General features: G+C 65.1%; 50 protein-coding genes (2 of these 50 cut by a window edge). 24 read left to right on the forward strand and 26 right to left on the reverse strand.

Annotation, left to right across the window (positions count from 1 at the left end; translation table 11 throughout):
• On the forward strand, window positions 1-933 hold the 3' portion of the coding sequence (gene groL / locus IPK65_02555; protein MBK8162056.1) for a chaperonin GroEL. The gene continues 699 nt to the left of window position 1, outside the view; the window shows 933 of its 1632 coding nt (coding positions 700-1632); the start codon falls outside the window, past its left edge; its stop codon occupies window positions 931-933.
• A gap of 84 nt (window positions 934-1017) precedes the next feature.
• On the opposite strand, the gene IPK65_02560 is transcribed toward groL, so the two are convergent.
• Window positions 1018-2166: a PilT/PilU family type 4a pilus ATPase gene (locus tag IPK65_02560; GenBank protein MBK8162057.1), complete on the reverse strand. Its 1149-nt coding sequence runs from the start codon at window positions 2164-2166 to the stop codon at window positions 1018-1020.
• A 157-nt stretch (window positions 2167-2323) separates the two neighbouring features.
• On the opposite strand from IPK65_02560, the gene glnE reads away from it, so the two are divergent.
• The 3 genes from glnE to IPK65_02575 all read left to right on the forward strand — a co-directional run bounded on the left by glnE (window position 2324) and on the right by IPK65_02575 (window position 6512).
• The gene (gene glnE / locus IPK65_02565) at window positions 2324-5260 is read left to right on the forward strand and encodes a bifunctional [glutamate--ammonia ligase]-adenylyl-L-tyrosine phosphorylase/[glutamate--ammonia-ligase] adenylyltransferase (protein MBK8162058.1); all 2937 of its coding nucleotides are present in this window, start codon (window positions 2324-2326) and stop codon (window positions 5258-5260) included.
• A gap of 102 nt (window positions 5261-5362) precedes the next feature.
• Entirely contained in the window at window positions 5363-6286 is a 924-nt protein-coding gene (locus IPK65_02570; GenBank protein ID MBK8162059.1) for a branched-chain amino acid transaminase, read from the forward strand.
• Window positions 6287-6296: 10 nt separating this feature from the next.
• Entirely contained in the window at window positions 6297-6512 is a 216-nt protein-coding gene (locus IPK65_02575; protein ID MBK8162060.1) for a zinc-finger domain-containing protein, read from the forward strand.
• A 5-nt stretch (window positions 6513-6517) separates the two neighbouring features.
• On the opposite strand, the gene IPK65_02580 is transcribed toward IPK65_02575, so the two are convergent.
• The 5 genes from IPK65_02580 to IPK65_02600 all read right to left on the reverse strand — a co-directional run bounded on the left by IPK65_02580 (window position 6518) and on the right by IPK65_02600 (window position 10612).
• On the reverse strand, window positions 6518-7180 hold the full coding sequence (locus IPK65_02580) for a sulfotransferase family 2 domain-containing protein (protein MBK8162061.1): 663 nt from the start codon (window positions 7178-7180) through the stop codon (window positions 6518-6520).
• 14 nt (window positions 7181-7194) lie between these two features.
• Window positions 7195-8322: a glycosyltransferase gene (locus tag IPK65_02585; protein MBK8162062.1), complete on the reverse strand. Its 1128-nt coding sequence runs from the start codon at window positions 8320-8322 to the stop codon at window positions 7195-7197.
• Between the two features lie 17 nt (window positions 8323-8339).
• Window positions 8340-9059 (reverse strand): class I SAM-dependent methyltransferase, encoded by a 720-nt coding sequence (locus tag IPK65_02590; GenBank protein ID MBK8162063.1) that lies wholly within the window; start codon window positions 9057-9059, stop codon window positions 8340-8342.
• Window positions 9049-10194 carry a glycosyltransferase gene (locus tag IPK65_02595; GenBank protein ID MBK8162064.1) on the reverse strand — a complete coding sequence of 382 codons (1146 nt, stop codon included), beginning with the start codon at window positions 10192-10194 and terminating at the stop codon, window positions 9049-9051. The genes IPK65_02590 and IPK65_02595 overlap by 11 nt, the downstream gene beginning before the upstream one ends.
• Window positions 10195-10390: 196 nt before the next feature.
• Window positions 10391-10612, reverse strand: coding sequence for a hypothetical protein (locus IPK65_02600; GenBank protein MBK8162065.1), 222 nt, complete (start codon window positions 10610-10612; stop codon window positions 10391-10393).
• 251 nt (window positions 10613-10863) lie between these two features.
• Here IPK65_02600 and IPK65_02605 point away from each other — a divergent pair, with 251 nt between their 5' ends.
• The 4 genes from IPK65_02605 to IPK65_02620 are packed head-to-tail and all read left to right on the forward strand — an operon-like array spanning window position 10864 to window position 16137.
• Complete coding sequence (locus tag IPK65_02605) at window positions 10864-12189, forward strand: O-antigen ligase family protein (GenBank protein ID MBK8162066.1); 1326 nt, start codon at window positions 10864-10866, stop codon at window positions 12187-12189.
• 2 nt (window positions 12190-12191) lie between these two features.
• A complete protein-coding gene (gene asnB, locus IPK65_02610) occupies window positions 12192-13997 on the forward strand; it encodes an asparagine synthase (glutamine-hydrolyzing) (protein ID MBK8162067.1) in 1806 nt (601 codons plus the stop codon).
• Window positions 13994-15046, forward strand: coding sequence for a glycosyltransferase family 9 protein (locus IPK65_02615; GenBank protein ID MBK8162068.1), 1053 nt, complete (start codon window positions 13994-13996; stop codon window positions 15044-15046). Before asnB ends, IPK65_02615 begins: the two co-directional genes overlap by 4 nt.
• Window positions 15043-16137: a glycosyltransferase gene (locus tag IPK65_02620; GenBank protein ID MBK8162069.1), complete on the forward strand. Its 1095-nt coding sequence runs from the start codon at window positions 15043-15045 to the stop codon at window positions 16135-16137. Before IPK65_02615 ends, IPK65_02620 begins: the two co-directional genes overlap by 4 nt.
• 126 nt (window positions 16138-16263) lie before the next feature.
• Here IPK65_02620 and msbA read toward each other — a convergent pair whose 3' ends face one another.
• Complete coding sequence (gene msbA / locus IPK65_02625) at window positions 16264-18033, reverse strand: lipid A export permease/ATP-binding protein MsbA (protein ID MBK8162070.1); 1770 nt, start codon at window positions 18031-18033, stop codon at window positions 16264-16266.
• 79 nt (window positions 18034-18112) lie between these two features.
• Complete coding sequence (gene lpxL / locus IPK65_02630; GenBank protein ID MBK8162071.1) at window positions 18113-19045, reverse strand: LpxL/LpxP family Kdo(2)-lipid IV(A) lauroyl/palmitoleoyl acyltransferase; 933 nt, start codon at window positions 19043-19045, stop codon at window positions 18113-18115.
• A 130-nt stretch (window positions 19046-19175) separates the two neighbouring features.
• On the opposite strand from lpxL, the gene hldE reads away from it, so the two are divergent.
• Together hldE and waaA are read left to right on the forward strand one after the other, a co-directional pair.
• A complete protein-coding gene (gene hldE / locus IPK65_02635) occupies window positions 19176-20630 on the forward strand; it encodes a bifunctional D-glycero-beta-D-manno-heptose-7-phosphate kinase/D-glycero-beta-D-manno-heptose 1-phosphate adenylyltransferase HldE (GenBank protein MBK8162072.1) in 1455 nt (484 codons plus the stop codon).
• A gap of 49 nt (window positions 20631-20679) precedes the next feature.
• The gene (gene waaA / locus IPK65_02640; protein MBK8162073.1) at window positions 20680-21975 is read left to right on the forward strand and encodes a lipid IV(A) 3-deoxy-D-manno-octulosonic acid transferase; all 1296 of its coding nucleotides are present in this window, start codon (window positions 20680-20682) and stop codon (window positions 21973-21975) included.
• Between the two features lie 76 nt (window positions 21976-22051).
• On the opposite strand, the gene IPK65_02645 is transcribed toward waaA, so the two are convergent.
• Genes IPK65_02645 through IPK65_02655 form a run of 3 tightly spaced genes read right to left on the reverse strand, consistent with a single transcriptional unit; the run spans window position 22052 to window position 24080 of the window.
• A complete protein-coding gene (locus tag IPK65_02645; GenBank protein MBK8162074.1) occupies window positions 22052-22576 on the reverse strand; it encodes a TolC family protein in 525 nt (174 codons plus the stop codon).
• Window positions 22506-23372 (reverse strand): TolC family protein, encoded by an 867-nt coding sequence (locus IPK65_02650; GenBank protein MBK8162075.1) that lies wholly within the window; start codon window positions 23370-23372, stop codon window positions 22506-22508. Before IPK65_02650 ends, IPK65_02645 begins: the two co-directional genes overlap by 71 nt.
• Window positions 23373-23426: 54 nt before the next feature.
• Window positions 23427-24080 (reverse strand): protein-L-isoaspartate O-methyltransferase, encoded by a 654-nt coding sequence (locus IPK65_02655; GenBank protein MBK8162076.1) that lies wholly within the window; start codon window positions 24078-24080, stop codon window positions 23427-23429.
• 462 nt (window positions 24081-24542) lie between these two features.
• On the opposite strand from IPK65_02655, the gene thiC reads away from it, so the two are divergent.
• Together thiC and IPK65_02665 are read left to right on the forward strand one after the other, a co-directional pair.
• Window positions 24543-26423 (forward strand): phosphomethylpyrimidine synthase ThiC, encoded by a 1881-nt coding sequence (gene thiC, locus IPK65_02660; GenBank protein MBK8162077.1) that lies wholly within the window; start codon window positions 24543-24545, stop codon window positions 26421-26423.
• Between the two features lie 233 nt (window positions 26424-26656).
• Window positions 26657-27763: a GGDEF domain-containing protein gene (locus IPK65_02665; protein ID MBK8162078.1), complete on the forward strand. Its 1107-nt coding sequence runs from the start codon at window positions 26657-26659 to the stop codon at window positions 27761-27763.
• A 25-nt stretch (window positions 27764-27788) separates the two neighbouring features.
• On the opposite strand, the gene prlC is transcribed toward IPK65_02665, so the two are convergent.
• Window positions 27789-29900: an oligopeptidase A gene (gene prlC, locus IPK65_02670; protein MBK8162079.1), complete on the reverse strand. Its 2112-nt coding sequence runs from the start codon at window positions 29898-29900 to the stop codon at window positions 27789-27791.
• Between prlC and gorA the strand changes: the two genes are divergently transcribed.
• Both gorA and IPK65_02680 read left to right on the forward strand, forming a co-directional pair.
• A complete protein-coding gene (gene gorA / locus IPK65_02675) occupies window positions 29899-31281 on the forward strand; it encodes a glutathione-disulfide reductase (GenBank protein ID MBK8162080.1) in 1383 nt (460 codons plus the stop codon). The genes prlC and gorA overlap by 2 nt on opposite strands.
• Window positions 31282-31315: 34 nt before the next feature.
• Window positions 31316-31858 carry a gamma carbonic anhydrase family protein gene (locus tag IPK65_02680; GenBank protein ID MBK8162081.1) on the forward strand — a complete coding sequence of 181 codons (543 nt, stop codon included), beginning with the start codon at window positions 31316-31318 and terminating at the stop codon, window positions 31856-31858.
• 13 nt (window positions 31859-31871) lie between these two features.
• On the opposite strand, the gene IPK65_02685 is transcribed toward IPK65_02680, so the two are convergent.
• Both IPK65_02685 and IPK65_02690 read right to left on the reverse strand, forming a co-directional pair.
• Window positions 31872-32726 carry a hypothetical protein gene (locus IPK65_02685; protein ID MBK8162082.1) on the reverse strand — a complete coding sequence of 285 codons (855 nt, stop codon included), beginning with the start codon at window positions 32724-32726 and terminating at the stop codon, window positions 31872-31874.
• 68 nt (window positions 32727-32794) lie between these two features.
• Complete coding sequence (locus tag IPK65_02690; protein MBK8162083.1) at window positions 32795-33607, reverse strand: alpha/beta fold hydrolase; 813 nt, start codon at window positions 33605-33607, stop codon at window positions 32795-32797.
• Window positions 33608-33811: 204 nt separating this feature from the next.
• Here IPK65_02690 and IPK65_02695 point away from each other — a divergent pair, with 204 nt between their 5' ends.
• On the forward strand, window positions 33812-34738 hold the full coding sequence (locus tag IPK65_02695; protein ID MBK8162084.1) for an ADP-ribosylglycohydrolase family protein: 927 nt from the start codon (window positions 33812-33814) through the stop codon (window positions 34736-34738).
• Here IPK65_02695 and aroE read toward each other — a convergent pair whose 3' ends face one another.
• The 3 genes from aroE to IPK65_02710 form a co-directional block, all read right to left on the reverse strand.
• Complete coding sequence (aroE, locus tag IPK65_02700) at window positions 34739-35605, reverse strand: shikimate dehydrogenase (protein MBK8162085.1); 867 nt, start codon at window positions 35603-35605, stop codon at window positions 34739-34741. It lies immediately after the preceding gene.
• 135 nt (window positions 35606-35740) lie between these two features.
• Window positions 35741-36760 carry a porphobilinogen synthase gene (hemB, locus tag IPK65_02705; GenBank protein MBK8162086.1) on the reverse strand — a complete coding sequence of 340 codons (1020 nt, stop codon included), beginning with the start codon at window positions 36758-36760 and terminating at the stop codon, window positions 35741-35743.
• Window positions 36761-36788: 28 nt separating this feature from the next.
• Entirely contained in the window at window positions 36789-37907 is a 1119-nt protein-coding gene (locus IPK65_02710; protein ID MBK8162087.1) for an adenylate kinase, read from the reverse strand.
• Window positions 37908-38135: 228 nt separating this feature from the next.
• Here IPK65_02710 and IPK65_02715 point away from each other — a divergent pair, with 228 nt between their 5' ends.
• Window positions 38136-39401 carry a 6-phosphofructokinase gene (locus tag IPK65_02715; protein ID MBK8162088.1) on the forward strand — a complete coding sequence of 422 codons (1266 nt, stop codon included), beginning with the start codon at window positions 38136-38138 and terminating at the stop codon, window positions 39399-39401.
• 103 nt (window positions 39402-39504) lie between these two features.
• Here IPK65_02715 and IPK65_02720 read toward each other — a convergent pair whose 3' ends face one another.
• Window positions 39505-41514 (reverse strand): sodium-translocating pyrophosphatase, encoded by a 2010-nt coding sequence (locus IPK65_02720; GenBank protein MBK8162089.1) that lies wholly within the window; start codon window positions 41512-41514, stop codon window positions 39505-39507.
• Between the two features lie 282 nt (window positions 41515-41796).
• Between IPK65_02720 and IPK65_02725 the strand changes: the two genes are divergently transcribed.
• A complete protein-coding gene (locus IPK65_02725) occupies window positions 41797-42729 on the forward strand; it encodes a cation transporter (GenBank protein MBK8162090.1) in 933 nt (310 codons plus the stop codon).
• Between the two features lie 108 nt (window positions 42730-42837).
• The gene (sat, locus tag IPK65_02730; protein MBK8162091.1) at window positions 42838-44055 is read left to right on the forward strand and encodes a sulfate adenylyltransferase; all 1218 of its coding nucleotides are present in this window, start codon (window positions 42838-42840) and stop codon (window positions 44053-44055) included.
• 69 nt (window positions 44056-44124) lie between these two features.
• On the opposite strand, the gene IPK65_02735 is transcribed toward sat, so the two are convergent.
• A complete protein-coding gene (locus IPK65_02735; GenBank protein MBK8162092.1) occupies window positions 44125-45519 on the reverse strand; it encodes a DegQ family serine endoprotease in 1395 nt (464 codons plus the stop codon).
• Between the two features lie 432 nt (window positions 45520-45951).
• Between IPK65_02735 and IPK65_02740 the strand changes: the two genes are divergently transcribed.
• The 4 genes from IPK65_02740 to IPK65_02755 all read left to right on the forward strand — a co-directional run bounded on the left by IPK65_02740 (window position 45952) and on the right by IPK65_02755 (window position 49964).
• Window positions 45952-48105: an adenosylcobalamin-dependent ribonucleoside-diphosphate reductase gene (locus IPK65_02740; protein ID MBK8162093.1), complete on the forward strand. Its 2154-nt coding sequence runs from the start codon at window positions 45952-45954 to the stop codon at window positions 48103-48105.
• 35 nt (window positions 48106-48140) lie between these two features.
• Window positions 48141-48824, forward strand: a complete 684-nt coding sequence (locus tag IPK65_02745; protein MBK8162094.1) for an NrdJb — start codon at window positions 48141-48143, stop codon at window positions 48822-48824.
• A gap of 156 nt (window positions 48825-48980) precedes the next feature.
• Entirely contained in the window at window positions 48981-49214 is a 234-nt protein-coding gene (locus IPK65_02750; GenBank protein MBK8162095.1) for a hypothetical protein, read from the forward strand.
• 417 nt (window positions 49215-49631) lie between these two features.
• A complete protein-coding gene (locus tag IPK65_02755) occupies window positions 49632-49964 on the forward strand; it encodes a c-type cytochrome (protein MBK8162096.1) in 333 nt (110 codons plus the stop codon).
• A gap of 363 nt (window positions 49965-50327) precedes the next feature.
• Here IPK65_02755 and IPK65_02760 read toward each other — a convergent pair whose 3' ends face one another.
• The 7 genes from IPK65_02760 to IPK65_02790 form a co-directional block, all read right to left on the reverse strand.
• The gene (locus IPK65_02760) at window positions 50328-50492 is read right to left on the reverse strand and encodes a rubredoxin (protein MBK8162097.1); all 165 of its coding nucleotides are present in this window, start codon (window positions 50490-50492) and stop codon (window positions 50328-50330) included.
• A gap of 11 nt (window positions 50493-50503) precedes the next feature.
• Entirely contained in the window at window positions 50504-51121 is a 618-nt protein-coding gene (locus IPK65_02765; GenBank protein ID MBK8162098.1) for an outer membrane beta-barrel protein, read from the reverse strand.
• Window positions 51122-51632: 511 nt separating this feature from the next.
• Window positions 51633-51845, reverse strand: a complete 213-nt coding sequence (locus IPK65_02770; GenBank protein ID MBK8162099.1) for a hypothetical protein — start codon at window positions 51843-51845, stop codon at window positions 51633-51635.
• A 114-nt stretch (window positions 51846-51959) separates the two neighbouring features.
• Complete coding sequence (locus IPK65_02775; protein MBK8162100.1) at window positions 51960-53048, reverse strand: ATP-dependent Clp protease ATP-binding subunit; 1089 nt, start codon at window positions 53046-53048, stop codon at window positions 51960-51962.
• A 54-nt stretch (window positions 53049-53102) separates the two neighbouring features.
• On the reverse strand, window positions 53103-54152 hold the full coding sequence (locus IPK65_02780; GenBank protein MBK8162101.1) for an aliphatic amidase: 1050 nt from the start codon (window positions 54150-54152) through the stop codon (window positions 53103-53105).
• Window positions 54153-54959: 807 nt separating this feature from the next.
• On the reverse strand, window positions 54960-55547 hold the full coding sequence (locus IPK65_02785) for a DNA-3-methyladenine glycosylase I (protein ID MBK8162102.1): 588 nt from the start codon (window positions 55545-55547) through the stop codon (window positions 54960-54962).
• Between the two features lie 169 nt (window positions 55548-55716).
• Entirely contained in the window at window positions 55717-56202 is a 486-nt protein-coding gene (locus IPK65_02790) for a cytochrome P460 family protein (GenBank protein ID MBK8162103.1), read from the reverse strand.
• A gap of 89 nt (window positions 56203-56291) precedes the next feature.
• Here IPK65_02790 and IPK65_02795 point away from each other — a divergent pair, with 89 nt between their 5' ends.
• The gene (locus IPK65_02795) at window positions 56292-56864 is read left to right on the forward strand and encodes a winged helix-turn-helix transcriptional regulator (GenBank protein ID MBK8162104.1); all 573 of its coding nucleotides are present in this window, start codon (window positions 56292-56294) and stop codon (window positions 56862-56864) included.
• A 76-nt stretch (window positions 56865-56940) separates the two neighbouring features.
• On the forward strand, window positions 56941-57532 hold the beginning of the coding sequence (locus tag IPK65_02800) for an EAL domain-containing protein (protein MBK8162105.1). 3482 nt of this gene lie beyond the right edge of the window; only the first 592 of its 4074 coding nucleotides appear in the window; the start codon lies at window positions 56941-56943; its stop codon lies off the right edge, out of view.

Genomic DNA, 57532 nt, shown 5'->3' on the forward strand with positions numbered 1-57532 from the left:
ATCCCGATCCTGGAAGGCGTGGCCAAATCCGGCAAGCCGCTGCTGATCGTCGCCGAGGACGTGGAAGGCGAGGCGCTGGCCACCTTGGTGGTCAACCACATCCGCGGCATCGTCAAGGTCGCAGCCGTCAAGGCGCCCGGCTTTGGTGACCGCCGCAAGGCCATGCTGGAGGACATCGCGATCCTGACCGGTGGCCAGGTCATTGCCGAAGAGGTCGGTCTGTCGCTGGAAAAGGCCACGGTTAGCAGCCTGGGCAGCGCGAAGAAGGTGCAGATCTCCAAGGACAACACCACCATCATCGACGGCGCCGGCAAGGCGGCCGACATCCAGGCGCGCGTGAAGCAGGTCCGCGCCCAGATCGAGGATACCAGCTCCGACTACGACAAGGAGAAGCTGCAGGAACGCGTGGCCAAGCTGGCCGGCGGTGTAGCCGTGATCAAGGTCGGTGCCGCCACTGAAATGGAGATGAAAGAGAAGAAGGCGCGCGTCGAGGATGCCCTGCATGCCACCCGTGCGGCGGTCGAGGAAGGCATCGTACCCGGCGGCGGCGTTGCGCTGCTGCGCGCGCTGCAGGCGATCAAGAACCTCAAGGGCGACAACCACGACCAGGACGTCGGCATCAACATCGCCCGCCGCGCCATGGAAGAGCCCCTGCGTCAGATCGTCGCCAATGCCGGCGACGAGCCGTCGGTGATCCTGAACAAGGTCGCCGAGGGCAAGGGCAGCTACGGTTACAACGCGGCGAACGGCGAGTTCGGCGACATGATCGAGTTCGGTATCCTGGACCCGACCAAGGTCTCGCGCACGGCGCTGCAGAACGCGGCCTCTGTCGCCGGTCTGATGATCACGACCGAGGCAATGATCGCGGAGCTTCCGCAAGACGACAAACCCGTCAACGCCCCGGACATGTCCGGCATGGGCGGCATGATGTAAACAGGCCGCGGCACAGCCTGCAGTGACGAAAAAGCCCCGCCGGATTGGTCCGGCGGGGCTTTTTTTATGCGTGGCGGGCTCGGATCAGGATAGCGAAATCGCCCGGTATCCCTTGTTGTCATCATCGTTATCCTCCAGGCGCAGTCCGTTGACCTCCGCGCTGTTCTCGACATCCTTTTCCTCCAGGTCGATGCGCAGACGGAGATTGTTCTGCGAATCGGCGTTGCGCAGTGCCTCCTCATAGGAGATGCGCCCGGCCTTGTACAGCTTGTACAGGGCGCCATCGAAAGTCTGCATGCCCAGGTTCTCCGACTTCTCCATGATCTCCTTGATCTTGTGGATCTCCCCCTTGAGGATCAGGTCGCTGATCAGCGGCGTGCCCAGCAGAATCTCGAAGGCTGCGGCGCGCTTGCCGTCCAGGGCCGGTATGAGGCGCTGCGATACGATGCCGCGCACGTTCAGCGACAGGTCCATCAGCAGCTGATTGCGGCGGTCTTCGGGAAAAAAGTTGATGATGCGGTCAAAGGCCTGGTTCGCATTGTTCGCATGCAGGGTGGAAATCGCGAGATGGCCGGTCTCGGCGAAGGAGATCGCGTACTCCATGGTATCGCGGTCGCGCACCTCGCCGATGAGGATGACATCAGGCGCCTGCCGCAAGGTGTTCTTCAGCGCCTCCTCATAGGTCAGGGTGTCGTCGCCCACCTCGCGCTGGGTGATGATGGAGCGCTTGTGGTTGTGGATGTATTCGATCGGATCTTCGATGGTGACGATGTGACCGGCGCTGGTGGTGTTACGGTAGTCGATCATGGCGGCCAGTGAGGTCGATTTACCCGAACCCGTGGCGCCGACGAACAATATCAGTCCCCTCTTCTGCATCACCAGCTTGCTCAGGATCGGGGGCAGACCCAGCTCTTCCATGGTGGGGATCTTGACCTTGATGTTGCGGATGACCATCCCGATGTGATTGCGCTGCTTGAAGATGTTGACGCGGAAGCGTCCGATGCTTGCATCGGCGATCGCGAGATTCATCTCCGGGCTCTTTTCGAAGGCGGCCTGCTGCTCGGCACTCATTAATTTATAAGCGATCAACTTGGTGCCGCCCGGCGGTATGGGCGATTTGTCAATCGGCTTGATCTGCCCGTGGATGCGCATCGAAGGTGGTGCGCCGACCGTGAGGAACAGATCGGAAGCCTCTTTCGCGACCATTAACTTCAGATAGTCGGTAAATTCCATGAATGCCTCTTGGCCAGTGCAAACAAAGCAAGAAAACTAGCTACCCCTCCGGTATTACTATCGACTGGATCATAAGCCGGCTTGAGTGATGCGATTCGCACTTCACCGCCTAGGAATCCCGGTTGCCGAGGTACGACCGGTCTTTTATGCTGTGCGCATGAAATCGTCCCACCCCGTAGCCTCGCCCGCACCCCTCGACATCAATACCCGGATTCTGCCTGCCGGGCTGGAACACCAGGTCGCGCTGTACTGGGAGCAGTATGCGGCCGCTGCACAGGAGAACGGCGTGCCCGTGCCGCGGCACCCGGAAACGCTGGGTGTGCTGCGCCGGGTATGGGCCTATAGCGGCTTCGTCGCCCACAACTCCATAGAACACCCGGCGCTGTTGCGCGGACTGCTGGAGAGCGGCGATCTGCTCCTGAGCTACACACCCGATCGCTATGGACACCAGACCGCGCGGGCACTGTCGAAGGTGCGCAACGAGGGTGACCTGGACCGCACGTTGCGGCACCTCCGGCGACGCGAAATGACGCGCATTGCCTGGCGCGATCTCGCGGGCTGGGCCGGCCTGGAGGAGACCCTGCGCGAACTGTCGTGGCTCGCGGAGGCGCTGATCGACGGCGCCCTCCACCATTTGTACGCGCGCCTGACGCAAACCCGGGGTACGCCACACGGGTCCAAAACCGGCGCCCCGCAGACCCTGGTTGTCCTCGGAATGGGCAAGCTCGGCGCCTATGAGCTCAATTTTTCCTCCGATATCGATCTCATCTTCGCCTATCCGGAGGAGGGGAACACCCGCGGCAGGCGGACCCACGCGGATAACGAGGAATTCTTCACCGAACTGGGAAAGAAACTGATCCAGTGCCTGAGCACCCCGACCGAGGACGGATTCGTATTCCGCACCGATATGCGCCTGCGCCCATTCGGGAACAGCGGCCCTCTGGTGATGAGCTTCGAACAGATGGAAGACTATTACCAGTCGCAGGGCCGGGAGTGGGAGCGTTACGCCATGATCAAGGCGCGCCCCGTCGCGGGGGACCGCGCGCAGGGACAGCTGCTGCTCAAGGCCCTGCGGCCGTTCATCTATCGCCGCTACCTCGATTTCAACGTTTTCGAATCCCTGCGCGAGATGAAGGCGCTGATCAACCAGGAAGTGGCCAAGCGGGACCTGGGGGACAATATCAAGCTCGGACCGGGCGGGATCCGCGAGATCGAATTCATCGGTCAGTCATTCCAGTTGATCCGCGGCGGACGCGAGCCCGCGCTGCAGGAGCAGCAGATCCTGCGCATCCTGCACCGGCTCGCCTCCGCCGGCCACCTGCCGGAAGAGGCGGTGGCCGAACTGGATCTCGCGTACCGCTTCCTCCGCCGGGCGGAAAACCGCCTGCAGATGGCCGCCGACCAGCAGACACACCGGCTGCCGGCCGACGAAACTGGACGCCTGTGCCTCGCCAGCTCGATGGGTTTCCCGCTCTGGGAGGATTTTTCCGCCGAACTCGATCGTCATCGCGCGCGCGTTCAGCGGCATTTCAACCAGGTCTTCAACGTCCCCGCGCGCGAGGCGCCGGCCACGCCACAGACCCGACAGGCCCTGGATTACACCGCCCTCTGGTCCGGCGCGCTGGACGACGCACAGGGCGCGACCCTGCTGACACGCGCCGGCTTCCGCGACGGCGGGGAAGTCCGTCGCCGACTCGGCCTGCTGCACGACGGCCACGTCTATCGCGCCCTGAGCGAGCGCGGGCGTGCGCGCATGGATCGCCTCATCCCGCTGCTGCTCGATGCGGCCGCCGCAACGCCGGAGCCCGACGTGACCCTGATCCGGCTGCTCGACCTGATCGAACAGATCGCGCGCCGCACCGCCTATCTCGCCCTGCTGGGGGAAAACCCGGTCGTACTGGCCCAGCTGGTCCGTCTGTGCGCCGCCAGCCCGTGGATCTCGGACATGCTGGCGCGGCAACCCATCCTGCTCGACGAGTTGATCGATCCACGCACCCTCTACGCCCCGCTCGACCGCGGCGCGCTCGAACGCGAATTACGGACCGCACTGGACGCGGTCGAGCCAGACGACGTGGAACAGCAGATGGAGACGCTGCGTCATTTCAAGCACTCCAACGTCCTGCGGGTCGCCGCCGCGGATGTCATGGAGGCGATTCCGCTGATGGTGGTCAGCGACCACCTGACGGAGATCGCCGAGGTCGTGCTCGCGGCAGTACTGAAACTGGGAGCGGAACACCTGATGCGGCGCGGCTCCGGTGGCGAGCGGCCGCGCGACCGCGGCTTCGCCATCATCGCCTACGGCAAGCTCGGCGGCATCGAGCTGGGATACGCCTCCGACCTGGATCTGGTGTTTCTGCACGCGGCGGACCAAGACCCCGCCATGGCGCAAGGCTACGCACGCCTCGCGCAGCGTATCATCCACCTGCTCAACACCCACACACCCTCCGGAATCCTCTACGAGGTCGATCTGCGCCTGCGCCCGAGCGGCAGCTCCGGGCTGCTGGTCAGTTCCCTGGCCGCCTTCGAAGACTACCAGCGGGAGACCGCCTGGACCTGGGAACATCAGGCCCTGGTGCGCGCCCGCGCGGTCGCCGGTGATCCCGTGGTGGCGGAGGAATTCGGGCGGATCCGCGCCGAGGCCCTGTCCCGCCGGCGCGCTGCCGGACAACTCGGCAGCGAGGTCCGCGACATGCGCGAACGCATGCGCCGCGAGCTTGCCCGCAGCGGGACCGGTCGCTTCGATCTCAAGCAGGACCTCGGCGGCATCGCCGACATCGAATTCATCGTTCAATATGCGGTTCTGCGCTGGGCGAGCAAACACCCCGATCTCCTGCGCTGGACCGACAACATCCGCCTGCTGGAAACCCTGGCGCGCCTCGGCCTGCTCCCCGCGGAGGACGCCAGCCTGCTGATCGATGCCTACCGCAACTACCGCGCCGTGGTGCACCGCCTGGCGCTGCAGGAGACCGAGGGCACCGTGGTGGATGCCGCGGAATTCGCCGCCCCCCGCGCGGACGTGGCGCGCATCTGGAACGATCTGCTGCCGGCCCAGGACACCCCCGCATGCCCCCCTGCGGCCGGCGACGGACAGTGAAAAACGGCGGGATATTCGTTACAATCGACCCTCCCCGCCCGACGCCGGGCGGGCATTTCCCCACGGATCCTTATCTATGAATGCAGGAGCTTTCGCATGAGCATGGCGACGATGGATGACCGCGACGGCGTCATCTGGCTGGACGGCAAACTGGTACCCTGGCGCGAGGCCAAGGTGCATGTCCTGACGCACACCCTGCACTACGGACTGGGCGTGTTCGAAGGCGTCCGCGCCTACAAGACTGCCCGGGGGACGGCCATCTTCCGCCTGCAGGCCCATACCGACCGCCTGTTCCGCTCGGCGCACATCCTCAACATGCCCATGCCCTACGACAAGGCCACGATCAACCAGGCCATCGTCTCCGCCGTGCGCGAGTGCAAGCTGGAATCCGGCTACATCCGCCCGATGTGCTTCTACGGCGCGGAAGGCATGGGCCTGCGCGCCGACAACCTCAAGACCCACGTCATGGTCGCCGCCTGGGCCTGGGGTTCGTACATGGGCGAGGAAAACATGCAGAAGGGCATCAAGGTGCGCACGTCTTCGTACACGCGCCACCATGTCAACATCACCATGTGCAAGGCCAAGGCGAACGCGAACTACCTCAACTCGATCCTCGCCCTGAACGAGGCGCTGGCCTGCGGCTGCCACGAGGCGCTGCTGCTCGACAACGAGGGCTATGTCACGGAAGGCAGCGGTGAGAACTTCTTCCTGGTGCGCGACGGCGTGCTCTATACCCCGGAGCTGACCTCGGCGCTGGACGGCATCACCCGCGCGACCGTGATCCAGCTGGCGCGGGACCTCGGCATCGAGGTGCGGGAGAAGCGCATCACGCGCGATGAGGTGTACATCGCCGACGAGGCCTTCTTCACCGGCACAGCCGCCGAGGTGACGCCAATCCGCGAACTCGACGGCCGCGCGATCGGCCACGGCATCCGCGGGCCGGTTACCGAGAAGCTGCAGAGCCTCTATTTTGATCAGGTGCATGGCCGTCGCGCCGAATACGGCGAATGGCTGACCTACATTTAAGGAGCCCCCCATGCCGACGCCCGGCCAGAGCGGTAAGAAAGACGACTCCCTGACCGATGCGCGCGGCTACTATCGCGTCAGCCGCGCCGACCTGCCGCTGCACTGCCCGATGCCGGGCACCAGCCTGTGGAATTCCCACCCGCGCGTGTTTCTCCCCATCGAGGAAGCGGGCGAAGCGGTGTGCCCCTACTGCGGCGCCCGCTACGTCCTGGTCGACGCCCGCTGAGGCGGCTACCTCCAGTCGTCGAAGCGGTAACCGAAGCGCTCGATATCGTCGCGATAGTGCGCGGCGACGCGCTGCGCGAGTTCGTCCGTGTAGTAATGCCGGTAGTCACGCCGGTCCGCCGCGGCGCGGCGCTGCGGCAGGGGCGCCGCCTTGAGGCCGATGCGCCGCAGGATATAGTCGTAGTCCTCCTCCAGACGCTCGAAACGCCCGATGTAGTCGACAATGGCATTGCCGTGCTGGTCGGTCACGTAGTCGCTCTGGCGCTCTGCGGAGATGTCCATGTGGTACTGGTACGGCCGCTCGGGATCGAACTTGTAGCGGATGAAGCTCGCGAAATCGTCGAGGCCTTCCATCAGATGCGGTCGCTCGCGGCGGATGTGGTGGAACGAGCTCACCTGCAGATCCCAGGGATTGCGCACAAAGCAGAACTTGAACAGGGACTGATAGAATTCGTGCGGCAGCATCTCGCGTGCCGCGATGGCCTTGGCGTGGCGCGGCAGCTTGCACGCCAGCCGGTGACTGCTCAGGTGGCTCATGCGGCTGCAGATGAACATCGGGATGCGCCAGGGATCGGCCCACATGCGGCGCTGCAGCGCCGCGCGCACACTCGTCCCCCCGGTCTTGGCGATGTGGACGAACAGGAAGCGGTAGCGGTGCGACAACAGCATGTCCAGCAAACTCCTCAGTCAGTAAGACCCAGCGCCGTGAGATAGGCCCGCGCGCTGGCCTCCACGGTATAGTCCGCCGCAGCCAGGCGCAATACTGTGGAGGACAGCGGGCCGTCAAGCGTCGCTGCCATCGCCCGGGCGAGCGCCGCATCGTCGCCGACCTTGACCAGTGGACCGTAACGCCCGCCCGCCAGCAGCTCGCGCGGGCCGCTCGGACAGTCGGTGGAGGCCACCGGCACTCCCAGCGCGAGCGCCTCGGTCAAGGCGTTGGGCGAACCCTCCCAGGCGGAGGACAGCACGAACAGGCGCGCGCGCGCCAGATAGCTGTAGGGATTCTCGGCGAAACCGGGAAAGGCGATGTCCGCTGCGACCCCGAGCCGGGCGGCCAGGGCCACGTAGTCTGCCTGCAGCCGTCCGCGTCCCAGCAGCATCAACCGGCAGTCGCGTCCGGCGCGCAGGCGGGCGAAGGCGCGGATCAGCGTGGCGAAATCCTTCTGCTCGGTGAAGCGCCCCATGCCGAGGATCACCGGCGGACCGGCGGGTTCTACCAGCCACGGGTGCGGCGGCGCTTCCCGCGCCAGCGCCTCGAGCCCGGGCGTCACCACCGGATTGCGGATCACCTGGAGACGCGCCGCAGACGCGCCCATCGCGCGGATGTCATCCGCCACGCCCTGCGACACCGCCACGACGGCATCGGCCCGGGGATAGAATCGGCGCACCGACCAGGCCCAGAAGGCGTAACGCAGGCGGCCCTTGCGTTCGAGCGCAGCAGAAACCGTGGTGCCGATCCGTCCGACGATGCGGACGGGAACGCCGCTCAGACGCCGCGCCCACAGCGCAAGCAGCAGTGCGCGGTGCTTGGCGGCAAGCAGCGCCAGCGGACGGGACTCGCGCAGATAGCGTATCAGCGCGGGCAGATTCACAAAGGTGTGCGCGCTGCCGAGCTTCAGGACGCGTATGCCCGGAGGAAGCTCCGCCAGCCGCGGGCCGCGCGCCTTGATCAGCAGCAGATCGATCTCGACGCCGCGTGCAACCATGCCGTGGAGCAGGTTGATCATCATGCGCTCCACGCCGCCGTCGCCGGAAAATGACACCAGCACGGCAAGCCTGGGCGCACGATGCGATGCGGCGGACTCGGGCATGGGGCCGGTGGCGGTGCTCAGTAGTATGCCGCTTCGCGGAAGGCACCGCCGGCGATCAGGAACTGGGACTTGCGCGCACGCGTCACTGCGCAGGCGATCTCCGCTCCGCGCGCGTTGAGGTGCTTCAGGGTCGCCTCGATCGTATCCTGATCCCCGCGGCGCTCCGCGTCGTCGAACAGCAGGATGAAATCCCTTCCCAGCAGGGGATCCAGGTACTCGAGAGTCCCCCAGCGCGAGCGGCGACGCTGTGACACCGGTCCGTCCACGACGATGAGATCCATGGGTCCGCCCAGCGCGGCGGGCGCCAGATCATAGGTCTGACAGGGAGTGTCGTGGACATCGCGCAGCGTCAGCGGCGCCTGGATGATGGAGTGGCGCACCTGTTTCTGCATACGCGCGGCCCAGGCGGCGTCGTGCTCGACGGTGGTGATCTCCAGGTCCCGCACGCGCGCCAGGTCGTCGAGCAGCAGCGTGGTTTGCCCGCAACCGAGTTCGAGCACCCGGCGTACCGGCAGTTCAGTAATGACGCGCAGGATCAGGTAGAGCAGGCTGTAATTGGCCGCGTTGCGATGTGGAAAATAGCGGTGCTCGATCTTCAGCCGGGGCAGGGCATTGGAGAACAGCCGTTCGAACAACAGTTCGCGTGACTGCAGCAGGATGCGCCGCGTACGGTCGTTCCCGTGGAACAGCCAGCGCGGCCGGCGCACCCGCAGGCTCTTCAGGAGATCATGCGTCATGTTTCATGCCTGTGGACAAGGTGGCAACACCGGAGCAGTCCGGTTCCAGATCCATGGCCCTGAGATAGGCGCGGGTCGCCTGGGCGACCCCGTAAGGACGTGCCGCCTCATGCAAGATCTCGCGGGCGGGCGGATTGCGCAGCAGCGCCGCCAGGGCGTGCGCCAGTCGCGCGTCGTCTCCGACCGGCACGAGCATGCCGTTACGACCTTCCTGCAGGATCTCGCGCGGACCGCTTGGACAATCCGTGGAAACCACGGGCGTTCCCACCGCCAGTGCCTCGATCAACACAACCGGCATTCCCTCCCAGCGCGAGCTGAGTGCGAATACGTCCGCGCGTGCCATGAAAGCATAGGGGTTGCGCGTAAAACCCGGCAGGCTGACATCGTCAGCCACGCCCAGTTCGCGTGCGAGCGCAAGCAGATTCCCGCGTTGGCCGCCATCACCCAGAATAATGAGCCGCGCCGCCAAACCGGCGCGCACACGGGCAAATGCGCGAATGAGTGTAGCAAAATCCTTGCGCGGAGATAGCTCGCCGACGCCAAGGAAGACCGGCCTGTCCTTGTCCACCAGCCAGGGGTGGTCCGCCGGCTGTGCCGCCTTCTCCGCAAGATCACGCGTGATCAACGGGCTTTCAACGGTGCAGACGCGTACTTCGGGCAGGCCGGCCACCCTGGCCAGGTCCAGCGACGCCCCGCGCGAGGGCGTGATCACGGCATCCGCATGCGGGTAGAGCAGGCGCATCCACAGCATTTCCACCCAGCGCTGCACCCGGGGACGCGATGCCAGGTCGACCGACACCGTGGTTCCCACGCGCACGACGATCCGGGTATGCGCCCGTGCCAGCCAGCGCGCCAGCAGGACCATGCGATTGACGCGATACTTGTCGCACAGCAGCACCGCGGGGCGGGCGCGTCTCAGGTAGCTCACCAGCGGCAACAATGCCGTTCCGACGTGAGAACTTCCGAGATCGATACGATCGACCCCCTCGGGCAGGTCTTGCAGATACGGCCCGTGATTGCGTATCTGCAACAGATCGACCTTATGGCCGGCCGCGACGAATCCGGGGACCAGATGTCCGACCAGCCGATCGACGCCACTGTGGCCGGAAGTAGCGAAAAAGCACGCGATCTTCATCGTGGCTGCATTGTAACTCAAAGCCTCCACCGGGATTTCGGAATTTGCCCGTGAACCGCCCGCACACCCGCAGCCGCATCAACACCGCGATAGCGGCGAAGCGTGGATTGCCGCGCTGAACTTCGTTTCCAGAGTATGTGAATCGTCCGATCACCGCAGACAGCGGTTCACCCTGCGCCTGTCACGGCGTCGTTGCTCACCTGTAGCCTGCGTGCATCCCAAAAGGTTCGCGCTGGTCCCGGGCATGCGCCGGACCGCGCGTGTTGTCGATCAAATCAACATCGACGAACAATACCCCAACTTCGGGCAGGGTCTGCTGCCCGACGCCGGCCGGCGCGACCGGCAGGATCCGGGCGCGGCCGAAGTTCCGGATGGAGATAGTGTAAAGGTAACCGGATCGGACGCTGCCGATGGACAAGGACGGCGATCGGCGGATCTGCCGTGAGGTGTCTCAAAGCGGTTTATTATTAAGCTCCGCCGTATCTCCGGACAGTCCCGCCACCGGCCGCCACCCGGCAGGCGCGTCGCATGGCGCGGTTATGCTATCATCGCCGCACCGGAATGAATCTTCCAGCGAGAGGACGGATCTCCATCAAGCACGGACACCCTTGTAACGATGGAGTATTCCACCTCACACCCCGCGCCGACACCGCTCGCCGTGCAGCAGACATGATATCGACCCGAGCCAACGGTCACTCTTCCCGCGTCGGCCGGGGTGGACTCTACCTGTTCGCCTTGTCCATATGGCTGAGCCCCGCCAGCGCCTATGCCGGACTGGCCCTGATGATCTCGGCCGCGTTCGCCGACCCCGCCGCAAGAAGCTCCCTGCGGCGCGATCCCATGGTGCGGCTCGCCCTCCTGTTCGCGGTCGTTCTCCTTATTTATGTGCTCTGGACGGCCAGGGGCACCTCGGACAGCCTTGCCGTGCTGTGGGAAGATACCTGGGAATGGCTGCGCCTGTTCCTGTTCTTTCCCTTCGTCGCCTGGTGGCTCGGCGGCGACGAGCGCCGCCTCGGGATCGCCCTGCTGCTCGCGCTGGGCGGCCTGCTGCTGAAGATATCGCTCGGCATCCATGCCCATGGACTGGCCGTCCTGTGGTCCGATCGACGCATCGGCTTCGGTCTGCCCGTGATATCTTTCGGTCTGTTCTGCGCCACGACCCTGCTCGGTCTCCTCGTACTGGCTCCACGCTGGTGGTCGGCGGGGCGGCCGTGGCCCGCCGCAACCGCCCGTTTCATCGCATGGTGCGCCGCCCTGACCATCGTGCTGCAGGGACTCATTACCTCGCAGTCGCGCGACGCCTGGATTGCCGCGCTGATCGTATTCCCGCCGGTCCTGCTCCTTCAGCTGTCTTACTCCCTGCGCCGGGTGGCCGGTGTATCCTGGCCGCGCCTCGGCCTGGCCCTCGTCCTGGTCGCAGGGCTGACAGGTTCCATCACGGCGCGAAACTTCGACACCATCGCGGCCCGGCTGAACGATGAACGCGCCTCCTGGCAGGCCCTGCTGGCCGGGGAACTGGACAAGATTCCCGACGGCTCGATCGGCTATCGCGTGCAGATGATCGAGTTCGGCCTGCACAAATGGCTGGAGCAGCCTCTGATCGGCTGGGGTCCGCACAGCTATCGGGTGCTGATAGAGCAGATCGACAATACAAGATTGCGTGTCATGCCGCATCTCCATAACGCCTACATTGAGACCCTGCTGACATTCGGAATTCTCGGCGCGCTGTTCTTTCTCTACCTCATGGGCCGGCTGTGCACGGTGATGTGGCAGTCATGGCGCGCGGGACGACTGTCGGCGGATTACGCGCTGTTCCTGTCCGGCGCGCTCGGATTGCAGTTCCTCTGGTGCCTCGCCAGCTTCGGTCTCAATCAGGTCGCGTGGAACTTCTACTTCGCCATGCTTGCCGGCGCAATCTACGGCTACCACATGCAGGCGCGCGAAGGAAAGAGCCCGGTCCGGGGCGCCGTGAGCGACGAACGTCCGGGATCGTAGCCATGTGCGGGATCGCCGGAATCTATGGATCTGCAACGGCGAATCCGTCCTTGTTGCGCGCCATGGCAGGCCGCCTGGCGCACCGCGGCCCGGATCATCAGGGCACATACGCCGCGGACGGAGCCGGGCTCGCCCACACACGGCTCTCCATCATCGACCTCGGCGGCGGCGATCAGCCGCTGCACGCCGGCGACGGCCGCCTGAGCCTGATCGCCAACGGCGAGATCTATAACTACGTAGAACTGCGCGCCGAGCTGGAACGGCGCGGCCGCCGCTTTGCGACCGGATCGGATTGCGAGACCATCCTGCACGCCTACGCGGAATACGGCGACGGCTTCCTCGACCGGCTGCACGGCATGTTCGCATTCGCGCTGCACGACCGCGCGCGCGGACTGCTGATCCTGGCGCGCGATCGCCTCGGCATCAAGCCGCTGTTCCTCGCCCGCACCAGCGCGGGCTGGGCCTTCGCGTCGGAACTCAAGGCGCTGCTGCCTGTCATCGGCAGACCCGCCGTCGATCCGCGCGCACTCGCGCAGTATCTCCAATGCCAGTTCAGCACCGGCCGTGCGACCGTCTGGGCCGGGATCGAGCGCCTCCTGCCCGGCGAAACGGTAACGCTCGCCGCCAACGGCGAGATGACGCGGCGGCGCTACTGGTTGCCGCAGGACATCCTGCCCGCGGCGACCAGCTTCGACGACGCGGCCGCGCGCTTCGACGAGCTGATGCACACCGTCATGATCGAGCACATGCGCGCCGACGTCCCGTTCGGACTGTTCCTCTCCGGCGGGCTCGATTCCTCGTTGCTGCTCGCCCTGCTGAGCCGGCTCAAGGGAGAAGCGGTCCGCACATTCTCGGTCGGGTTCGCCGACTCGCCGCGCGGCACGGAGCTCGACCTTGCCGGGCAGCTGGCGCGGCAGTACGGCAGCCGCCATACCGTACTGTGCCCGACCGGTCAGGACATGCTCGACCGGCTCGCGCTCAGCGTCTGGGCCGCGGATGACCTGATGCGCGACTTCGCCAACCTGCCCACCCTCATGCTGGCGGAGGCGGCGGGCGCCGAGCTCAAGGTGGTGTTCACCGGCGAGGGCGGCGACGAGGTGTTCGGCGGCTATCATCGCTACCGCAGCGGTCGCCTCGAACGCTGGCTCAAGAACCTCGTCCATCCGGGCAGCGGCGGCTTCCGCACCACCGGCAATTTCCGCGGCCTGGAACGGGCGGTGTTCGGCGACGTGCTGCGGGACGCCACCCGCCAATGGCGCAACGACTTCATCTCCGCCTGGCAATCCGCCCCGCGCGGATGGAGCACCCTGCAGCGCATGCAGCTGGTCGACCTCACGACGGCGCTGCCCGACAACCTGCTGGTCAAGGCCGATCGCCTGCTGATGGCCTTCGGGGTCGAGGGCCGCGTGCCCTTCCTCGATCATCGCGTGGTCGGGTTCGGCCTCGCCCTGCCCGATGCGCTGAAGATCACGCCGCAGCACGGCAAGGAATTCCTGCGCCGCTGGGCGCGGCGCTATCTGCCGCCTGAACATCTGCGCGCGCCCAAGCGCGGCTTCACCGTGCCGATGGACGCCTGGCTCCAGGGCGCGACGCTGGACCGGCTGGAGCGGATACTGTCCTCCTCCCCCGCCATCCGGGAATGGTTCCGGCCGCAGGCGGTCCGCCGGCTGGCGGATCTTCAGCGGCGCGGACGCAATGTGACCAGAAACCTCGGCGCCATGTTGCAATTCGCACTCTGGCACCGCATCTTCATCGAGGGGGACGGTTCGCGCCCCGCAGTCCAGGACCCGCTCACCTACCTCGCATGACATCGCCAGCCCCGCCGCGCAGCATCCTGATCATCCGCCTCAGCGCCATCGGCGACGTCGTCATGGCCACGCCCCTGATCAAGGCGCTGCGCCGCAGCTATCCCGGCGCACGGATCGCCTGGCTGGTTGAACCCGTGGCTGCGGGGCTGTTGTGCGACAACCCGGACCTGGATGAGGTGATCGTCTGGCCGCGCGCCGAGTGGCGCGCACTGTGGCGCGCCCGGCGCTACCGCGCGGCATGGGACTCCATGCGTGATTTCACCCGTGCGCTGCAACGGCGGCGGTTCGACCTCGTACTCGATATCCAGGGGCTCCTTAAAAGCGCCGTGTGGGCGCGCCTGACCGGGGCGTCCGAACGTATCGGGCTGGGGTCGCGCGAGGGAGGCGGTCTGCTCATGACGCGCGTCGTCGCACGCCCGCCGCCCGATGATCGCATCGGTTCCGAATACCTGCATCTCGCCCGGACGCTCGGTCTCGATGCCGGAGGATTCCCGATGGATATCGCGCTTGGCGCGGATGACGAGGAATTCGCCCGCGCCTATGCCGCGAGGACCGGGCCCTACGCGGTGTTCTGTCCCTTCACCACGCGTCCGCAGAAACATTGGTTCGAGGAGCGCTGGCCGCAGCTCGCGGCGGAGGTGGGGACGCGCTTCGGACTGACGCCGGTACTGCTCGGCGGTCCCGCCGATGCGGCCGCGGCAGCGAGACTCCGGCATGACGCCCCCCGGCTGGAGAGCCAGGCCGGCCTCACCACGCTGACCCGGAGTGCGGCCCTGATCAAGCACGCGGCCTGCCTGATCGGCGTGGACACCGGTCTCACCCACATGGGTATCGCCTTTGACGTGCCGACCGTCGCCCTGTTCGGCTCGACCCGCCCCTACCTCGATACCACGCGCGCCAACGCAAGGGTGCTCTATCACCGGCTCGACTGCTCGCCGTGCCGGCGCCATCCGACCTGCGGCGGCGCCTATACCTGCATGCGCCTGATCGAGGTGAAGGAGGTCGCGAACACGCTGGCGCTGCTGCTGGGCGGGGAGTCGCACGCATGAAGATCATGCACGTCGAGGCCGGCATGCATCTCTACGGCGGCGCCCAGCAGGTGCTGTACCTGATGGAGGGCTTGCGCGCGCGCGGCTGCGGCAACCTGCTGGTGTGCCCGCCGGGCAGCGCGATCGCACAGGCGGCGCGCGCTGCGGGGCATCCGGTGACTGAACTCCCGTTGCGTGGCGACGCCGACCTTGGTTTCGTGCCGCGTCTGTATGCGTTATTGCGCCGGGAGGGTCCCGACCTCGTTCATCTGCACAGCCGGCGCGGTGCCGACGTACTGGGTGGCGTCGCGGCGCGCCTCGCAGGCATACCCTGTGTGCTCTCGCGGCGGGTGGACAATCCCGAGGCGGCGGCCTGGGCGCGCGTCAAATACCGCCTCTATGATCGCGTGATCACCATATCGGAGGGTATTCGCCGCGTACTGCTCGACGCCGGCGTGACGCCGGAACGGGTGGTCTGCGTACTGAGCGCGGTGGATCCCGCGCCGTATGCGCACGGGTGCGAGCGGGGCTGGTTCCTGTCCGAATTCGGACTCCCGCCCGAGGCGCGCGTACTCGGCATGATCGCCCAGCTGATCCCGCGCAAGGGCCACCGCCATCTGCTCGCCGCGCTGCCGCGGGTATTGCAGCGCCATCCCGACGTGCATGTACTCTGTCTCGGCCAGGGCCCGCTGCACGATGAACTGGCCGCCCGCATCGCGCAGGCACCGTATCGCGGGCGGGTACAGCTGGCCGGATTTCGCACCGACCTCGCGCGCCTGCTGCCCTGCTTCTACGGCGTGGTGCATCCGGCCGAGATGGAGGGCCTCGGGGTGTCGTTGCTGCAGGCCGCCGCCGCCGGAGTTCCTGTCGTGGCGAGCCGCGTGGGCGGCATTCCCGAGGCGGTGCGCGACGGCGTCAACGGCCTGCTGGTGCCACCGGCCGACGTGGACGCGCTCGCGCGGGCGCTGGAGCGCCTGCTGGCCGATCCTGCGCTGGCAGCCGAATGCGGCCGCCGCGGCCGCATCCTGGTGCACGAGGAGTTCTCCATCGACCGCATGGTCGAGGGCAACCGTTCCGTCTACGCAGAGGTGCTGGGCGCGCGCCACCGCTGAGCAGGATGTTGCGCTTGCGCTCACGGCCGGCACGCCCTGCAGCCAGCCGGTGATCGTCGGGGCCGGCATCGATCCCGTCCGCGCGCCGCTGCGCGCCTGGCTTGCGGCAGACCCGCCGGCCTTTCCTCAGGCGCCGGCCGCGGGCCGGGACACCGGATCCGCGGCCGGCCCCCCGTCCGTGGCGAATTGCGCGTGGTACAGGCGGGCGTAAATGCCTCCCGCCGCCAGCAGCTGCCGGTGCGTGCCGGTCTCGACGATGCGCCCGCGCTCCAGCACCACGATGCGGTCGGCGTTCTCCACCGTGGAGAGGCGGTGCGCGATCACGATGGTGGTACGCCCGCGGCGCAGATTGTCGAGCGCGGCCTGCACGTGGCGTTCAGTGTGCGAATCGAGCGCCGAGGTTGCCTCGTCCATGATCAGGATCGGCGCATTCTTCAGCAGCGCGCGCGCGATCGCCAGTCGCTGGCGCTGGCCGCCGGACAGGCGCAGGCCATTCTCGCCGATCGGGGTGTCGAGCCCGTCCGGCAGCCCGGCCGCGAATTCCATCACGTGCGCCGCCTCCGCCGCCGCGACGATCGCCTCGCGCGCCACCGACCGACTCGCGCCGTAGGCGATGTTCGCCGCCACCGAATCGTTGAACAGCACGACGTCCTGCGTCACGAGCGAGATGTTCGCGCGCAGGTCGGCGAGCCGGATGTGCTGGATGTCGATGCCGTCGACCAGCACGCGGCCCGAGGTCGGGGTGTAGAAGCGCGGCACCATGCTGACGAGGGACGACTTGCCCGCGCCGGAGGCGCCGACCAGTGCGACCGTCTCGCCGGGTTCGATCGCGAGGGTGATGTCCCGCAGCGCCTCGGCGGCGGCCGATTCGTACAGCAGGCTGACGCCCTGGAACTCGATGCGGCCGGCGACGCGGCCCAGACTTCGCGTGCCGGTGTCCGTTTCCGGCGGCTCGTCGAACAGCTGGAACACGCTCTCCGCGGCGGCGAGGCCGCGCTGCAGCTGCTCGTTGACGCCGGTCAGGCGCTTGATCGGCGGCAGCAGCATGGCGGCGGCGCCGAAGAACGACACGAATCCGCCCACCGTCATCGCCGGATTCTGGGCGGTGAGATAGATCACCACGGCGAGGGCGCTGACGGTGATGAGCTGGACCACCGGCACGCTCGCGGAGGCGGAGGCGGTGATCTTCATGCTGTAGCGGCGCACCCAGTTGGCCACGTCGTGGAAACGTCCCGCCTCGTGCTGCTGCCCGCCGTAGACCTTGATCACGCGGCTGCCCCTGACCGCCTCTTCCAGCACGTGCGTCATCCCGCCCATGGTCTGCTGCTGCGCGCGGCTCAGGCGGCGCAGGCGGAAACTGATGGTCTTCACCACCACGGCGATGGCCGGGGCGGCAAGCAGGAACAGCAGTGCGAGCTTCCAGTCCAGGTACAGCATCCAGCCGAACAGGCCGATCACCGCGAGACCGTCGCGCACCAGCACCACCAGCACGTTGGTGGCCGCGGTCGCGACCTGGTTCACGTTGTAAGTCACCTTCGAAATCATCTCGCCGGTGGTGTGCCCGGTGTGGTAGGTCTCGGGCAGCTCGATCAGGCGGGCGAACATGCGCTCGCGCAGGTCGAGAATCACCTTGTTCGCGACCCAGGCGAGGGATACCGTGCTGACATAGGTGGCCAGCCCGCGTACGACGAACAGGCCGACGAGGAGCAGCGGCATCAGCCGGATCGCCGCCGGATCCTTGTTGACGAAGGTCTCGTCGAGCAGCGGCTTCATCAGGGCCGGCATCATCGGCTCCGTGAGCGCCGCGGCCACCATGGCGAGCACGGCGAAGCCGAACAGCCGGCGGTACGGCCGCACATACCCCAACAATCGAAAATAGAGCGCTCGGCTGTTCATGCTGCGACCGGCCATGGGAAACGGTCTACGATATTACCGCATTTGCTCCCGCGGAATCGAACGGCCGCGGGCGCACACATTACGGGAGCGGATCACCGTACAGCCCGGGTTCGCCCGGCGGCCGGGTCTTGAAGCGCCGATGCACCCACAGATACTGTTCCGGCACCGCGCGTACCCCCGCCTCGACGACGGCGTTTACGCGCGCGGTATCCGCCGCCTCGTCACCGCCCGGGAAATCCGTGAGGGGAGGCAGCAGCGTCAGACGGTAGCCGAGCACTCCCGACAGCCGGCGCACGAAATACGGAATCACGACTGCACGGCCCATCTGGGCGAAGCGGCCGGTGGCCGGATTGGTCGCCGCCGGGATGCCGAAGAACGGGGCGAAAACCCGCCCGCGGCGCCCGTAGTTCTGGTCCGGCGCGTACCATACCGCGCGCGCCTGGCGCAGGCAGCGCAGCATGCCGCGCACGTCGTCGCGCGGCAACACGGTCTCGAAGTAGGCACCGAAGCAGCGGTGCATGATGTCGTCGACCGCCGCGTTCTCGTGGCGGCGGTACATCGGATTGATCGGCGCCAGCAGGTTGAGCAGGCGCACGCCCATCTCGGTGGTGGTGAAGTGGCTGCTCAGCAGGATCACGCCGCGGCCCGCCGCGAGGGCCTCCTGCAGATGCGGCAATCCCTCCACCTCGGCGATCAGGCGCCGCAGGCGCGCATCCGGCAGCCACCAGGCCATGGCGGTCTCGAGCAGTCCGATACCGAGCGCCCGGAAGTGCCCGCGCAGCAGGCGCGCGCGCTCCGCCGGCGCCATGCCGGGATAACACAGCCGCAGATTGGTTTCCGCGATGCGGTGGCGGCGCGCCGAGACGCGGCGGAACAGGCCGCCCGTCAGGCCGCCCACGTAGAGCACGGCGCGATACGGCAGCTGCACGATGAGCCAGGCGAGCCCAAGCAGCAGCCACGTCGGCCAAAAGCGCGGCAACAGCAGTCTGGACGGAAACGGCGGGGCTTTCATCGGCGCGGCTGCGGGAAAAAAATCGTTCGCGCATTCTAGTATGCCGATCCGGCGCCGGCAAACGCCGCGTCCCGGCCCGTGTGGTATCATGCCGGCAGCATTTATCGGCGTGCCGGCGGAGACAGGGCTCATGAAGATAGAGATCCCCCCCTTCGAGCGGGGGCGCGTGCTTGTGGTCGGCGACCTCATGCTGGACCGCTACTGGTACGGCGAGACCTCGCGCATCTCCCCCGAGGCGCCCGTCCCCGTGGTCAGGGTATCCGAAGCGGAGGAACGCCCGGGCGGCGCGGGCAACGTCGCGCTCAACATCGCCGCCCTGCACGCCAAGGTCACCGTCATGGGCCTGACCGGGGACGACGAGGCCGCCGACGTCCTCGCACAGCGGCTCTCCCGGGCGGGTGTCGACTGCCGCCTGATCCGGCGCCCGGAATTCGCCACCGTCACCAAGCTGCGCGTGCTGAGCCGGCACCAGCAGCTCATCCGCCTCGACTTCGAGGACAACTTCGCACACGGCGACATCGCGGAGGTGCGCGAGTCATTCGCCGGACTGGCGCGCGACGCCGACGTCGTCCTGCTGTCCGATTACGGCAAAGGCACCCTGCATGAGGCGCAGGCGCTGATCGAATCCGCGCGCGCGCTGGGCAAACCCGTGCTGGTCGATCCCAAGGGCAGCGATTTCTCTCGCTATCGCGGAGCAACCGTCATCACGCCCAACCTGAGTGAATTCGAGGCCATCGTGGGACACTGCGCCAGCGACGAGGAACTGGTCGCGAAGGGCGAGGCCCTGCGCCACGATCTCGCGCTGGAGGCGCTGCTGATCACGCGCAGCAAGCGCGGCATGACCCTGCTGCGGCGCTACCTGCCGCCGCTGCATCTGGCAGCGCGCGCGCGCGCGATCTACGACGTCACCGGCGCGGGCGACACCGTCATCGCCGTGCTCGCCGCGGCGTACGCCGTCGGCGCCGATCTCGGTGCGGCGACCGCGCTCGCCAACGTCGCCGCCGGCGTGGTGGTCGGCAAGCTCGGGACCGCGAGCGTCAGCCTGCAGGAACTCGACCACGCCCTGCACGACTACGACAAGATCGAATCCGGGCTGACCGGCGCGGACGAGCTGCTCGCGCGCGTCGCGCGCGCGCGCGCGCGTGGCGAGACCATCGTCATGACGAACGGCTGCTTCGACCTGCTGCACGCCGGTCACGTCACCTACCTCGAGCAGGCGCGGCGCCTCGGCGACCGCCTCATCGTGGCGGTCAACGACGACGCCTCGGTAAAGCGCCTGAAGGGCGCGGACCGGCCGGTCAACGCACTGGCGCAGCGCGCCGCCGTGCTCGCCGCGCTGCAGAGCGTGGACTGGGTGGTGCCCTTCTCCGAGGACACGCCGGAACAGCTGATCTGCCGCGTGCAGCCCGACGTGCTGGTCAAGGGGGGGGACTACGACGCCGCAGGAGTCGCCGGCGGCGACTGCGTACGCGCCCGCGGCGGCCGCGTCGTCATCCTGGATTACGTCGAGAACTGCTCCACCAGCCGCGTCATCGAGGCGATCCGCCACGGCGTCACGCAGGGACACGGGAAATCCGCAACATGAACCGCCGCGATGCGCGCCGGACGGGAAACCGAAACGGCCGACGGCGCGCATGAGGCGTCTCTATACCCTGCTGCTGTACCTGCTGTTGCCGCTCGTCCTGTTGCGCCTGCTGCTGCGCGGGCTGCGCTCTCCCGCCTACCTGAGGCGCTGGCCTGAACGCTTCGGCCGTTTTCCGCACACGCCGCCCCCCGGAGCCCTGTGGATACACGCTGTCTCGGTCGGAGAGGCGATCGCTGCATTTCCGCTGGTCCAGCAGATCCGCGACCGCCACCCCGCCCTGCCCGTGGTATTCACCACGACGACGCCGACCGGCTCGGAGCGCGTCGTCCGGCAGTTCGGCTCCGCCGTCCATCACGCCTATCTGCCCTATGACCTGCCCGGGTCCGTTGCGCGTTTCCTCGACCGCGCCGGACCCAGGCTCGCCGTCATCATGGAGACGGAGCTGTGGCCGAACATGTACGCGGCCTGCGCAGCGCGCGGGATCCCGCTCATCGTCGCGAACGCGCGCCTGTCCGCGCGCTCCGCTGCGGCCTACCGCCGCGTCGCGCCGTTCGCCCGCGCCGTCCTCCGCCAGGCGACGCTCATCGCGGCGCAAAGCGGCGAGGATGCCGGTCGTTTCCTCGCGCTGGGGGCTCCGCCCGACCGCGTGCGGGTGACCGGTAATCTCAAGTTCGATCTCACCGTCCCGGATGATGTGCCGGAACGCGGCGCGGCCCTGCGCAGCGCGTGGGGCGCGCGCCGACCGGTGTGGATCGCGGCGAGCACCCACGAGGGCGAAGAGGAACTGGTCCTCGACGCCCACGCGCGCGCGCGCGCGCAGGCGCCCGGCCTGCTCCTGATACTCGTGCCGCGCCACCCGGAACGCTTCGACCGCGTCGCCGCCCTGAGCCAGGCGCGCGGGTTAAACCTCGTCAGGCGCAGCGAAAACCGCCCCTGCAACCCGGACACGGAGGTCTATCTCGGCGACAGTATGGGCGAGCTGCTGCTGCTCTACGCCGCAGCCGACGTGGCATTCGTCGGCGGCAGCCTGGTGCCTACCGGCGGACACAATCCGCTCGAACCCGCCGCGCTGGCGCGACCGGTGCTGCACGGGCCTCACATGTTCAACTTCGCGGAGATCAGCCTTCTGCTGCAGTCCGCCGGAGGCTCGCGCGAGGTGCGGGACTCCGGCGAGCTCGCCCGGTCGCTGGAGGAGCTGCTGACGCGCAACGGACCCGGCATCGCCATGGGTGAACGGGCGCGAGCCGTGGTCACGCAGAACCGCGGGGCGCTGGGGCGGCTGCTGGAAAGCATCGAGGAGTTGCTCAATACGGGACCGGGGACTGAGTACAAGTCAGGGGCGTGATGGGTGATGCAAGGTTGGACTGGGTAACACGAGACCTAGCGGTTTTCACTCAGTCCTGAGTCCTCAGTCCTGTGTTTTATTCCAGCCAGCGATTGACCTCTTCGATATCCTCCGGCGCCAGCAGCCCCGAGGCCTGCTTCAGGCGCAGCAGATTGAGGATGTAGTCGTAACGTGCCTGGGCGTATTCGCGCTGCGCGGCGAACAGGTCGCTCTGCGCGGCCAGCACGTCGACCGTGGTGCGGGTGCCGACCTCGAATCCGGCCTGCGTCGCATCCAGTGCGCTCTGCGCGGAAACCCTGGCCTGCCCGAGCGCGTTCACGCTGTTGATGCCGGCGACCACCGCGAGGTAGGCGTCGCGTGCCTGGCGCAGCGTGGCGCGGCGCTGGCTCTCCACATCCTCGCGCGCCTGCGTCAGCAGATAGGCGGCCTCGCGCGTGCGCGAGGCCACCGCGCCGCCCAGATACAGCGGCAGCGAGAATTGCAGACCGACAGTGCGATCCTCCACCTCGATTTCCCCGTTCACGCCGCCGTCATCCTCGGCCCGGCTGAGGCTCGCGACGAGGTCCAGCGTCGGATAATGGCCCGCGCGTTGCAGACTCACCCTCGCGCGCCGCCTGCTCGGCGAACTGCGCGGCGAGAAGGGCGAAATTCTGTTCCAGCGCAACCTGGCCCCAGTGCTCGATATCAGCCGGATCCGGGCGCACCAGCGGGATACGCGCCCCGAGCTGGGCCACCTCGTCGATGGCCTGGGCGGTAATCTCGTAGAGGGCCTCCTGGCTGCTCGCCAGCTGGTTGCTCGCCACGATCTCCCGCGCGTTGGCGAGATCGAACGCCGCCTGCGCCTCGTGGACATCGGTGATCGCGATCAGACCGACGTCGAAGCGCTGTTTCGCCTGTTCGAGCTGCTGCTCGATGGCGTGCTTCTCGGCGCGGGCGAACTCGAGGTTGTCGTCGGCGGCGAGCAGATTGAAGTAGGCCTCTGCGACGCGCACGATGAGGCCCTGCTCGGAGGAGCGGTAAACGGCGTCCGCCTGCGCCACCGTGGCGTCTGCCTGACGCAGGCGCACAAAATAGTCGCGGTTGAACAGCGGCTGATTCAGCGCCAGCGCATAGACGGAGGTATCGAAGTTCGAGACACCCGGTGAGCCGATGGCGGTCTCCTTGACGTCTTCGCGCGTGCGGTCGTAACTCGCACTGAACGACAAGGCCGGGTAGAGCAGGGCACGGCTCTGCGGCTTCGCCTCCAGCGCGGCGGCGCGCGCGGCGGCGGCCGACTTCAGCACGGGGTCGTTTTGCAGCGCAAGCCGGTAGACATCCGCCAGGTTTGCGGCGGTGGCCGTGAGGCTTCCGATGGAGAGGGCGACGGCGGCCACACAGCACTGCAGTTTGTTACGCATGGACTTCCTCGTTAGGGAACACCGCGTGACCGTAGGCCTCGAGGCGGTGGGTTGTCAGAAAACGAATCGGGCGGTGGCCGGGGCGTTGATCAACATCGGCAGATCGGTCTCGAACAGGCTCTCGCGGCTCCATTCGGCGTCCCCGACGCGGCGTATAAGAATCGCCTCCATGATCGGGGCCGTTCCCACCACCGCAACCAGGCGGCCGCCGCGATTGAGCGACTGCAGAAATACGGACGGCAGTTCCGGCAGCGAGCCGGTGATGGCGATCACGTCGTACAGGCCGTGCCTGGCCCACCCCCGTGCGGCGTCGCCGACCTCAAGAGTGACGTTATCGATACCGTGCACGGCGAGCCTTTCCTCGGCCTGCGCCTTGAACTGCGGTATGATGTCGACGCTGTAGACGTGGTGCGTGGAACGGGCAAGCAGCGCGGTCAGGTAGCCGCTGCCGGTGCCGATCTCGAGAACGGTATCCGTGGCGTGAAGATCCAGCGCTTGCAACAGGCGCGCCTCGATCCTGGGATGCATCATGAACTGGCCATGCCCCAGCGGGATGGCGGTATCGGCATAGGCAAGCTTGCGATAGGGCTCGGGGACGAAATCCTCGCGCGGTATCTCCGCGATGAGATCCAGCACGCCCTGATCGAGGACGTCCCACGGACGGATCTGCTGTTCGATCATGTTGAACCGCGCGGACTTCAGCTCCATCGCCCCCATTCCCCCTTGACCATCGCTGTCGTTCCGACCCGGACGCACGTCAAGGGTATTCGTTTTGCAGCGGCCGCGCAAGAATCCGCGCCCGCACCGGAGATGTGCAGGAGACATGTTGCCGAAGCCATATTACCGCCTGATACACAAGGATTTTACCCGGGACTTGCTTGCATCGGCTACCCATATCAGATAGATTCAAACAGCTTACACGCCGCAGGCCACTGTACCGCGAAGGCGGGGGATGCGAACGGTCTATCCGGTGCCATGTCCGGGCGCATGCCTTGCTGCATGAAGGATTTTTGAAGCGCTGAAACCTTGACCGGACGGTCCATCCGGACCCCGCGGCCGGGGGTCGCGAAGGCTCGCCTGCACGAGCACATGCGCGATCACGCGCAGCCGCACCGCAATCCACCCGCAGGCATTGACCCGGAGCGGCGCAACACGCCGGAGGTAGACACTATGAGCGCGATCCCAGAATCCATTTTCGACGACGCCATCCGTCTCAACGAAACGATGGTCCGGCCTTACCCGAACTCGGAGAAGGTGCATGTCTCCGGAAGCCGCGCCGACCTGAGGGTGCCGATGCGGCAGATCCGCCAGGCGGAGACGCGGACGCACGCGGCCAGCGAGCCCAATCCGGCGATCACCGTCTACGACACCTCCGGCCCCTATACCGACCCCGCGGTCGAGATTGACCTGCGCCGGGGCCTGCCCGCCATCCGCGCGCCGTGGATCGAGGTACGCGCGGATACCGAAATACTGGCCGCGCCGACCTCGGATTATGGCCGGATGCGCGCCGGCGACGCCGCGCTCGCTCCGCTGCGGTTTGCCCATATACGCCAGGCCCGCCGCGCCCGCGCCGGCCGCAACGTCACGCAGATGCACTACGCCCGGCGCGGCATCGTGACCCCGGAGATGGAGTTCGTCTCCATCCGCGAAAACCTCAGGCGCAACGAACTGCGCGAACAGGTTCTGACACGGCAGCACGCGGGTGAATCCTTCGGCGCCGCCATACCGCGCGAGATCACGCCCGAGTTCGTGCGCGCCGAGGTGGCGCGCGGCCGTGCGATCATCCCGGCCAACGTCAACCACCCGGAGGTCGAGCCGATGATCATCGGGCGCAACTTCCTGGTCAAGATCAACGCCAACATCGGCAACTCCGCCGTCACCTCCTCCATCGCCGAGGAGGTCGAGAAGCTGGTATGGGGCATCCGCTGGGGCGCAGACACGGCAATGGACCTGTCGACCGGCAAGAACATCCACGAGACGCGCGAGTGGATCATCCGCAATTCTCCGGTGCCGGTCGGCACCGTGCCGATCTATCAGGCGCTGGAGAAGGTCGACGGCCGCGCCGAGGAGCTGACCTGGGAGATCTTCCGCGACACCCTGATCGAGCAGGCCGAGCAGGGGGTGGACTACTTCACCATCCACGCCGGCGTACGCCTCGCGTACGTACCGCTCACCGCGCGACGCCTCACCGGCATCGTCTCGCGGGGCGGCTCGATCCTCGCGAAATGGTGCCTGGCGCATCACAGGGAAAATTTTCTCTACACGCATTTCGAGGAAATCTGCGAGATCATGCAGGCCTATGACGTCTCATTCTCGCTGGGCGACGGCCTGCGGCCGGGTTCCGTGGCCGATGCGAACGACGCGGCCCAGTTCGCCGAGCTGGAGACCCTGGGCGAACTCACCCGCATCGCGTGGGAGCACGAGGTGCAGACCATGATCGAGGGCCCGGGCCATGTCCCGATGCACATGATCAAGGAGAACATGGACAAGCAGCTGCGCGAATGCGGCGAGGCCCCGTTCTACACCCTGGGACCGCTCACCACCGACATCGCGCCCGGCTACGACCACATCACCTCCGCCATCGGCGCGGCCATGATCGGCTGGTACGGCACCGCCATGCTGTGCTACGTGACGCCGAAGGAGCACCTCGGCCTGCCCGACCGCGAGGACGTGCGCGCCGGCATCATCACCTACAAGATCGCCGCCCACGCGGCGGATCTGGCCAAGGGCCACCCCGGCGCCCAGATCCGCGACAATGCCCTGTCGAAGGCGCGCTTCGAGTTCCGCTGGGAGGATCAGTTCAATCTCGGCCTCGATCCCGAACGCGCGCGCTCCTTCCACGACGAAACCTTGCCGAAGGAAGGGCACAAGCTCGCCCACTTCTGCTCCATGTGCGGACCGCAGTTCTGCTCCATGAAAATCACCCAGGAAGTACGGGATTACGCCCGCGAAAAGGGCATCGGCGACGTCGCAACCGCGCTGGACGAGGGCCTGTCGGAAAAGTCCGCGGAGTTCGCCCGCGAAGGCGCCCTCCTGTACAAGCAGGTCTGATCCCTCCACACCTGTCTGATGCGCACATCCGGCTGGATACATTCCGGCACCGGATGGCGCTCCCGGCTACATTCAAGATATCCCGCCGCGCGCCGTTATGCTTCGCAAGTCGGCTGCGGCGTGGAATCTCACGCCCGTCGTCGGCCCGGCCCTGGACGAGCCGGGATCACGGAAGCCTCCGGGATTGCGGCCGATCCGGCGCCAGACGGACCGGGAAGACGGATCGACGCAACATGAAGAAAACGAAAACGGCCGCCTGCCAGCCTGACGTCGAACAGGAAGAGCTGCGCGGATTCTCGCGCAGCATCGCCGAGATCGAATGGCTGCTGCTGATCCTCGGACTGCTGTATCTCTTCGTGCCGTCCGCGGTCATCACGGACCGCGGCTACGTCATTGGCGCCATGGTCGGCTTCGCCGCCTTCGTCGTCTCCTTCCGCTACTTCAATTTCTACCGCTCCGAGACGCGCTGGAAGCTGGCGCTCGAGACCTGGGCCATGATCGCGCTCATCAGCATGCTGCTGTGGCATACCGGCAAGATCGACAGCCCGCTGTTCAATCTCTATCTGCTCGTCATCATCGCCAGCGCGCTCACGCTGGGCAAGCTGGCCACCCTGATGGAGGTCGCGCTGATTTCCTGCTGGTATCTCTTCATGGGGTATGCGGTCCATGGCACCGGGGTGTTCTCGCTGCAGACCTTCAGCGAGCTGATGTCGACCTTCGGTCCCTTCCTGCTCGTCGCCTACCTGACCACCATGCTGTCGGCGGACATCCACCACGCGAAGCGCCGCATCGTCTCCATCTCCGAAACCGACGAACTGACCGGACTGCCCAATATGCGCGCGTTCAGGTCGCTGCACGAGCGGGAGATGCAGCGCTACGGGCGCTACGGCCACGCCTTCGCGCTGATGATGATCGACACCGACGGGCTGAAGGAAGTCAACGACCGCTACGGCCATGAGGCCGGCAACCGCCTGATCATCATGGTGGCGAATACCATCCGCGAACGCATGCGCAACGCGGACATACTCGCACGCTACGGCGGTGACGAATTCATCCTGCTGCTGCCGGAGACCTCCTCCGGCCAGGTCCTGGAGGTCGCGGAACGCATCCGCACCGCGGTGGAGCATTGCTCGTTCGACGAACAGGGCGCGCGCGTATCGACCACCGTCAGCATCGGCATCGCCTGCTGCCCGGACGATGCCATCAATACCCAGGAACTGATCGACAAGGCCGACGCGGCGCTATACCAGAGCAAGAACAGCGGCCGCAACCGCACCACCGCCTGGCGCAGGACCGTCCCGCCTGCGGCGCCCGCCGCGCGCCCGGCCTCCGCCGCCTGACACATCGCGGCCGCGAGGCCGGCCATCAGGCCACGAGGCCGTGATGGCGCAGCAGGGCGTCGATCTGCGGCTCGCGGCCGCGGAACTCCACGAACAGCTCCAGCGGGTCGCGCGACCCGCCCTGCTCCAGCACGGTGGAGAGAAAACGGATCCCCGTCTCCATGTCGAACACCCCCCGCTCCTCGAACAGCGAGAAGGCATCGCTGGACAGCACCTCGGCCCACTTGTAGCTGTAATAGCCCGCCGCGTAACCGCCGGCGAAGATATGGGAAAAGCTGTGCGGGAAACGGTTGAACGAGGGCGGCTTGATCACCGCCACCTCGTCGCGCACCTGCTGCAGGACCTCGTACACGCGGCCGCCGCGCGCGGGATCGTAGTCGAGATGGAGGCGGAAATCGAACAGCGCGAACTCGAGCTGACGCAGCATCTTGATCCCCGACTGGAAGTTGCGCGCCGCCAGCAGCCGCGTGAACAGTTCCTCCGGGAGCGGTTCTCCCGTGCGGAAATGGCCCGACATCAGGACCAGGGCCTCGCGCTGCCAGCACCAGTTCTCCATGAACTGGCTCGGCAGCTCCACCGCGTCCCAGGCCACGCCCTGGATCCCGGCCACGCTGGGATAATCCACCTGTGTCAGCATATGGTGCAGGCCATGCCCGAACTCGTGGAACAGGGTCAGCACCTCGTCGTGGGTGAAGCAGGCCGGCCCGGTGCCGACCGGCGGGGCGAAATTGCAGACCAGATGGGCAACGGGGATCTGAATACCCGCGTCCTGGCGTCTGCGCGCGACGCACTCGTCCATCCAGGCGCCGCCGCGCTTGTGCGCGCGGGCATAGAGGTCGAGGTAAAACTGCCCGCGCAGCTCGCCGCGCGCGTCGCGGATATCGTAAAAATTCACGTCGGGATGCCAGGTCTCGACGCCGGGACACTCGGTGATGGATAGCCCGTAGAGCCGGCGCGCGATCTCGAACAGACCGGCGAGCGCGTGCGGCGCAGGGAAATACGCCCGTAACTCCTCCTGCGAGACCGCGTATGTATGCTGGCGCAGGCGCTCCGCGCAATACATCACGTCCCACGCCTCGAGCACATCCAGCCCGAGATGATCGCGGGCGAAGCTGCGCAGCTCCGCCAGCTCGCGGCGCGCGCCCGGCAGAGAACGCCGGGCGAGGCCGCCGAGGAATTCAACCACCTGATTCGTATCGCGCGCCATTTTGGTCGCCAGCGAACGCTCGGCGAAGTTGGCGAAACCGAGCAGGCGAGCCTCCTCGTGGCGCAGCGCCAGGATCCGCTCCATCACGGGACCGTTATCCCAGCGCCCGGCGTGCGGACCTTCGTCGGAGGCGCGCGTGACGAAGGCCTCGTACATCTCGCGCCGCAGGGCGCGCTCGTCGGCATAGGTCATCACCGCGAGGTAGGACGGATATTCGAGGGTAAACAACCAGCCTTCCAGCCCGCGCTGCTGCGCCGCCTGATGCGTCATGGCCCGTGCCGAGTCCGGCAGACCGGCGAGCAGGTCCGCATCCTCGACATGGCGGCTCCACGCCTGGGTGGCATCGAGCAGGTTCTGCTCGAAGCGGGCGGTCAGCAGTGAAAGTTCCTGCATCAGCTCGCGGTAACGCGCCTTGCGCCCTTCGTCGAGGGCGACGCCGGAGAGACGGAAATCGCGCAAGGCGTTCTCGACGATTTTCTTCTGCGCGGGCTGGAGGCGGCTGAAGTCCGCGCGCCGCTCGACGACCTGATAGGCCTGATGGAGTCCCTCGTTCTGGCCGAGCTCGCTCGCATAGGCGCTCAGCAGCGGAAGGCAGGCGTTGTACGCCTCGCGCAGCTCGGGCGTATTGGCCACCGCGTTCAGGTGGCCGACGGGCGACCACACCCGGTTCAGCCTATAGGCAAGGTCTTCCAGCGGCTGGACGAGATTGTCCCAGGTGTAGTCGTCGTCTCCCCGCAGCAGTTCCGCGATATGTACGCGGTTGTCCGTGAGCACCGCCTCGATGGCGGGAAGCACGTGCCCGGCGCGGATCGCACCAAAACGCGGCAGGGCGTCGATGGCCAGCAGCGGGTTGTCGTTCAATGCCTGTGCGCTCAATGTACTGCGCCTCCCGCTGTTAATGTTCACCGGCTGATTCGCGTAATGTACCATGGGCACACCAACCCCCAGCAAGGCAGTGCACGTGACCGATCACTTCGACCTGATCGCCATCGGCGGCGGCAGCGGCGGGATCGCGGTCGCCAGCCGCGCCGCGCGCCTTGGGGCGCGCTGTGCGGTGATCGAATCGGACCGGTTGGGGGGCACCTGCGTCAACCGCGGCTGCGTGCCGAAGAAGATCATGTGGTACGCCGCCGCCATCGCCGGCAGCCTGCACGATGCACGCGCCTACGGCTTCGATCTCGCGGCGGATGGCTTCGACTGGGCGCGACTCAGGTTTGCGCGCGACGCCTATCTCGCCCGGCTCAACCAGGTCTACCGCCGCAATCTCGCACAGGCCGGCGTCGTCCTGATCGAGGGCGCCGCCGCGTTCGTCGACCCGCATACCCTCGCGGTCGGCGACCGGCGCTGCCGCGCCGGGCACATCGTGATTGCGACCGGCAGCCGGCCGCGGACACCGGACGTCGAGCAGGCCGGGCTGGGCATCACATCGGACGGGTTCTTCAGCCTGCCGCGCCAGCCGCGCACTGTAGCGATCGCCGGCGCGGGTTACATCGCGGTGGAACTCGCCGGCCTGCTGAACGCGCTCGGCAGCCGCGTCACCCTGCTGCTGCGCCACCGGGAGCTGCTCGGGCGCTTCGACGCGATGATCCGCGAGACACTGGCGGAAGAGATGCGGGGTGCCGGCGTGCACATCGTTCCCGGGACGGAAATCATAGGGGTTTCGCACGACGCCGGCGGCGCCCTGACCCTGAGCTGCAGCGGACGTCAGAGCCTCACCGGTTTTGACGCCCTGATCTGGGCGATCGGCCGGCGGGCGAACACCGGGCGGCTCAATCTGCCCGCGGCGGGCGTACGCGTCGGCGCCGACGGGGCGCTGCCCGTCGACGATTACCAGAATACGAATATTCCCGGCATCTATGCCGTAGGCGACGTCACCGGGCGTGCCGCGCTCACCCCGGTCGCGATCGCCGCCGGCCGGCATCTGGCAGACCGCCTGTTCGGCGGCCAGCCGGAAAGCCGGCTGGATTATGACAACATCCCCACCGTGATCTTCGGCCATCCGCCGGTCGGATCCGTGGGATTGAGCGAGGAGGAGGCGCATGTGCGCCATGGAAGCGGGGTGAAGTGCTACCATACCCGCTTCACTCCGCTCTATCATGGGATCACCGGGCGCAATGCGCAAACCGCGGTGAAACTGGTCACTGTCGGGGAGGAGGAGCGCGTCGTCGGCTGCCATATCGTCGGCCTCGGCGCCGATGAGATGCTGCAGGGCTTCGCGGTGGCCATCAGGCTGGGTGCGACCAAGCGGGATTTCGACCGCACCGTCGCAATCCACCCCACCGCAGCCGAGGAATTCGTCCTGCTGGGCTAGACCAGCAGAAATTTCAGCTTACCCAGGTGGCGACATGACAATACGGACGTTTGGGGGGAAGACACCGCTCCTGGGCGCGCGCGCGTATGTCGACGCGACGGCGCTCGCGCTCGGCGACGTCGTCCTCGGCGACGACGCCTCGCTGTGGCCAATGGCGGTGGCACGCGGCGACGTGCACTCTATCCGCATCGGGGCACGCACCAACATCCAGGACGGATCCGTCCTGCACGTCACGCAGGACAACCGCTTCAACCCTGGCGGCCATGCGCTCGTCATCGGCGACGATGTAACCGTCGGCCACGGCGTCATACTGCACGCCTGCACGGTGGAGGACCTGGTGCTGGTTGGCATGGGATCCACCGTCCTCGACGGCGCGGTCATCCGCAGCCGCGTCATGATCGGCGCCGGCAGCCTGGTGCCGCCGAACAAGGTATTGGAAAACGGATATCTCTACCTGGGAAGCCCGGTGAAACAGGCGCGCCCGCTGACGGGAAAGGAACTCGAGTACCTGGAATTCTCCGCGCGGCACTATGTAGAACTCAAGGACCGCCATCTGCTGAACAAGGCGGGAACCTGAAACCTCCGGGTGGTCAGGCCGCCGGTACCGGGTCCGCCTCGATCACCCGGCCAGGCTGCGCCACATCAAGCGCGGACAGCACGCGGTCCAGCAGCGTGGAAACAGAGGCCGCATCTCCGCCCAGCACCTCCGCGGCCGCCTTGAGCAGCTCATCGAACAGGCCCTTGCGTCCCGCACTCGCCGTGCGCGCTGCATCCAGTTCGCCGATGAAGGAGGGCAGATCGGGGAACGGATCGGCATTACCGGCGTCATTCGCCGCCATGGCCTGCACCGAGCGGTAGGCGGCGGTGGCACGGACGGTCTGTGTCATATCCATTGACAGTGAAAATGACGCCAGCTCCTCAATATCGAACCCGAATCCGCTCACCTGGCTGAGCAGTCCATCCATGTCCCCGCTGAAAAAGCGCCCGGCGAGCTGGTCCACGCGACCGAGCAGCTCTTCGATGGCGGCGGTTTCCTCCGCGCTCAACTCACCCTCAAGGGTATAGGCGAGATTCCCGCTCGCCGAAATGGAAGCCCCCAGGGAAACCGCAGTTGCCGCAGAATCCGCCGCCCGGTAGGCGGCCAGCTGCACGGCACGGGCGTCTGACAGCGAGATCGCAACCCGGTCGCCCTCCGCAGTCATGATCTCGAGCTGCAGGCTCCGCGCGCGGCTCGCATCCACCGCGTAGGCCTGTTCGGTGAATATCGTTACCGGCGTCGCCGTCTCTGTGCGCCGGCAACGCGGCGCGTTGTCCGGGGCACAACGGGAGCGGGCCTCGTCGCCGTGCGCAGCCGAGTGGCGCACGGGTGAGGCATGCGTCTCTGCGCGTGCATGCCCCCATTGATGCCGGTTCATACCCGCTGCGCTGACGGGATTGAGATCCATAAGCTGATTCCCCGGATACGGATATACCCCATGTTTCGGGCGGGCGTGAACCAAACTTTAGAGCGCGGTCACAGAAATTCGCTGAAGAACCGCGCGAGCCCGTCGACGTAGCGATCCCCGCTGCGGAGATATCCGTCGTAATGCGGCCCCGCGATTTCCACCAGCCGCTTCGGCTCATTGGCGATCCCGTAGAGCATGGAGGCGTGCTGATAGGGAATCAGTTCATCATCCCGGCTGTGCATCAGCAGCACCGGACAACGCACCTGCCGGATATAGTCCTTGACGGGATAGCGGTAACGCGCGAGCAGCCGCGCGGGCAGGCGCGGATGCAGCCCGGCGGCGAGATCGGGAAACGACAGGAAGGTCGACTCGAGCACCAGGGCGCGCGGGGGATGCCGGGCCGCGAGCCAGCAGGCCACGGCCCCGCCCAGAGACCGCCCCATCACCACGATACGGCCGGCCTCGACGGTGCGCTCGCGCACCAGGTAATCCCATGCAGCCTCGGCGTCGCGATAGATCCCTTCCTCGTCGGGACGCCCCTCGCTGCGGCCATAACCTCGGTAGTCAAACAGGAATGTGCTGAAGCCCAGGCGGTGGAACACCGCCAGCGAATCCAGGCACCAGGAGATGTTACGCGTGCTGCCGTGCAGGAACAGCAGGACGTGGCGGGCGCCGGGGCACGGCACGTACCAGCCGTGCAGCCGCGTCCCGTCCTCCGCGGTGAAACCGATGTCTTCATAATCGAATCCGCGTTCCGCGGGAACGGCGCGGATCTCGCGCAGCGGCCGGTACATGCGCCGGGTCTGGCGCACATATATCCAGACCATGAAGGAAACGTACGCCAGCGCCGCAAGCGCGAGGACGGAAAAAACAGCGGTCATGTAAATCTCTCAATTCGCCGTGGGTTGGTCGAGCGCCGCCGCAGTGCCTGCCCGTGCTTCAATCCGGGCCGCAGCGGAATTCTGCGCGAGATTCCTTTCCGCGCCAAGTGCAAGATCGACCGCGGTCGATGCCGACTTGAACGCCCGCGGTATTCCGGTTCTAATACCGGAGGACTGCCACTGCGCCAGGGAGATCGTCACCCGATGACGGCCGACATCCATTCCAAATTTATCGGCGCTATGCTCGGGGCGGCACTGGGGGACGCGATCGGCGAGCTCGCATTCCAGCACCCCGATCGCAATGACCTTCTCGCCCGGCTGGATCACGAGCCGCAGCTGCGCTACACCGACGACACGGTCATGACCATCGTCGTGGCGGAACATCTCATCGCGCACGGCGACATCCAGCCGCAGATACTCGGTCACCAGTTCCGCGATCATTATCACAGGGAACCCTGGCGCGGCTACGGCGAGAGCACCCGCTACGTCTTCTCGCTGGTGGAAAACGAAGGCATCGGCTACATCGACGCCGCGCTGCGTCTGCACGGCGGCGCCGGCACGTACGGCAACGGGGCCGCGATGCGCGTCACGCCGGTCGCGCTTTTCCATCACCGGTCGGCGGATCTGCGCGACAAGGTGGCGGCGGCATCCCGCGTGACGCACGCGCATGCGGTCGCGATCGACGCGGCCGCGGTCCTCGCCCAGGCCCAGGTCCGCCTGCTGGCGCTGAACTCGCAGCGTCCGTTCGCGCCACAGGCGCTCGCCGGAGAACTGATTGAATGCGCGCAGTGCGCGCTGCTGCGCGACAAGCTGGAGCGCATCCCGGCACTGCTCGACAGCGGCCTGCCGCACCAGCAGGTCGCCGAGATCCTCGGCTGCGGGACCGCGGCGCATGAGTCGTTGCCCTTTGCCCTGTATTGCTTCCTGACCCACCCGCACGAGTTCATGGAGTGCGTGTTGTGCGCCGCGCTCAACGGCGGCGACCGCGACACGCTGGGCACCATGGCCGGCGCAGCGGCCGGGGCGCTGCTGGGAGTCGAGGCACTGCCGAAGGCCTGGCTGGCTAAACTCGAGAACCGCCAGCATATCGAGACGCTGGCGCGCGAGCTTGCGGCGCGATACACCTCTTGATCAGGCGCCGCGCCTGGCCGACAGGCGTTTGCGCATCATCGCGATCACGGCTGCGGTTTCCGGCCGTACGCCGCGCCATATGAAAAAGGATTCCGCCGCCTGCTCGACCAGCATGCCGAGCCCGTCCGCCGCGCGGACCTCACCCTGCGCCTGCGCCCAGCGCAGAAACGGCGTCGGTTCCGCCGCGTACATCATGTCGTAGCACAGACAGTTCGGCGCCAGGACCGCGGGCGGTAACGGCAGTTCCGCGCCGTGCAGGCTCGCCGCAGTGCCGTTGACGACGAGGTCGAAATCCCGCCCGGCCAAGGCCTCATACGAGCAGCCGGTCACCGGCAAGACCGCACTGGCGAACTGCCCGGCGAGTTCCAGCGCGCTGTCGACGGTGCGGTTGGCGATCACGACTTCACGCGGTCCCTGCTCCAGCACGGGCCCCATCACCCCGCGCACCGCGCCACCGGCACCCGCGATCAGCACACGCCGGCCGGCAATCTCCGCGCCGAGATTGACCGTGATGTCGCGCACCATCGCGATACCGTCGGTATTGTCCCCGTAGGCACCGTCGTCCCCGAAGCGAATCGTATTAACCGCGCCCGCGCGTTCGGCGCGCACACTGCGCCGCTCCACCCAGGCCCAGGCGAGACGCTTGAACGGTACGGTGACATTGAGCCCCTTGCCGCCCGCGGCGGCGAAATTTCCCGCCGCCTGCTCGAAACCGCCCTCATCCACCTGGATCGCCGTGTAAACGATGCGCTGCCCGGTCTGGCGTGCGAACTCGGCATGGATCGCAGGCGACAGGCTGTGCGCAACCGGATTACCCATGACCGCATAGCGATCCGGAAGGACGTCGAACTCGAACAGGGATGACATGAAAAGAGGGTAATGAGGAAACGGAAGAGATACAAGGAAAACGGTCGTGCCCGCTGCGATCTGGAGTCGGTATATGCCCGGCGACCTGCGGAATCCTGCGTCAGCGCATCTGCAACACCGGGCTTGGATCCGCCTTTATGAGGTTCGCAGCCAGCCCGCCGCCGCCTTGGCGTAGTAGCTCAGGATTGCATCGGCACCCGCGCGCTTCATCGCCAGCAGGCTTTCCATGACGGCGGCGCGCTCGTTGAGCCAACCGCGTTCGGCCGCCGCCTTGAGCATGGCGTATTCTCCGCTCACCTGATAGACGAAGGTGGGCGCGCCGAACGCGTCCTTGACGCGCCGCACGATGTCGAGATAGGGCATGCCCGGCTTGATCATGATCATGTCGGCGCCTTCCTCGAGGTCGAGCGCCACCTCCCACAGGGCCTCGTCGGAATTGGCCGGATCCATCTGGTAGGTGTATTTGTCCCCGCCGGCGAGATTGGCCGCCGACCCGACGGCATCGCGGAAGGGTCCATAGAAATTCGAGGCATATTTGGCCGCATAGGCGAGGATGCGCGTGTTGACGTGTCCGGCGACCTCGAGTGCCCGGCGGATCGCGCCTATGCGGCCGTCCATCATGTCGGAAGGGGCGACGATGTCGGCGCCTGCCTCGGCGTGCGACAGCGCCTGGCGCACCAGCACCGCGACGGTCTCATCGTTCACCACGTATCCGGCGGCGTCGATCAGCCCGTCCTGGCCGTGAGTGGTAAACGGATCGAGCGCGACGTCGGTGATGACCCCGAGTTCCGGCAGCGCCTGCTTCAGTGCGCGCACGGCGCGCTGCGCCAGGCCCTCGGGGTTATAGGCCTCGCGGGCGTCGAGCGATTTATGTTCCGGCGGGGTGACCGGAAAGAGCGCCAGCGCCGGGATGCCCAGCTTCGCGACGGCCTCGGCCTCGCGCAGCAGTTCGTCGATGCTGAGACGCTCCACCCCCGGCATCGAAGGCACCGCCTCGCGGCGGCGCGCGCCGTCCAGCACGAAAACCGGATAGATGAGGTCGTCGGCGCTCAACCGGGTTTCGCGCATCAGGCGCCGGCTGAATGCATCGCGGCGCATACGACGCGGGCGGCGGCCGGGATATCGACCCGGAAAGTCCTTCGACGACGGGTTCATGCCTGTGCAGCCACGCCAGACCGGGCGGCTATTTCCTGCGCGCGGGCCGTTTCACCGCGCCCTTCTTCTTTTTGGGCGCGGGCTTCTTCTTCGCCGCCGCCGCCTTCTTGTTCATTGCGGCGGGTTTCTTCCTGGTGACCACCGGTTTCTTCGCCGCGGCCTTCTTGCGGGTCGGCGGGACCTTTTTCCTGCTCGGGGATTTTTTGCCGGCGGCCGGCTTCTTCCCGACGGCGGTTTTCCTCTTGGCCGCAGGTTTTCCGCGCGTCGGCGCGGTCTTTTTAGGCGCAGATTTTTTCTTCGCGGCCGGTTTTTTCGCGGCAGGCTTCTTCGCTGCAGCCTTACTGGTCGTCACGGCGGTTTTCTTCTTGGCCACCACCGGTTTCTTCGCCGTCGGTCTGGCGCTCGAGGCCTTCCTGGCATCGGATGGTGCGGCGGCGGAGACGGCGGTGGCGCTTGCGCTGACCGGAGCCGCGGACGTCTTGCCGAGCCGCGCCGCACGTTGCGCCTCCTGGACCACCTGCTTGATGGCGGCAAAGATCTGCGGGATCTCTCCCACCCCCTGGACAGCCTTGAGCCGGCCTTGCGTGCGATAGTATTCAATCAAAGGAGAGGTCTGCGCCTCGTAGACGCGCAGGCGGTTGCCGATGGTCTCCTCGTTGTCGTCCGCCCGGTGGCGGAGGTTGCCGCCGCACTTGTCACAGCGGTCTTCCAGCTTGGAAGGCGAACTGTAGATGTTGTAGGTCTGGCCGCAGGACTCGCAGGTACGCCGTCCCGTCATGCGTTGCATCAGGATGTCGAGGTCGACGTCGATGAGCAGGGCGAGGTCGAGCGGCTGCCCCATGCGCTCCAGCATGGCGTCCAGCGTCTGGGCCTGGGCAAGGTTGCGGGGAAACCCGTCAAGAATGAATCCGTTGCGGGCGTCGGGCTGGGTCAGGCGTTCGCGGATCATCGCCAGCACCAGGTCGTCTGACACCAGGCGTCCGGTATCCATCGCCGCCTTGGCCTGCAGACCGAGTTGCGTACCCGACTTGACGGCGGCGCGCAGCAGATCCCCGGTCGAAATCTGCGGTACCCGGTACTGATCCGTCAGCAGCTTGGCTTGCGTCCCCTTACCTGACCCTGGCGCCCCCAGCAGTACGATTCTCATGTCATTTACCCCGTCCGATTATTGGTATTCTTAAATTACTTCAATTATTTCAACATTTTAATCAACCCGAGGGGCGGGGTGGTCGCGTCCATGACAATGCCCGTCAGGCAGATCCATGACATGACGTATGCTTATACCGTTTTTTCCCTTCCGTGCAAAGCGTATTTTAAGAGGAGTAACAACGCTCGTGCTACCCACTGCAACATCACCGCGATGGAGGATTTCCTAATGACTCGGAGCAATGCTTTCTACGCGCAATCGGGCGGTGTCACCGCCGTCATCAATGCCTCCGCCTGTGGCGTGATCGAGACCGCGCGCAATCACCGGGACAAGATCGGCAAGGTGTTCGCCGGCCGCAACGGGATCATCGGCGCGCTGACCGAGGATCTGATCGACACCAGCCGCGAAAGCAGCCGGGCCATCGCGGCGTTGCGCCATACGCCGTCCGGGGCGTTCGGATCCTGCCGTTACAAGATCAAGGGACTCGATCAGAACAGGCGCGAGTACGAGCGCCTGATCGAGGTGTTCACCGCGCACAATATCGGCTATTTCTTTTACAACGGTGGCGGCGACTCAGCCGACACCTGCCTCAAGATCTCGCAGCTATCCGCCAGCCTGGGCTATCCCATCAGGGCCATCCACATCCCGAAGACCGTCGACAACGACCTGCCGATCACCGACAACTGCCCGGGCTTCGGCTCGGTCGCCAAGTACGTCGCCGTCTCCACGCGCGAGGCGAGCTTCGACGTCGCATCGATGGCCAAGACCTCCACCAAGGTCTTCGTGCTCGAAGTCATGGGCCGCCATGCCGGATGGATCGCGGCCGCCGGCGGCCTGGCGGCCGATGCGGACACGGACCTGCCGATCGTCATCCTGTTCCCGGAGGTACCCTTCGACGCGGACAGGTTCCTGGCCAGGGTCGACGGCATGGTGCGCGACCACGGCTACTGCTCGGTGGTGGTTTCCGAAGGCGTGCGCGGCAGCGACGGGAAGTTCCTGTCGGATCAGGGCCTGCGCGACGCCTTCGGTCATGCCCAGCTGGGCGGCGTCGCACCGGTCATCGCCAACCTGGTCAAGCAGGGACTCGGTCTCAAATACCACTGGGGCGTGGCCGACTATCTGCAGCGCGCCGCGCGCCATATCGCCTCGAAGACGGATGTGGAACAGGCCTATGCCGTCGGCAAGGCCGCGGTGCAGTTCGCGCTCAAGGGACACAACTCGGTCATGCCGACCATCGAGCGCCGGTCGGACCGGCCCTACCGCTGGAAGGTGGGCATGGCGCCGCTCAGCAAGGTCGCCAACGTGGAAAAAATGATGCCGAAAAATTTCATCACCAAGGACGGCTTCGGCATCACCGCGGCGTGCCGCGACTACCTGCTGCCGCTCATCAGGGGTGAGGACTACCCGCCCTACAAGAACGGGCTGCCGAATTACGTGCGGCTCAGGAACACCCCGGTCCCGAAGAGACTCGCGACGGAATTCGAAGTGAAATAGTGCCTGTCCGGAACTGCTGGACAGACCGGCAGGAATCCCGGCGGAGGCGCCGGCTCACCGCGCCTTCCCGACCCTGACCGCGATTAATCCCGGGGTCCCGCCCCTATCGCAGCAGGGGCGCGATTACCAGGCTGACGATGGCGAGCACGTTGATCAGGATGTTCATCGAGGGGCCGGAGGTATCCTTGAAGGGATCACCGACCGTATCGCCGACGACACAGGCCTTGTGCACATCGGATCCCTTGCCGCCGAGATTGCCCTTCTCGACGTACTTCTTGGCGTTGTCCCACGCCCCGCCGGCGTTCGACATGGTCAGGGCGAGCAGCACCCCGCCCAGCAGCGCCCCGCCCAGCATGCCGCCGAGCGCCTGCGGTCCGATACCGAAGCCCACCACCACCGGCGCGGCTACGGCCAGCACCCCGGGCAGCACCATGCGCTTCAGTGCGGCCTGGGTCGCGATATCGATGCAACGGGCATTGTCCGGCTTGGCGGTGCCCTCGAGCAGCCCGGGGATCTCGCGAAACTGACGGCGGATCTCCTTGATCATGTCGAAAGCGGCGTCGCCCACCGCGGTCATGGTCAGCGACGCCACCAGGAACGGGAAGATGCCGCCGAGGAACAGGCCCATCAGCACCTCGGGATCGCCCAGATCGAGGTTGAAGCCGGGCACATGAAGGGAGACGTCCTGCACGAAGGCCGTGATGATGGCGAGGGCGGCCAGCGCCGCCGCCCCGATCGCGAATCCCTTGCCGATCGCGGCAGTGGTATTGCCCAGCTCGTCCAGCGAGTCCGTGATCTTGCGCGTGGCGGCGCCCAGCCCGCCCATCTCGGCGATGCCACCGGCGTTGTCCGCCACCGGCCCGTAGGCGTCGATCGCCATGGTGATGCCGACGGTGGCGAGCATCCCGACCGCCGCGATGCCGACGCCGTACAGGCCGCACAGCTGGGTCGAGACGAAGATGATGGCGCAGATCGTCAGCACCGGAACGACCACGGAGTACATTCCGGTCGCGAGGCCGGTAATCATCACCGTGGCAGGTCCGGTCTCGCCCGCCTTGGCGATGTGGCGCACCGGCTTGCCGCCGGTGAAGTACTCCGTCACCAGACCGATGATGATCCCGCCAACGGACCCCGCCAGCACCGCGCCCCACACCGTCGCGGCAACCCCGACGCCGCTCACCACGAAATAGGCCACGATGATGAACAGGATCGAGGCGCTGATCGTGCCGATGCGCAGCGCCACTTCCGGCGATCTGGCGGAGAACTGGCGCACCAGCAGGATCCCCATGATCGAACAGATCAGGCCTGCCGAGGCGAGCGCGAGCGGCAGAAACATCAGGTCCTGGCGTTCGCCGAGTTGCACCAGCCGCTCCAGGGACATGGTGGATGCCATCGCGATGGTGGCGATCATCGCCCCGCAATAGGACTCGAAGATGTCCGAGCCCATGCCGGCGACGTCGCCCACGTTGTCGCCGACGTTGTCCGCGATCACGCCCGGGTTGCGCGGGTCATCCTCGGGGATCCCAGCCTCAATCTTGCCGACCAGGTCCGCGCCGACATCCGCGCTCTTGGTGAAGATGCCGCCGCCGACGCGGGAAAAGAGCGCGACGCTCGAGGCCCCCATCCCGAAACCGTGGATGGCGAACGAACTCTCCGGGTCGCCGCCGAACAGAAGGTACAGGATCCCCAGCCCCATCAGACCGATCGAGGCCACGGTGAGCCCCATCACCGAGCCGCCGAAGAAGGCGATGGTGAGGGCGGTCGGCGCGCCGACTGTATGCGCTGCCATTGTCGTGCGCACGTTGGCGCGGGTGGCGGCGTACATCCCGATGTAGCCCGCCGCCGCCGATGCCACAGCGCCCAGAACGAACGCGAAGGCGGTGTTCATGCCCAGAGGGGACACCAGGATCAACACCGCCACGACCAGGACAAAGATGCCGAGGATGCTGTATTCGCGTTTCAGGAACACCATGGCGCCCTGCTGGATCGCCAGCGCGATTTCCGCGATGCGCCCCTCCCCTGCGGGATAGCGCCGGATCGCGGCGTACAACAGGAAAGCTACCAGCAGACCCAACACACCCAATACCGGTGGTACCATTTGCAGGCTGACCATTACTCCCCCTGTCGATTAAGAACGCTGGCGTTCGTGAATGACGGAGCGGCTGACGGTTGGATCTGATTGCCGCGGCGGCGTTTTTTCCCTCTTATCGCGTGAGCCTGACACTGCGCCGGAATGACGCAGCTTCGGGTAAAGGTTAAAAGGATATGTAAAAAGGCCATCCCGCGCAATGCACCGCCGGTAATACCCCGCGTCCCGGAATACGGGCCGCACTGGAGTCATGCTAAGGTAAGGCCCAGCGAGATCCAGGCCGGATGGTTCCATTACTGCATCGCCATGTCTGCCCATAATCACCACCACACGACCGCGTCGGGCCAGCACGGCAGGGCCGACCGTTCCCTGCTCTGGGCATTTCTGCTCACACTGGGTTTCGCGATGGCTGAAGCTGTCGGCGGCTGGCTGTCGGGTTCGCTGGCCCTGCTCGGCGACGCAGCCCACATGCTTTCGGATACGACCGCGCTCGGCCTCGCCGCATTCGCCGCCTGGGTCGCGCGTCAGCCGCCTTCCCTGCGCCATTCCTACGGGCTGGTGCGGGCGGAGGCCGTCGCCGCGCTGTTCAATGGTTTCTTCATGGTGGCCGTAGTGATCGGCATCACCTGGCATGCGGTGGAACGCCTGCAGGCGCCCAGGCCGGTGGACAGCGTCATCGTGATGGCGATCGCAGCGGTGGGCCTGGTGGTCAACCTGATCGTGTTCCGCATACTGCACGCCGGCGAGAAGACACTCAATGTGCGCGCCGCGCTGCTGCATGTCATGGGCGATCTGCTCGGCTCGGTGGCGGCACTGGCCTCGGGCATCGTGATCTATTTCACGGGATGGAACGCCATCGATCCGCTGCTCTCATTCTTCATCTGCGCGCTCATCCTCGCCTCCAGCCTGCGGCTGTTGCGCGAGGTCTTGCATGTGATCATGGAAGGCGTGCCCCTGTACCTGGATCTGCGCCAGGTCGGTTCCGCCATGGCGGCGGTGCCGGGCGTGGCGGAGATACACGATCTGCACATCTGGACGCTGGCAAGCGGCCGGGTGGCACTCTCGGCGCATGTCGTGATCCACGATATGACCGTGTGGGACAGCCAGCTCGCCGCCCTGCGTCACCTGCTGCACGAACACTACGGCATCGAACATGTCACGCTGCAGCCGGAACCGGCCATGCGTACGAGCAGGCTGTACCGGGTGGACGCCGGCGCAGGACGGGGTAACAGCGGATAAACTTCACCGTGGCGCCCTGCCTGACCGGCGAATCGATGACGCGCGGCGAGCCCATTCTGTTAAAATACCCGCCACGACCGGATCACCCCACCCTTCAGGAGCAGAACCATGTCGAATCTCGTCAAACCCCACGGCAGCGATACGCTAAAAACCCTGCTGCTGGAGGGAAAGGCCCTGGCCGCTGAGCTGAAGCGCGCCGAAACACTGCCCAAGGTCCATACCAGCTCGCGCGAAACCGGCGACCTCATCATGCTGGGCATCGGCGGCTTCACCCCGCTGGACGGATTCATGACCCGGGCGGACTGGGAAGGGGTGTGCGACGGCATGAAACTGGCCAACGGCCTGTTCTGGCCCATCCCCATCACGCTCTCTACAGACAAGCACACCGCCGACGGCATCAAGACCGGCGGCGAGGTGGCGCTGGTGGACCGCGAGAGCGGCGAGATCATGGCGACCATGCGGGTTACCGAGAAATACGCCATCGACAAGGAACACGAGTGCGCCATGGTGTTCAAGACCACCGATGCGGCGCACCCCGGCGTACAAATGGTGATGGAACAGGGCGAGGTCAACCTGGCCGGCCCGGTCAAGGTGCTGTCGCAGGGCCGTTTCCCGACCGATTTCGCCGAGGTCTACATGACCCCGGCCGAGACGCGCAAGCTCTTCGAGGCCAAGGGCTGGAACACCGTGGTGGCGTTCCAGACCCGCAATCCGCTGCACCGCTCGCATGAATACCTGGTCAAGATCGCCATCGAGATCTGCGACGGCGTGATGATCCACTCGCTGCTGGGCAAGCTCAAGCCCGGCGACATCCCCTCGGATGTGCGCGTCAAGGCCATCAACGCCCTGGTGGAAAATTATTTCGTCAAGGACACGGTGGTGCAGTCCGGTTATCCGCTCGACATGCGTTACGCGGGTCCGCGCGAGGCGCTGCTGCATGCGCTGTTCCGCCAGAACTACGGCTGCTCACACCTGATCGTGGGCCGTGACCACGCGGGCGTGGGCGAATACTACGGCCCGTTCGATGCGCAGCATATCTTCGACGAGATCCCGCATGACGCCCTGGAAACGAAACCGCTCAAGATCGACTGGACGTTCTGGTGCTTCAAGTGCAATGGCATGGCCTCCATGCGCACCTGCCCGCACGAGGGTGCGGACCGCCTGCTGCTGTCGGGCACCAAGCTGCGCAAGGCGTTGTCGGAGAATGACCACGTTCCGCCTGAATTCAGCCGCCCCGAGGTGCTGGAGGTCCTGCGCGAATATTACGCCAACCTGAAGGACGAGGATCGGGTCGAGGTGAAGCTCAGCGGCCACTCCGCGAAGTAGCGCTGCACGACGTCACGATGAAAACGCCGCCTGCGGGCGGCGTTTTCGTTGGGGACGATCGGAAATCCGCTATTGCAACGCGATGAACAACGCCATCTGTCCGCGCTGAACATTGAGCAGGACGCGGTTGTCTCCGGAACTGACCGCCTGCCGGAATTCCTCGAGCGACGCCACCGGGCGCCGGTTCACGGCGACCACGATATCACCCGGGCGCAGACCGCTGCGCTGCGCCGGGCTGCTCGCCTTGATGTCGGCGACAACCACACCTTCGATGCTGCCGTACAGCGGCGAACTCTCGTCGAGCTCTCCGAACACGGCACCGGCCAGGCGGGGGTTCAATTCATCACCCGTGACCTGCTCCAGAACGGGCTCCGCGATCTCCGCAGTCAGGGTCCGGCGCTTCCCGTCGCGCACGATCTCGATCCTGATCTTCTCGCCGATCCGTAACAATCCGACAGCAGTGCGCAGCTCGGAACGGGTGCGGACATCGCGGCCGTTGATATTGACCACGATATCCCCGCTCCTGATCCCCGCGCGTGCCGCGGAGGTGTCGTCGCCCACCTGCACCACGACCACACCCTGGACCAGCTCCTGGACACCGAAGGCCTGGGCAAGCTCCGGGGTGAGATCCTGTGCCGCTATGCCCAGCTGTCCGCGCCTGACCTCGCCGTACTCGACGAGCTGGCTCATGATCAGGGACGCCATGTTGGTCGGAATGGCGAAGCCGATGCCGACATTTCCGCCTCCCGGAGCGATGATCGCGGTATTCACCCCGACCAGCTCGCCGCGCAGATTGACCAGCGCGCCGCCGGAATTGCCCGGATTGATGGAGGCGTCGGTCTGAATAAAATCCTCGAAACCTTCGATGCCGAGCCCGCTGCGTCCCAGCGCGCTGACGATGCCGGAGGTCACTGTCTGTCCCAGCCCGAAGGGATTGCCGATGGCAACGACGAAATCGCCGACGCGCAGGCGGGAGGAGTCCGCCACCGGCAGTGCGGTCAGGCCCTCAGCGGGGATCTGGATGACTGCGACATCCGCCTCAGGATCGGCACCGATCAGCCTGGCGGTCAGCTGGCGGCCGTCCATCAGCGTGACGCGGATCTCCGTCGCCTTGTCGATCACGTGATTGTTGGTCAGAACGTAACCCTGCCCGGCGTCGATGATCACCCCGGATCCCAGGCTTTGCGCCTGTCGCTCCAGCGGGCGGTCCGGCAGATTGAAGAACCGGCGGAAAAACGGGTCGCTCAGCAGCGGATTGTCCCGTACCGGCACCCGGCTGAGGGTGGAGATATTCACCACCGCCGGCAAGACGCGGTCCAGCATCGGGGCGAGGCTCGGCAGCTCCCTGCCCTGCGAATCGGCGGCGGGCAGCGACGCGGAAACCGACAATGGGAAACCCGCGCCGGCGCACGCAAGCAGAACACAGGCAGCGGCAATAAACGTGATGCGATTTTTTTCTTTCATGCTGTTCTAGACCCGATGAATTCACCCAGTCGGATTGGACCAGACTGAATACAGGTTTGTTCCTATATATTCATTTCGATGCCGCGTTATCTGTCTGATATTTTTCACAATCCACAGCTTATCCACAGCTTGTCCAGCCGTTGTGTACATTCAATTCCGATCTTGTACACAAGAAACACAATATATTGTGTTTCTGATTTGAATGGAGCATCATTCTCCCTCGCATGATACACCCAAATCGGGTCTCTTCGGCGCTCGAATTATAAAATCATCACATTGTTTTACATGGATATTATTCATGCATCCATCCAGACGTGGAGACGATTGCCCCCATCCCATACAATGACCCGCCCCCTGGCCATCAACACAACATCTTGTGTTGACGGCCAGGGGACCGCAGAAAAACGATAACGATAAGGAGATACACCGACGATGGAATCTGTACACCTGCGTGTAGTTGCAAGCGACGCCGCTGACATCCCGCTGCAAGCCGCCTCCCGTGACATCTGGGATAAAAAATACCGACTGAAGAGCAAAAGCGGCCGTGTACTCGACCAGACCATCGACGACACCTATAAGCGCATCGCCCGCGCACTGGCGGACGCGGAGGAAACGCAGGAAAAACGTGACCAATGGTACGAAGAGTTTCTGTGGGCCCTGCGTACCGGCGCCATCCCGGCCGGGCGAATCGTCTCCAACGCCGGGGCACAGGACCACAAACCGGCAACCTCGACCATCAACTGCACAGTCTCCGGCACCATCGAGGACTCGATGGACAACATCCTCGGCAAGGTGCACGAGGCCGGCCTGACGCTCAAGGCCGGCTGCGGTATCGGCTATGAGTTCTCCACGCTGCGGCCGCGCGGCGGCTACGTCTCGGGCGCCGGGGCCTATACCTCCGGACCGATGTCGTTCATGGACATCTACGACAAGATGTGTTTCACGGTGTCCTCGGCGGGCGGGCGCCGCGGCGCGCAGATGGGCACCTTCGACATCGGGCACCCCGACGTGATCAACTTCATCCGCGCCAAGCGCGAGGACGGCCGCCTGCGGCAGTTCAACCTGTCGCTGCTGATCACCCAGGAATTCATGGATGCGGTCAAGAACGACCGCAGCTGGCAGCTGGCGTTCCCCGCGTCGCCCGCGATGATCGAGAGTGGTGAACTCGAGCTGGACAATCCCGAGCAGGTGGTGTGGCGCGAATGGCCGACCAAGACCGGCTACATCACCAACGAGTCGGGACTGGTGGCGTGCAAGATCGAGCGTACGATCAAGGCGCGGCACTTGTGGAACCTCATCATGACCTCCACCTATGACTACGCCGAACCCGGCTTCATCCTGATCGACAAGGTCAACGAGATGAACAACAACTGGTTCTGCGAGAACATCCGCGCCACCAATCCCTGCGGCGAGCAGCCGCTGCCGCCCTACGGCTCCTGCCTGCTGGGATCGATCAACCTGACCAAGTTCGTGCACGATCCCTTCTCCGACCGCGCCCGCTTCGACTGGGACGCATATCGCAAGGCGGTCGCGATCTTCACCCGCATGCTCGACAACGTGGTGGAGGTCAATGGCCTGCCGCTCGAACAGCAACGCAACGAGATCCGGAACAAGCGCCGCCACGGCATGGGCTATCTCGGGCTTGGCTCCACCATCACCATGCTGCGCATGAAATACGGCGCCAGGGACTCGCTGGAGTTCACCGAACGCGTCACGCGCGAGATGGCGCTGGTGGGCTGGGAGACTGCGCTGGATCTGGCCATAGAGAAGGGACCGGCCCCGATCCTGGAGCAGGAATTTCCCGTCACCGCGGAAATGCTGCGCAAACGGCCCGAAATGGCGCGCGACGGCCACCGGCTCGGCGACCGCATCAAGGGCAAGATCCTGCACGCCCGCTACAGCCGCTACATGCAGCGCATCGCCGAGGTTGCACCTGAGCTGGTGGACCGTCTGGCCGACATCGGGGCACGCTTCACCCACCACACCTCGATCGCCCCGACCGGCACGATCTCGCTGTCCCTGGCCAACAACGCGAGCAACGGCATCGAACCCAGCTTCGCCCATCACTACTTCCGCAACGTCATCCGCGAAGGCCGCAAAACAAAGGAAAAGATCGACGTCTACTCCTTCGAACTGCTCGCCTACCGCGAGCTGGTCAATCCCAAGTCGGTGCCGGGCTCAGACAAGGAGGGGGAGCGCCTGCCTGAGTATTTTGTCTCGGCCGACGACATCACGCCCAAGGAGCATGTGGATGTGCAGGCTGCCGCGCAGAAATGGGTCGACTCCTCCATCTCCAAAACGGCCAACGTGCCGAGCGACTACGATTACGAAAAATTCAAGGACATCTACTTTTACGCCTATGAGCAGGGCCTCAAGGGCTGCACCACCTTCCGCTTCAATCCGGAGGCCTTCCAGGGCGTACTGGTCAAGGAAAAGGACCTCGAAAACACGGTCTACCGCTTCAAGCTGCTGGACGGCACCGTAGTGGAGGCGAAGGGCAATGAGGAGATCGAGTACGACGGCGAGACTCACTCCGCAGCAAATCTGTACGATGCCCTCAAGGAAGGCTACTACGGCAAATACTGACGGTTGATCATACTCAGCGTGGAGAAACCCCGGTTATGGCGATAAAGATTGACAACAAGATCGTGGGCTACGAAGTGGCCAGAGACGAGGCCGATGCGGCAGAAAGCGCCCAACCGGCTTCCAACATCATTCATATGCACGAAAAACTCGAGCGGCCGGACATGCTGCTCGGTTCGACCTACAAGGTCAAGACGCCGCTCACCGAGCATGCACTTTACGTGACGATCAACGACATCGTACTGAACCCAGGCACGGAACACGAACTGCGCCGGCCGTTCGAGATCTTCATCAACTCGAAGAACATGGACCATTTCCAGTGGATCGTGGCGCTCACCCGCATCATCTCCGCCGTCTTCCGCAAGGGCGGCGATGTCACCTTCCTGGTGGAGGAACTGCACTCGGTGTTCGATCCGCGCGGCGGCTATTTCAAGCGCGGCGGAAAATTCATGCCCTCCCTGGTCGCCGAGATCGGCGACGTCATCGAGAACCACCTGCGCTTCATCGGGCTGATCAAGGGCGACCGCCTCGACGATCATCAGAAGCAATTCGTCGCAGCGAAACGCCGAGAATTCGAGCAGTCGCCCGGCCAGGCAGGCGGTGACGTTGGCGGGTCTTTTCCTGACGGAGCCCAGCTCTGCTCCAAATGCCACACGAAGGCAATGATACAGATGGACGGGTGCCTGACCTGTCTCAATTGCGGCGAATCCAAGTGCGGTTAAGCGCTCCGCACGGGGCACGGGTCCGATCGCCCGCGCCACCGAGATGATAAGCAATTGTTTCTACGAAATTAAGCTTATGTTCCACTTGATAATTTCCTGTTGTGTTATACTTCGTATCCGTACATAAAATATATGTATCCGAGAGAGGAAATATATATGTCAGTGAAGCAGAAAGCGGTGGTTGGCAACTGGTATATGAACATGACGGGCCAGTTGATCAAGGTATGGGCCGTTGGCTACTCCTCCGGCCGTCCTGCGAAAGTGGTGATCGAGTACCTGAACGGAAAACGCAAGATCATCGGATTCAGCGACTGGTGTTCGCTCGATTTGGAAATCCACCTGTACAGGGCTGCACGCCGACAGGGTGGTAACGAAGAGCTGCACCGCTGATATAACTACAGTCCGTCTCACGCTTCACGCCTCGGCCTGCCAGGGCGGGAGTGTACAGCAGCGCCGCAAGTGCGCGCGGGTGGTGGCTCTGGTTTGCTGTCTCGGCGTACTGAGACAGGCGCGGACATCCATAATGGGTTGTACCCCACCTCTCCTGCCTGGACACCAAGGACGAGCACCCGTCCGGGTGCGCATCGCAACTCCCTGATTCATTTTTCTGTATCTTCGCAGGCGGCTTGACATGCCAAAATGAACATCGGCATAATGAACCGCCAATTTTCAGGGCAAACAATAATATTCGAGTTCAGCCAAGGTATTCGGCTGAATTCCGAATCGCATCGCAGCCGTGAACAATGAGCTGCGGGCTCCTTTAAGATCACTATAACGAAGTCACGTCCGTAAGGAGGGAGTATTATCATGAAATTACGTTGGTTGAATCTGACGGCCGCCGCCGCTTTAACCCTGGGCGCAAGCCAGGTCATGGCTGCCGATATGCCCCCGCTGGCAGCATCCAGTGGCTGCACCGCCTGCCACGCGATCGACAAGAAGGTCGTCGGCCCGTCTTGGTCGGATGTCGCCAAGAAGTACAAGGGCGACGCGGGCGCGAAGGATGCCTTGGTTAGTAAGGTCAAGGCCGGTGGTAAAGGCAACTGGACCGAGGTGACCGGTGGCGTCCCGATGCCCCCCTATTCACCGCGCGTCTCCGATGCCGACATCGCCACGCTCGTGGATTTCATCCTCGGCCTGTAATACTCCGGCCACTGCGGTACCGGCAAAAGCCAGCCTCAAGAGGCTGGCTTTTGTTTTTATCGCCCTTCTGAAATCGTGTTGACCCCACCGTATCGATGTCCTGCCGCGGAATTTACAGTCGCATCTGTGTCGCGCGACGCAGCCCGGGCATCCCCCGGACAAAATAAATAATGAGAATTATTTGCATTTTATATTGGGCGCCCGATATACTGCCTCCCATGATGTCCGGCTGATCTTCAACCAACCACGCGTATGACCCTCCTCACAGCGCGTGTCTCGGGAGCGCAATCTGCGCTCCCTTTTTTTTGATGAAGGCTGATAACAGCTTCCATCACCGGCTGGCGCTCATGGCCGCAGATTTCGTCAGACCTCGATCATTTCAAAATCATCCTTGCCGGCCCCGCAATCGGGGCAGCGCCAGGTCAAAGGTACATCCTGCCAGGCCGTACCGGGGCTGATGCCATGCTCGGGCAGTCCCAGCGCCTCATCGTAAATGAAGCCGCAAATTACACACATGTATCGCTTCATGTTCACCGTACTCAATAGAGCGGGTGCATCACACCCATCGTCGCAATCGCTGCAGTAACCACCTCGCGGTTTGCGATACCAACGGCGGTAACTTCCACGCTACCCCGGAGCCGCCAGTCACCCCACACATTCACCTCGGCCCCCAAACCTCCGATCAACGATCCACCATCGTCATTGAAGCGGTGGATATCGTTGATCGTCTCGTTGTACCGTGCAAGCGAATCCCACATGAACAACCCGCCCTTGAGAAACATGGCCAGATTCAAGCTGTCCAGCGGCCAAAGCGCGAGCCCCTGGATCGATATGCCGTCTACCTCAGTCCTGCCCTCGATCGGCCCCGCATCCCAGATGGAGCTGACACCGTTGGAGGCACCGCTGAAAATCGTGTCGGTCAAGCGCATATAACCGACCTCCAGTGCAAAATGGCGATGCAGACGATAGCCGGCGTACAGCTGATATCCCGCACCTGATGTCTCGATCTCGGATGTCGTGATCGAACTGTCCGACCAGAATTCCTCGTCCATGTCTACCAGACTGCTGCCCGCTCCGCCGCCGACATACCATCCGGTCTCCTCCGCATGTACGCTGGCTGCATAGCCCGGCATGAGGGCAGCCAGCGAGGCGATCATCCCAAGATGCTTATACCAATGCATATATCTCACCCATGTCTGTAAATCCGCCGCTGAAGCTCGACCAAACTATACAGGTAGAGGTAGCCGACGGCCATTCTCCAACATCCTGCCGGCGTGATACAACGAAGAAGAGGTATGCCCTGACGATCAGAATCCTGGTTGCCGGTGGCATCAGCTCGACTGCAGCTTTGTCCGGGCGCGGTTACCGACATACCGCGATATCGAAACAATCCCGTCCGTACGCGGCCTGTCAGGCGCGAGTCGTGCAATCCCATTTTCTCCAGCACTGCCCAACACGCTGGAGGACGCATGACCTGTGCCACTAAGTAAATCCTTAGACGTTCGCGGTCAAGCCATGCTTCTATCGTAAGATGCCGGCCTGACATGGAAGTTCCGCGCGATTGGATCATCCGCAGATGACACCCGATCCGGAGTGCCCCGTGCGCCGCTCCAGGACATGGCCCGACGTGGCGCCGTATATCCCTGCGGGATAGGGCCGGCGATTGCGCTAGCCGCCTTGTTCTTCCATGAGATCACGGCGACGGATGTCCGTTTCCTCCAGCATCGGCGCTATCTCCTGCGCCTTTTTGTAGGCGTTTTCCTGTCCCTTCCAGACATGATCGCCCGTGCGGTCTCCAGCCTGATCATCGGGTTGATCGCCGCCTGTGCAGCCGAAGAACGTCAGGCACGCCGCGAGAAGTAGATATCGGTGATGCGCCATGGAAGCCTCCCGGGTTCAGGTCCCGCACAGATCATGGTTTTGTATCGGATTCCCGCCGGAAAATCATAAGGCTGCCGGAAGGAGCACGGCGGTTTACCTGCGGTCAGCGAACAACTAGGAGGGCAGCGCGCAGTAGAACCGGATACCGCCACCTTCGAGCCGCCCGATCAGCCGGCGCCTCATCGTTCCGTCGGTGATTCGAGCTGAACGGGCAATCACCTCCACCAGCACAGCTGTCACATCGCATCGAAAGGATCGCGCGATGGCACGAGCTCCGAAACGGCGGTCGAATCCACGCCACGCAAGCCAGGCACGTGCGGGCGGATCGAGCGCGACAGCCCAGCCGGAGAGCGCCAGGCGGGCATTGAGGCGGCCGAGTTCCAGCTCGATGAGCGCATCGCATGACTCGGGCTCCAGACTGTTGAACATGATCACGCGGTCGATGCGATTGATGAACTCGGGGTCGAAGGTTCGGTGCAGCGCCACGTCCATGATCTCGCCGATGCGGCGGCGCCGGGCCGCAATGGAAACGGGCACAATGCGGCGCCAGCCGCGGCTCAAACCATCTTCGTAGCGCAGGATATCGCGCGCGGCAAGATTGCTCGTCATGAAAACCAGCGCATTGCGGAAATCCACGGTTTTTGCCCCCGATGACAGGGTCAGGCGGCCGTGGTCAAAAACATTGAGCAGGGCCCGGATCACTTCCTTTCCCGCCTTTTCGATCTCGTCGAAAAGCACGATCCCGGGACGGCCAAAGCTGCCCCCGATCAGTTCGATATCCAGCAGCGTCGCACCTTCCCGGCTGCCCACATAGCCGGGAGGAGCGCCGGTGATTGCCGCCGCGTAATGGTCCTGGGCAAGCGTGTTCATATCGATGCGGCAGCAGGCATCTGGACTTCCGTGGATCGACTCGGCGAGCACACGTATCAGCTCGGTCTTGCCCACACCGGTCGGCCCCAGAAATAAAACGACCTGCAGCGGACGGCGCGGATCGCCGAGATCCGCCTTGACCAGGTTGAGCAAGGATTCAATCGCTGCGAGGGCCTGATCCTGGCCTACGATCCGGGCGCGCAGACGCGCCATGACGGCTTCCGGACTGAACTGAAACCGTGATGCCAGACCGCCGGGCGCAGGGTCTGATGGCGCGCCGAGAATTCCCTCGCCCCGGTTAAGCTCGGTCAGCATGTCGTTGATGAAGGGCATCGCTCTTCCCGACTGCCCCACCAAACCCCGGCACGGGTATCCGGTGCCGTCCTGTTACCGCTGCGCAGCGGACTTTTCCTGCTCCTTGCAGGGCAGCCCACCTACCGGACACTCGGCGACGCCGATGGTGGAGCGCGTGAGTTTCTCGACGCCCTGCTGCGCCTTTTCCGCATCCATCACCCAGGTGCGATAAAATTCAAACGGACATTCGGCCACGCCCTTGTCGCCGTCGCCGGAGTTGTAGATGCCGGTATAGCCGCGATGCAGCAGCTTGAAGAGGTGGTTCTGCGCCTGGTCGTTTGCGCGCGCGTCGCGGATTGTGGAGACAGAGAGCTGGGCATACTGAATCCCCATCTCTTCCTCGCCGCACTCGCCCAGGGTACGCCCATCGAAGCCGATGATGGCCGAGTGGCCAAAATAGGAATAGACACCGTCGAAGCCGGCGGCGTTGGCGACAGCCACATAGCAGTTGTTCGCCCAGGCCATCGCCTTGGCCATCATCACCTGCTGATCCTTGGCGGGATACATGTATCCCTGGCAGCGTACGATCAGCTCGGCCCCCTTCATGGCACAGTCACGCCAGATTTCGGGATAATTGCCATCGTCGCAGATGATGAGGCTGATCTTGAGGCCCTTCGGTCCCTCGGTGACGTAGGTGCGGTCGCCCGGATACCAGCCCTCGATCGGACACCAGGGCAAGCATTTGCGGTATTTCTGTACAATGCGCCCCTTGTTGTCGATCAGCACCAGGGTGTTATAAGGCGCCTTGCTCGGATGCTCCTCATGCCGTTCGCCGGTCAGCGAGAACACTCCCCAGGTATTAGCCTTGCGGCAGGCCTCGGCGAAGATCTCGGTCTCCTCGCCCGGCACCGTGGCCGCCGTCACCATCATTTCCGCCGGGTCGTACATGATCCCCATGGTGCTGTACTCGGGGAAGATCACCAGGTCCATGCCCGGCAGACCGGTCTTCATGCCGACGATCATCTCGCCAATGGCGCGCGCGTTGGCGAGCACCTCGGCCTTGGTGTGGAGCCGTGGCATTTTATAGTTCACCACCGCGACGCCGACTGTATCCCTGCTGCTGGAAATATCACCATGCCTCATAGCTTGCCGCTCCTCATGTCTCTGACTTGCATTGAACTGATCAACAGACGCAATCCTGCAGATTAGCCGCGCATCCTGCGTGTCGACCGGCCAGCAAGCCGGCGCGCGCCATGACGGTACATCCATCCATCAAGGCGGGTGAAGCCGCCACGTCCTTGTGGCGAACAGTCCACCTCACGACCAGAGCAGGATGCATGCCAAGGCGGGAATCAACGAAAAGTCAGTGAGTTGCTAAAGTTGTCCCGGTACCGTTGTGCCCGGTGCGCACCACGCCGAAACACGTGTTGCACCTCGAGTGCGCAGCGGGGTGACCCGAGGCCCGTTCCCGGCCGCAGCTGGTGGATTGTCTGCAGCGTCACGGGAAAGGGACCACCGGTCAGCTCATCGGTACTGCCTCCAGGTCTTCATGAACATCCCACCTGAAGCGTGGCGTACAGATGGCGAGGAATACCAGATACTCTGCGCCGTACTGGTGATCCGCCGGGGACACAGCGGAGGGATGATGACTACGTCCACCGGATGCAGGTCCAATGCGCCCTGAACCGGCGATAATCACATACCGCTCTCGGGTCCCGGCCGCCCCGCCCCCGGGGGCGCCCCCCCCGGGACCCCCGGCCGCGCGCGGGAAACCCCGCCCCCCCCCGGGCCCCCCCGAAGCCGGGGGAGGGCGCCCCCCCCCGCCCCCAAGGTACCCCCCCCCCCCCACCCCTGGGACACAACCCCCCCCCGCCCCGCGCCCCCCCCCCCCCGCCGGCGGAGGGCCCCCCCCCGGCGGATGGATGGCGCGCAACATGCATCACGCGGCCACTATATCTGCCGGTACTTATGCGTGATTTCCGGGAAACGAAAGCAATCCGTCGTGTGGTCATTCACCAGGCCGCAGGCCTGCATGTGCGCGTACATGACGGTACTGCCGGTGAACCTGAAGCCGCGGCGCATGAGGTCCCGGCTGAGGGCATTCGACTCCGGCGTCGTTGCGGGAATCTGTTTGAGATTCCGCCGTCGATTCACGATGGTCCTGCCGTGGACGAAACCCCATATGTATTCGTCGAAGCTGCCGTACTCCTCCTGCACGGCAAGGAAGGCGCGCGCGTTGGTGACGGCGGACTCCACCTTCAGACGGTTGCGGATGATGCCGTCGAACTGCAGCAGCCGTTCGACCCTGGCCGGGGAGTAGCGCGCGACAATGTGTGGATCGAATCCGGAAAACGCCTTGCGGTAGCCGGGGCGCCGCTTGAGAATGGTGGCCCAGCTCAACCCGGCCTGCGCGCCCTCGAGGAGGAGGAATTCGAAATGCACGCGGTCGTCGTGCACCGGGACGCCCCATTCTTCGTCATGATATTTCTCATAGGCCGGAAAGGTATCCCGTGCCCACTGGCAGCGATTGAGTTTCATAAGAGCGGTGAAGTCGTGCGGCCCCCGGCGATGACGGAACCCGTGGCGGACCTATGGTAGCATCCGCACCGGTCGCCATGCAGGCGAGGGTTCGCACACGGCGCCCGCCCCACAAACAGGACGGGGCCGGCATGTACATGCCGGCCCCTGTGCAGCATGGGCGCCGGCTTCAGTCGCGCAGGGCGCTGAAGACGTACGTCGTGGCCTGCTGGGAGGCGTGACAGTCATAGCAGGACTTCCCGCCGTCCTGCGTCAGGCGCTTGGTGCGACTGTCACCGGCAAACCCCTCGAAACCCCACCCGCCAGTATCGGCAAACCGTTTGGCATCCCGCTCCATCACCCCGACCAGCTTCCGTGCACCCTCCTGCAGGCTGCCGCCGCCCTCGCTGTAATCCAGCAGATCGAACACCAGCACGGCGCCGTCCTGGTAACGGCCGTCGCGCAGACCCCTGATACCCTTGTCGTTGGCGTAGACATGATGAATGCCCAGAAACGGGTTCTCCAGGGCGTGCCCGGGCAATATCACCATGGATTTGACATGCTGCCATGCCCGGTACCCCTCCGGATAGCCGACACTGCCCGACCCGGTTGCGTACCCCGCCGCCGCAAGCCCCAGAACCAGCGCCCCAACCGTTGCCACCCTACGCAGCTTCATGACCGACCCTCCTATTTGGTTTCGAGTCGATACTTTATGGAGGTGCACCGGTATTTGTCAAGACCGTATCGTGCCGATACCATAGTCATATGGATCGATCGGTACTGCTCGAGTACATCGAACGCATAGGAGGCCTGTTGCGCGCCGAACAGCGCGCCGACGCCGGTGCCTTTGGCCTGCAGCCGGTGCACATCGACGCGCTGCGCTACCTGGAACGCTGCAACCGCTACAGCAACACCCCGGCGGCGCTCGCGGCGTACCTCGGCTCGACCAAAGGTACCGTGTCACAGACCCTGAAACTGCTCGAGCAAGCCGGCTATCTCAGCAAGACCGGAGACCCTTCCGACGGCCGCGTGGTGCACCTCGCGCTTAGCGCCAAGGGTCGGAAAATTCTACAAAAACTCGCAATTCCTGCACGCTGGAGCCACACCCTCGAGCGCGTGGAGGAGGGGCGATGCGAGGAGGCGACACGCACCCTCAGGACCCTGTTGCAGCACGCCCAGCTATCCAACGGATACCGCACCTTTGGAGCGTGCCACAGCTGCCGCCATCTCATCGGCGCGGAAGGAAGCGGATACCGCTGCGGACTGACCGGCGAAGCGCTCTCGCCAGCGGATACCGCGCGCATCTGCTACGAGCATGAACCCGCCCCCGCGGCCTGATTCCGGCAGAGTGTTAAACCTGTATTCAGCCTGTATTTAGCTGGAGTTATCAGTCGCTTGTGCCGATAGTCTGGGCATGCCCTACCGCCGCCCAGCACCCGTACGCTGCCTCAGCCCCGGTCGAATCGCGCTGATCTACGCCGCGTTCGCCGCGCTCTGGATCGCCGTTTCCGACAGTCTCCTCGGCATGCTCATCCGGGACCCGGCGCTGTCCCTGCAGATCAGCGCCGGAAAAGGATTCCTTTTCGTTGCAGTCACGGCCGCGCTGCTGCTCCTACTGCTCCGATGCCAGGGGCAGACCGCGGCGGAAATCGCACCTGGCGCCGATAATGCGCAGGACCATGCCCGTCCGTCACGCATGCGCATGCCGCTGGTGTTCGGCGCTCTTGCGATGGTGGTGCCGCTGATCGGACTGGGCATCATCCACCTGCACGGACCGCATATGCAGCAGGCCGCATTCGCGGACCTGCGCGCGATCGCCGGCCTCAAGGCCGGTCAGATGGAGTTCTGGCTGAACGAGCGGCGCGGCGACGCTGAAATGATGGCAAGCAGCCCGGGTTTCATCGACAACGTCGATGCGATGTTGCGCGGGGACCAGGACGCGCGCCAGCACGTGCTCACGCGGATCGAGCGGCTCAGACACATCTTCGGCTATGAGACCGACATCT

The organism is Gammaproteobacteria bacterium, assembly GCA_016712635.1.
Taxonomy (GTDB): Bacteria; Pseudomonadota; Gammaproteobacteria; order SZUA-140; family SZUA-140; genus JADJWH01.

What these genes read in the sequence shown, in the direction of transcription:
- IPK65_02560 (MBK8162057.1), bottom strand. Translation starts at nt 2,166, where the DNA reads ATGGAATTTACCGACTATCTGAAGTTAATGGTCGCGAAAGAGGCTTCC.
- glnE (MBK8162058.1), top strand. Translation starts at nt 2,324, where the DNA reads ATGAAATCGTCCCACCCCGTAGCCTCGCCCGCACCCCTCGACATCAAT.
- IPK65_02570 (MBK8162059.1), top strand. Translation starts at nt 5,363, where the DNA reads ATGGCGACGATGGATGACCGCGACGGCGTCATCTGGCTGGACGGCAAA.
- IPK65_02575 (MBK8162060.1), top strand. Translation starts at nt 6,297, where the DNA reads ATGCCGACGCCCGGCCAGAGCGGTAAGAAAGACGACTCCCTGACCGAT.
- IPK65_02580 (MBK8162061.1), bottom strand. Translation starts at nt 7,180, where the DNA reads ATGCTGTTGTCGCACCGCTACCGCTTCCTGTTCGTCCACATCGCCAAG.
- IPK65_02585 (MBK8162062.1), bottom strand. Translation starts at nt 8,322, where the DNA reads ATGCCCGAGTCCGCCGCATCGCATCGTGCGCCCAGGCTTGCCGTGCTG.
- IPK65_02590 (MBK8162063.1), bottom strand. Translation starts at nt 9,059, where the DNA reads ATGACGCATGATCTCCTGAAGAGCCTGCGGGTGCGCCGGCCGCGCTGG.
- IPK65_02595 (MBK8162064.1), bottom strand. Translation starts at nt 10,194, where the DNA reads ATGAAGATCGCGTGCTTTTTCGCTACTTCCGGCCACAGTGGCGTCGAT.
- IPK65_02605 (MBK8162066.1), top strand. Translation starts at nt 10,864, where the DNA reads ATGATATCGACCCGAGCCAACGGTCACTCTTCCCGCGTCGGCCGGGGT.
- asnB (MBK8162067.1), top strand. Translation starts at nt 12,192, where the DNA reads ATGTGCGGGATCGCCGGAATCTATGGATCTGCAACGGCGAATCCGTCC.
- IPK65_02615 (MBK8162068.1), top strand. Translation starts at nt 13,994, where the DNA reads ATGACATCGCCAGCCCCGCCGCGCAGCATCCTGATCATCCGCCTCAGC.
- IPK65_02620 (MBK8162069.1), top strand. Translation starts at nt 15,043, where the DNA reads ATGAAGATCATGCACGTCGAGGCCGGCATGCATCTCTACGGCGGCGCC.
- msbA (MBK8162070.1), bottom strand. Translation starts at nt 18,033, where the DNA reads ATGAACAGCCGAGCGCTCTATTTTCGATTGTTGGGGTATGTGCGGCCG.
- lpxL (MBK8162071.1), bottom strand. Translation starts at nt 19,045, where the DNA reads ATGAAAGCCCCGCCGTTTCCGTCCAGACTGCTGTTGCCGCGCTTTTGG.
- hldE (MBK8162072.1), top strand. Translation starts at nt 19,176, where the DNA reads ATGAAGATAGAGATCCCCCCCTTCGAGCGGGGGCGCGTGCTTGTGGTC.
- waaA (MBK8162073.1), top strand. Translation starts at nt 20,680, where the DNA reads ATGAGGCGTCTCTATACCCTGCTGCTGTACCTGCTGTTGCCGCTCGTC.
- IPK65_02650 (MBK8162075.1), bottom strand. Translation starts at nt 23,372, where the DNA reads ATGCGTAACAAACTGCAGTGCTGTGTGGCCGCCGTCGCCCTCTCCATC.
- IPK65_02655 (MBK8162076.1), bottom strand. Translation starts at nt 24,080, where the DNA reads ATGGAGCTGAAGTCCGCGCGGTTCAACATGATCGAACAGCAGATCCGT.
- thiC (MBK8162077.1), top strand. Translation starts at nt 24,543, where the DNA reads ATGAGCGCGATCCCAGAATCCATTTTCGACGACGCCATCCGTCTCAAC.
- IPK65_02665 (MBK8162078.1), top strand. Translation starts at nt 26,657, where the DNA reads ATGAAGAAAACGAAAACGGCCGCCTGCCAGCCTGACGTCGAACAGGAA.
- gorA (MBK8162080.1), top strand. Translation starts at nt 29,899, where the DNA reads ATGGGCACACCAACCCCCAGCAAGGCAGTGCACGTGACCGATCACTTC.
- prlC (MBK8162079.1), bottom strand. Translation starts at nt 29,900, where the DNA reads ATGGTACATTACGCGAATCAGCCGGTGAACATTAACAGCGGGAGGCGC.
- IPK65_02680 (MBK8162081.1), top strand. Translation starts at nt 31,316, where the DNA reads ATGACAATACGGACGTTTGGGGGGAAGACACCGCTCCTGGGCGCGCGC.
- IPK65_02685 (MBK8162082.1), bottom strand. Translation starts at nt 32,726, where the DNA reads ATGGATCTCAATCCCGTCAGCGCAGCGGGTATGAACCGGCATCAATGG.
- IPK65_02690 (MBK8162083.1), bottom strand. Translation starts at nt 33,607, where the DNA reads ATGACCGCTGTTTTTTCCGTCCTCGCGCTTGCGGCGCTGGCGTACGTT.
- IPK65_02695 (MBK8162084.1), top strand. Translation starts at nt 33,812, where the DNA reads ATGACGGCCGACATCCATTCCAAATTTATCGGCGCTATGCTCGGGGCG.
- aroE (MBK8162085.1), bottom strand. Translation starts at nt 35,605, where the DNA reads ATGTCATCCCTGTTCGAGTTCGACGTCCTTCCGGATCGCTATGCGGTC.
- hemB (MBK8162086.1), bottom strand. Translation starts at nt 36,760, where the DNA reads ATGAACCCGTCGTCGAAGGACTTTCCGGGTCGATATCCCGGCCGCCGC.
- IPK65_02710 (MBK8162087.1), bottom strand. Translation starts at nt 37,907, where the DNA reads ATGAGAATCGTACTGCTGGGGGCGCCAGGGTCAGGTAAGGGGACGCAA.
- IPK65_02715 (MBK8162088.1), top strand. Translation starts at nt 38,136, where the DNA reads ATGACTCGGAGCAATGCTTTCTACGCGCAATCGGGCGGTGTCACCGCC.
- IPK65_02720 (MBK8162089.1), bottom strand. Translation starts at nt 41,514, where the DNA reads ATGGTCAGCCTGCAAATGGTACCACCGGTATTGGGTGTGTTGGGTCTG.
- IPK65_02725 (MBK8162090.1), top strand. Translation starts at nt 41,797, where the DNA reads ATGTCTGCCCATAATCACCACCACACGACCGCGTCGGGCCAGCACGGC.
- sat (MBK8162091.1), top strand. Translation starts at nt 42,838, where the DNA reads ATGTCGAATCTCGTCAAACCCCACGGCAGCGATACGCTAAAAACCCTG.
- IPK65_02735 (MBK8162092.1), bottom strand. Translation starts at nt 45,519, where the DNA reads ATGAAAGAAAAAAATCGCATCACGTTTATTGCCGCTGCCTGTGTTCTG.
- IPK65_02740 (MBK8162093.1), top strand. Translation starts at nt 45,952, where the DNA reads ATGGAATCTGTACACCTGCGTGTAGTTGCAAGCGACGCCGCTGACATC.
- IPK65_02745 (MBK8162094.1), top strand. Translation starts at nt 48,141, where the DNA reads ATGGCGATAAAGATTGACAACAAGATCGTGGGCTACGAAGTGGCCAGA.
- IPK65_02750 (MBK8162095.1), top strand. Translation starts at nt 48,981, where the DNA reads ATGTCAGTGAAGCAGAAAGCGGTGGTTGGCAACTGGTATATGAACATG.
- IPK65_02755 (MBK8162096.1), top strand. Translation starts at nt 49,632, where the DNA reads ATGAAATTACGTTGGTTGAATCTGACGGCCGCCGCCGCTTTAACCCTG.
- IPK65_02760 (MBK8162097.1), bottom strand. Translation starts at nt 50,492, where the DNA reads ATGAAGCGATACATGTGTGTAATTTGCGGCTTCATTTACGATGAGGCG.
- IPK65_02765 (MBK8162098.1), bottom strand. Translation starts at nt 51,121, where the DNA reads ATGATCGCCTCGCTGGCTGCCCTCATGCCGGGCTATGCAGCCAGCGTA.
- IPK65_02770 (MBK8162099.1), bottom strand. Translation starts at nt 51,845, where the DNA reads ATGGCGCATCACCGATATCTACTTCTCGCGGCGTGCCTGACGTTCTTC.
- IPK65_02775 (MBK8162100.1), bottom strand. Translation starts at nt 53,048, where the DNA reads ATGCCCTTCATCAACGACATGCTGACCGAGCTTAACCGGGGCGAGGGA.
- IPK65_02780 (MBK8162101.1), bottom strand. Translation starts at nt 54,152, where the DNA reads ATGAGGCATGGTGATATTTCCAGCAGCAGGGATACAGTCGGCGTCGCG.
- IPK65_02785 (MBK8162102.1), bottom strand. Translation starts at nt 55,547, where the DNA reads ATGAAACTCAATCGCTGCCAGTGGGCACGGGATACCTTTCCGGCCTAT.
- IPK65_02790 (MBK8162103.1), bottom strand. Translation starts at nt 56,202, where the DNA reads ATGAAGCTGCGTAGGGTGGCAACGGTTGGGGCGCTGGTTCTGGGGCTT.
- IPK65_02795 (MBK8162104.1), top strand. Translation starts at nt 56,292, where the DNA reads ATGGATCGATCGGTACTGCTCGAGTACATCGAACGCATAGGAGGCCTG.